48 protein-coding genes (2 of these 48 cut by a window edge) are annotated in these 57671 nt (G+C 71.2%); 20 read left to right on the top strand and 28 right to left on the bottom strand.

Features of this window, described 5'->3' with window-relative positions; all coding sequences use genetic code 11:
* Positions 1–653, top strand: the 3' portion of a protein-coding gene (locus tag ACWGDX_RS16110) for an aldo/keto reductase (protein ID WP_453626033.1). It extends 343 nt beyond the left edge of the window; only the last 653 of its 996 coding nucleotides appear in the window; its start codon lies off the left edge, out of view; it ends in the stop codon at positions 651–653.
* Between the two features lie 85 nt (positions 654–738).
* Here the strand turns inward: ACWGDX_RS16110 and ACWGDX_RS16105 are convergent, their stop codons facing one another.
* The 3 genes from ACWGDX_RS16105 to ACWGDX_RS16095 all read right to left on the bottom strand — a co-directional run bounded on the left by ACWGDX_RS16105 (position 739) and on the right by ACWGDX_RS16095 (position 2778).
* On the bottom strand, positions 739–951 hold the full coding sequence (locus ACWGDX_RS16105; RefSeq protein WP_453626031.1) for a DUF397 domain-containing protein: 213 nt from the start codon (positions 949–951) through the stop codon (positions 739–741).
* The gene (locus tag ACWGDX_RS16100) at positions 911–1759 is read right to left on the bottom strand and encodes a helix-turn-helix domain-containing protein (RefSeq protein WP_453626029.1); all 849 of its coding nucleotides are present in this window, start codon (positions 1757–1759) and stop codon (positions 911–913) included. Before ACWGDX_RS16100 ends, ACWGDX_RS16105 begins: the two co-directional genes overlap by 41 nt.
* A 176-nt stretch (positions 1760–1935) precedes the next feature.
* Complete coding sequence (locus ACWGDX_RS16095; RefSeq protein ID WP_453626027.1) at positions 1936–2778, bottom strand: SDR family oxidoreductase; 843 nt, start codon at positions 2776–2778, stop codon at positions 1936–1938.
* Between the two features lie 144 nt (positions 2779–2922).
* On the opposite strand from ACWGDX_RS16095, the gene ACWGDX_RS16090 reads away from it, so the two are divergent.
* On the top strand, positions 2923–4656 hold the full coding sequence (locus tag ACWGDX_RS16090; RefSeq protein ID WP_453626026.1) for an alkaline phosphatase D family protein: 1734 nt from the start codon (positions 2923–2925) through the stop codon (positions 4654–4656).
* 327 nt (positions 4657–4983) lie between these two features.
* Here the strand turns inward: ACWGDX_RS16090 and ACWGDX_RS16085 are convergent, their stop codons facing one another.
* Entirely contained in the window at positions 4984–6030 is a 1047-nt protein-coding gene (locus ACWGDX_RS16085; protein WP_453626024.1) for a Gfo/Idh/MocA family protein, read from the bottom strand.
* A 76-nt stretch (positions 6031–6106) separates the two neighbouring features.
* Here ACWGDX_RS16085 and ACWGDX_RS16080 point away from each other — a divergent pair, with 76 nt between their 5' ends.
* Positions 6107–7573 carry a Bcr/CflA family multidrug efflux MFS transporter gene (locus tag ACWGDX_RS16080; protein ID WP_453626022.1) on the top strand — a complete coding sequence of 489 codons (1467 nt, stop codon included), beginning with the start codon at positions 6107–6109 and terminating at the stop codon, positions 7571–7573.
* A gap of 31 nt (positions 7574–7604) precedes the next feature.
* On the opposite strand, the gene ACWGDX_RS16075 is transcribed toward ACWGDX_RS16080, so the two are convergent.
* The gene (locus ACWGDX_RS16075) at positions 7605–8921 is read right to left on the bottom strand and encodes a hypothetical protein (RefSeq protein ID WP_453626020.1); all 1317 of its coding nucleotides are present in this window, start codon (positions 8919–8921) and stop codon (positions 7605–7607) included.
* A gap of 243 nt (positions 8922–9164) precedes the next feature.
* Here ACWGDX_RS16075 and ACWGDX_RS16070 point away from each other — a divergent pair, with 243 nt between their 5' ends.
* Entirely contained in the window at positions 9165–10325 is a 1161-nt protein-coding gene (locus ACWGDX_RS16070) for a small ribosomal subunit Rsm22 family protein (protein ID WP_453626018.1), read from the top strand.
* Here ACWGDX_RS16070 and ddaH read toward each other — a convergent pair.
* A complete protein-coding gene (gene ddaH / locus ACWGDX_RS16065; RefSeq protein ID WP_453626016.1) occupies positions 10314–11129 on the bottom strand; it encodes a dimethylargininase in 816 nt (271 codons plus the stop codon). The two genes, ACWGDX_RS16070 and ddaH, sit on opposite strands and share 12 nt — an antisense overlap.
* A 248-nt stretch (positions 11130–11377) precedes the next feature.
* Here ddaH and ACWGDX_RS16060 point away from each other — a divergent pair, with 248 nt between their 5' ends.
* Together ACWGDX_RS16060 and ACWGDX_RS16055 are read left to right on the top strand one after the other, a co-directional pair.
* On the top strand, positions 11378–12010 hold the full coding sequence (locus ACWGDX_RS16060; protein WP_453626014.1) for a TetR/AcrR family transcriptional regulator: 633 nt from the start codon (positions 11378–11380) through the stop codon (positions 12008–12010).
* A 312-nt stretch (positions 12011–12322) separates the two neighbouring features.
* Positions 12323–13075 (top strand): bifunctional DNA primase/polymerase, encoded by a 753-nt coding sequence (locus ACWGDX_RS16055; protein WP_382849755.1) that lies wholly within the window; start codon positions 12323–12325, stop codon positions 13073–13075.
* 79 nt (positions 13076–13154) lie between these two features.
* On the opposite strand, the gene ACWGDX_RS16050 is transcribed toward ACWGDX_RS16055, so the two are convergent.
* From ACWGDX_RS16050 to ACWGDX_RS16020, 7 genes are all read right to left on the bottom strand, one after another.
* Entirely contained in the window at positions 13155–14099 is a 945-nt protein-coding gene (locus ACWGDX_RS16050) for a hypothetical protein (RefSeq protein WP_453626048.1), read from the bottom strand.
* Complete coding sequence (efeU, locus tag ACWGDX_RS16045; RefSeq protein WP_453626013.1) at positions 14020–14994, bottom strand: iron uptake transporter permease EfeU; 975 nt, start codon at positions 14992–14994, stop codon at positions 14020–14022. The genes ACWGDX_RS16050 and efeU overlap by 80 nt, the downstream gene beginning before the upstream one ends.
* A gap of 21 nt (positions 14995–15015) precedes the next feature.
* Entirely contained in the window at positions 15016–16350 is a 1335-nt protein-coding gene (efeB, locus tag ACWGDX_RS16040; protein WP_453626011.1) for an iron uptake transporter deferrochelatase/peroxidase subunit, read from the bottom strand.
* 10 nt (positions 16351–16360) lie between these two features.
* Positions 16361–17503 carry an iron uptake system protein EfeO gene (gene efeO / locus ACWGDX_RS16035; protein WP_453626009.1) on the bottom strand — a complete coding sequence of 381 codons (1143 nt, stop codon included), beginning with the start codon at positions 17501–17503 and terminating at the stop codon, positions 16361–16363.
* 235 nt (positions 17504–17738) lie between these two features.
* Positions 17739–18596 carry a heme ABC transporter ATP-binding protein gene (locus ACWGDX_RS16030; RefSeq protein WP_453626046.1) on the bottom strand — a complete coding sequence of 286 codons (858 nt, stop codon included), beginning with the start codon at positions 18594–18596 and terminating at the stop codon, positions 17739–17741.
* A gap of 107 nt (positions 18597–18703) precedes the next feature.
* On the bottom strand, positions 18704–19810 hold the full coding sequence (locus tag ACWGDX_RS16025) for a FecCD family ABC transporter permease (RefSeq protein ID WP_453626007.1): 1107 nt from the start codon (positions 19808–19810) through the stop codon (positions 18704–18706).
* Between the two features lies 1 nt (position 19811).
* Positions 19812–20900, bottom strand: coding sequence for a heme/hemin ABC transporter substrate-binding protein (locus tag ACWGDX_RS16020; RefSeq protein ID WP_453626005.1), 1089 nt, complete (start codon positions 20898–20900; stop codon positions 19812–19814).
* A 184-nt stretch (positions 20901–21084) separates the two neighbouring features.
* Here ACWGDX_RS16020 and ACWGDX_RS16015 point away from each other — a divergent pair, with 184 nt between their 5' ends.
* From ACWGDX_RS16015 to ACWGDX_RS16005, 3 genes are all read left to right on the top strand, one after another.
* Positions 21085–22563, top strand: a complete 1479-nt coding sequence (locus ACWGDX_RS16015; RefSeq protein ID WP_453626003.1) for an HtaA domain-containing protein — start codon at positions 21085–21087, stop codon at positions 22561–22563.
* Positions 22564–22701: 138 nt separating this feature from the next.
* Positions 22702–24300 (top strand): HtaA domain-containing protein, encoded by a 1599-nt coding sequence (locus ACWGDX_RS16010; RefSeq protein WP_453626001.1) that lies wholly within the window; start codon positions 22702–22704, stop codon positions 24298–24300.
* 187 nt (positions 24301–24487) lie between these two features.
* A complete protein-coding gene (locus ACWGDX_RS16005) occupies positions 24488–25141 on the top strand; it encodes a PhzF family phenazine biosynthesis protein (RefSeq protein ID WP_453625999.1) in 654 nt (217 codons plus the stop codon).
* Positions 25142–25253: 112 nt separating this feature from the next.
* Here the strand turns inward: ACWGDX_RS16005 and ACWGDX_RS16000 are convergent, their stop codons facing one another.
* Together ACWGDX_RS16000 and map are read right to left on the bottom strand one after the other, a co-directional pair.
* Positions 25254–25919 carry a biliverdin-producing heme oxygenase gene (locus tag ACWGDX_RS16000; protein ID WP_453625997.1) on the bottom strand — a complete coding sequence of 222 codons (666 nt, stop codon included), beginning with the start codon at positions 25917–25919 and terminating at the stop codon, positions 25254–25256.
* Positions 25920–26080: 161 nt separating this feature from the next.
* A complete protein-coding gene (gene map, locus ACWGDX_RS15995; RefSeq protein ID WP_453625995.1) occupies positions 26081–26938 on the bottom strand; it encodes a type I methionyl aminopeptidase in 858 nt (285 codons plus the stop codon).
* A 59-nt stretch (positions 26939–26997) separates the two neighbouring features.
* On the opposite strand from map, the gene ACWGDX_RS15990 reads away from it, so the two are divergent.
* The gene (locus ACWGDX_RS15990) at positions 26998–27225 is read left to right on the top strand and encodes a hypothetical protein (protein ID WP_453625993.1); all 228 of its coding nucleotides are present in this window, start codon (positions 26998–27000) and stop codon (positions 27223–27225) included.
* Between the two features lie 177 nt (positions 27226–27402).
* On the opposite strand, the gene ACWGDX_RS15985 is transcribed toward ACWGDX_RS15990, so the two are convergent.
* Together ACWGDX_RS15985 and ACWGDX_RS15980 are read right to left on the bottom strand one after the other, a co-directional pair.
* Positions 27403–28734, bottom strand: a complete 1332-nt coding sequence (locus tag ACWGDX_RS15985) for an MFS transporter (RefSeq protein WP_453625991.1) — start codon at positions 28732–28734, stop codon at positions 27403–27405.
* Between the two features lie 64 nt (positions 28735–28798).
* Complete coding sequence (locus ACWGDX_RS15980; protein WP_383033164.1) at positions 28799–29410, bottom strand: hypothetical protein; 612 nt, start codon at positions 29408–29410, stop codon at positions 28799–28801.
* A 93-nt stretch (positions 29411–29503) separates the two neighbouring features.
* On the opposite strand from ACWGDX_RS15980, the gene npdG reads away from it, so the two are divergent.
* Both npdG and ACWGDX_RS15970 read left to right on the top strand, forming a co-directional pair.
* Entirely contained in the window at positions 29504–30250 is a 747-nt protein-coding gene (gene npdG / locus ACWGDX_RS15975) for an NADPH-dependent F420 reductase (protein ID WP_453625989.1), read from the top strand.
* 147 nt (positions 30251–30397) lie between these two features.
* On the top strand, positions 30398–30622 hold the full coding sequence (locus tag ACWGDX_RS15970) for a hypothetical protein (protein WP_453625987.1): 225 nt from the start codon (positions 30398–30400) through the stop codon (positions 30620–30622).
* On the opposite strand, the gene ACWGDX_RS15965 is transcribed toward ACWGDX_RS15970, so the two are convergent.
* Entirely contained in the window at positions 30612–31418 is an 807-nt protein-coding gene (locus ACWGDX_RS15965; RefSeq protein ID WP_453625985.1) for a site-2 protease family protein, read from the bottom strand. The two genes, ACWGDX_RS15970 and ACWGDX_RS15965, sit on opposite strands and share 11 nt — an antisense overlap.
* Positions 31419–31687: 269 nt before the next feature.
* On the opposite strand from ACWGDX_RS15965, the gene ACWGDX_RS15960 reads away from it, so the two are divergent.
* The gene (locus ACWGDX_RS15960) at positions 31688–35404 is read left to right on the top strand and encodes a BTAD domain-containing putative transcriptional regulator (RefSeq protein ID WP_453625983.1); all 3717 of its coding nucleotides are present in this window, start codon (positions 31688–31690) and stop codon (positions 35402–35404) included.
* A 95-nt stretch (positions 35405–35499) separates the two neighbouring features.
* Here the strand turns inward: ACWGDX_RS15960 and ACWGDX_RS15955 are convergent, their stop codons facing one another.
* From ACWGDX_RS15955 to panB, 3 genes are all read right to left on the bottom strand, one after another.
* The gene (locus tag ACWGDX_RS15955; RefSeq protein WP_383033161.1) at positions 35500–36354 is read right to left on the bottom strand and encodes an ABC transporter permease; all 855 of its coding nucleotides are present in this window, start codon (positions 36352–36354) and stop codon (positions 35500–35502) included.
* Positions 36351–37376, bottom strand: coding sequence for an ATP-binding cassette domain-containing protein (locus ACWGDX_RS15950; protein ID WP_453625981.1), 1026 nt, complete (start codon positions 37374–37376; stop codon positions 36351–36353). Before ACWGDX_RS15950 ends, ACWGDX_RS15955 begins: the two co-directional genes overlap by 4 nt.
* Before the next feature lie 325 nt (positions 37377–37701).
* Positions 37702–38622 (bottom strand): 3-methyl-2-oxobutanoate hydroxymethyltransferase, encoded by a 921-nt coding sequence (panB, locus tag ACWGDX_RS15945; RefSeq protein WP_453625979.1) that lies wholly within the window; start codon positions 38620–38622, stop codon positions 37702–37704.
* A 254-nt stretch (positions 38623–38876) separates the two neighbouring features.
* Between panB and ACWGDX_RS15940 the strand changes: the two genes are divergently transcribed.
* The 4 genes from ACWGDX_RS15940 (at position 38877) to ACWGDX_RS15925 (ending at position 44084) form a co-directional block, all read left to right on the top strand.
* The gene (locus tag ACWGDX_RS15940; RefSeq protein WP_453625977.1) at positions 38877–40493 is read left to right on the top strand and encodes an MFS transporter; all 1617 of its coding nucleotides are present in this window, start codon (positions 38877–38879) and stop codon (positions 40491–40493) included.
* A 168-nt stretch (positions 40494–40661) separates the two neighbouring features.
* Positions 40662–41279 carry a TetR/AcrR family transcriptional regulator gene (locus ACWGDX_RS15935; RefSeq protein ID WP_453625975.1) on the top strand — a complete coding sequence of 206 codons (618 nt, stop codon included), beginning with the start codon at positions 40662–40664 and terminating at the stop codon, positions 41277–41279.
* 390 nt (positions 41280–41669) lie between these two features.
* On the top strand, positions 41670–42695 hold the full coding sequence (locus tag ACWGDX_RS15930; protein ID WP_453625973.1) for an endonuclease/exonuclease/phosphatase family protein: 1026 nt from the start codon (positions 41670–41672) through the stop codon (positions 42693–42695).
* 162 nt (positions 42696–42857) lie between these two features.
* Positions 42858–44084 carry an MFS transporter gene (locus tag ACWGDX_RS15925; protein WP_453625971.1) on the top strand — a complete coding sequence of 409 codons (1227 nt, stop codon included), beginning with the start codon at positions 42858–42860 and terminating at the stop codon, positions 44082–44084.
* 69 nt (positions 44085–44153) lie between these two features.
* Here the strand turns inward: ACWGDX_RS15925 and ACWGDX_RS15920 are convergent, their stop codons facing one another.
* From ACWGDX_RS15920 to ACWGDX_RS15900, 5 genes are all read right to left on the bottom strand, one after another.
* Positions 44154–45917, bottom strand: a complete 1764-nt coding sequence (locus ACWGDX_RS15920; RefSeq protein WP_453625969.1) for an NAD+ synthase — start codon at positions 45915–45917, stop codon at positions 44154–44156.
* Between the two features lie 228 nt (positions 45918–46145).
* Positions 46146–46586 (bottom strand): CBS domain-containing protein, encoded by a 441-nt coding sequence (locus ACWGDX_RS15915; protein ID WP_453625968.1) that lies wholly within the window; start codon positions 46584–46586, stop codon positions 46146–46148.
* 262 nt (positions 46587–46848) lie between these two features.
* Positions 46849–47613: a DUF305 domain-containing protein gene (locus ACWGDX_RS15910; protein ID WP_453625966.1), complete on the bottom strand. Its 765-nt coding sequence runs from the start codon at positions 47611–47613 to the stop codon at positions 46849–46851.
* Complete coding sequence (locus tag ACWGDX_RS15905) at positions 47610–48257, bottom strand: DUF3105 domain-containing protein (protein WP_453625964.1); 648 nt, start codon at positions 48255–48257, stop codon at positions 47610–47612. Before ACWGDX_RS15905 ends, ACWGDX_RS15910 begins: the two co-directional genes overlap by 4 nt.
* A gap of 136 nt (positions 48258–48393) precedes the next feature.
* Positions 48394–48753, bottom strand: coding sequence for a hypothetical protein (locus ACWGDX_RS15900; protein ID WP_453625962.1), 360 nt, complete (start codon positions 48751–48753; stop codon positions 48394–48396).
* A gap of 165 nt (positions 48754–48918) precedes the next feature.
* Between ACWGDX_RS15900 and ACWGDX_RS15895 the strand changes: the two genes are divergently transcribed.
* Positions 48919–49494, top strand: a complete 576-nt coding sequence (locus ACWGDX_RS15895) for a MarR family winged helix-turn-helix transcriptional regulator (RefSeq protein WP_453625960.1) — start codon at positions 48919–48921, stop codon at positions 49492–49494.
* Positions 49495–49804: 310 nt separating this feature from the next.
* Positions 49805–51166, top strand: a complete 1362-nt coding sequence (gene glnA / locus ACWGDX_RS15890) for a type I glutamate--ammonia ligase (protein ID WP_453625958.1) — start codon at positions 49805–49807, stop codon at positions 51164–51166.
* A 203-nt stretch (positions 51167–51369) separates the two neighbouring features.
* On the opposite strand, the gene ACWGDX_RS15885 is transcribed toward glnA, so the two are convergent.
* Together ACWGDX_RS15885 and ACWGDX_RS15880 are read right to left on the bottom strand one after the other, a co-directional pair.
* Positions 51370–52029: a hypothetical protein gene (locus tag ACWGDX_RS15885; protein WP_453625956.1), complete on the bottom strand. Its 660-nt coding sequence runs from the start codon at positions 52027–52029 to the stop codon at positions 51370–51372.
* Positions 52030–52047: 18 nt separating this feature from the next.
* Entirely contained in the window at positions 52048–57111 is a 5064-nt protein-coding gene (locus tag ACWGDX_RS15880) for a LamG-like jellyroll fold domain-containing protein (RefSeq protein WP_453625954.1), read from the bottom strand.
* Between the two features lie 368 nt (positions 57112–57479).
* Between ACWGDX_RS15880 and lepB the strand changes: the two genes are divergently transcribed.
* Positions 57480–57671 carry the beginning of a signal peptidase I gene (gene lepB, locus ACWGDX_RS15875; protein WP_453625952.1) on the top strand. Its footprint extends 492 nt past the window's final position, so the window shows 192 of its 684 coding nt (coding positions 1–192); its start codon is at positions 57480–57482; its stop codon lies off the right edge, out of view.

Raw genomic sequence — 57671 nt, 5'->3', positions numbered from 1 at the left:
ACGCCCGGCGCGCGCTGACCGCGTCGCTGGACCGCCTCGGCACGGACCACATCGACCTCTACCAACTCCACCTCTCCGACGCGCCCCTCGCCCTGGCCGCCGAACTCCGGGACGCCTGCGAGGAGTTCGTACGGGAAGGCCTGATCCGCGCGTACGCCTGGTCCACCGACGACCCCGAGCGGGCGGCGCTGTTCGCCGAGGGGGAGCACTGCGCGGCCGTGCAGCACGCCTGCAATGTGCTGGAGGACGCGCCGGAGATGCTCGCGCTCTGCGCGGAACGCGATCTGGCCAGTGTCAACCGAAGTCCGCTCGCGATGGGACTGCTCACCGGGAAGCACGCGGCCGGAAGCCGGGGCGGGGCCGGTGACATCCGGGCCGTACCGCCCGCGTGGCTGCGGTGGTTCGGCGAGGGCGGGGTCCCGGCGCCCGAGTGGGCGGCGCGGGTGGAGGCCGTACGGTCGGTCCTCACCAGCGACGGCCGCACTCTCGCCCAGGGCGCGCTGGCCTGGCTCTGGGCGCGCGGCCCGCACACGGTGCCGATTCCGGGGTTCCGCTCGGTGGCGCAGGCGGAGGAGAACGCGGGAGCGCGGGCCTACGGGCCCTTGCGGGAGGATCAGCTGGCGGAGATCCGGACGGCGCTGACGGGCGGGTAGGAGCACCTGAAGGAGGTGTGGGCTCGGACGGCCCGCCTGTGATGCGCGGGCCACGAGCGTGGTCGCGGCCCGTTGTGCGCCTCGGTCAGTTCGCCGGGGCGGGGGTGGTGCCGATGTAGCTGGTGAAGGTCGTGAAGGCGTGCGAGGCGACGGTGAGGACCGGACCTTCGGGATTCTTCGAGTCGCGTACGGTCACGGCGGCGGTGCGGGCCGCGATCTCGACGCACTGTCCACCGGTGTCGCCGCTGTAACTCGACTTACGCCACTGTGCCCCCGTCAGATGCGGCTTTCCCCCCACATTGCTCCTTCATCACGCGGGCAATCAGTGCCGCCGAGTCCCTGACGGAGAGCGCGGCGGCCTGAAGCTGATGGTAACGAAGCGCACGTTTCCGGACAGCGTGAGGATCGACCGTCGCGTGCGCTGTCTCGTAGTCCTCGCTGTAGGCGATGTCCGGGGCGTCCTCGGAGCGGAGAAGGACGAAGGAGCCCATCAGGCCCGAGTGTTCTCCGGCCGAGTAGGGCAGGATCTGGATCTGGATCCACTTCGCGTTCCTGAAGGACAGGAGATGGGCGAGCTGGCCCCGCATGACCTCGCGGCCACCGATCGGCCGGGACAGCACCGCTTCGTCCAGTACGACCCAGAGGAGCGGCGGACGCGGGCGGTTGAGAACCAGCTTGCGGTTCATCCGCGCCGCGACCAGCTCCTCGAAGTTGTCCTTGGTCACCGCGCCGAGCACCGCCCGCGCGTACTCCTCCGTCTGCAACAGGCCGTCCACGAGCTGCGTCTGGAACGTGCTGATGTGCGTCGCCTTCGCCTCCATGTCCGCGTACGGCTGGAACCACGGCGGCAGTTGGCTCTTCAGCACCAGCGGCAGCAGCCGTGTGAAGGTGCCTCCCGTACCCAGCGCCGCGTCGACCGACTCCGAGAACTGCCTTGTCGGCAGCTTGTGCGTGGTCTCGACCTGGCCGATCAGCGAGCCCGTGCAGAAGATGATGTCGCCGAGCTGCTTCTGGGTGAGGCCGGCCGCTTCCCGCAGTCGCCGTAGCTCACTGCCGTAGTAGTCGAGAGGGGAAGCGCTCGGGTCCAGTTCGCGCGTGTTCTTCAAAGGAGCCTCCAACGACACGAAGGGTTCTCGATTGGTAGCCCACGGTAGTGGCTCGATTGTGCTCCTGAGCCGGAATCCCGGCAAACCGTGCAACGCGACCGGGTGTTGGCGTCCGGGGGCGGTAAATGCCCACCCGTGCGGGTAGGTTGGGTCCCCCCCCGGTGAGCGGTCGCCCCTCAGCCCCGGCCCACGAGCGGCATCGTCGTCGCCATCACCGTCACGAACTGGACGTTGGCCTCCAGCGGCAGTTCCGCCATGTGCAGCACCGTCCTGGCCACATCGGCCACATCCATCACCGGCTCCACCGCCACTTCGCCGTTCGCCTGCTTCACGCCCCGGCGCATCCGCTCCGTCATATCGGTCGCCGCGTTGCCGATGTCGATCTGGCCGCAGGCGATGCGGTGCCGGCGGCCGTCCAGCGAGAGGGACTTGGTGAGGCCGGTCATACCGTGCTTGGTGGCGGTGTACGCCACCGAGTCGGGCCGGGGCGCGTGCGCGGAGACCGAGCCGTTGTTGATGATCCGGCCGCCCCGCGGGTCCTGCGCCTTCATCAGCCGGAACGCCGCCTGGGCGCAGAGGAACGCGCCGGTGAGGTTCGTGTCCACCACCTTCTGCCAGGCGGACAGGGGGAGATCCTCCAGCGCGATGCCCCCGGGCCCGAACGTGCCCGCGTTGTTGAAGAGCAGGTCGAGCCGTCCGTACCGCTCGCTCACGGCGGCGAACAGGGCCTCCACGTCCGCCGGTTGGGACACGTCCGTACGTACGGTCAGTACCTCGTCCGGTGCGTTGTTCCGTACCTCGCTCCGTACCTCGCCCGGCGTGTCGCCGCCGTCCGCCGCCCTGTTCATCGCCGCCGCTGTCCCCTCCAGCGTCTCGACGCGCCGTCCGGCCAGGGCCACCGACCAGCCCGCGGTGTGCAGGGCCACGGCCACCGCTCTGCCGATACCGGAACCGGCGCCTGTCACCACGGCCGTTCCCCGGTTGGTGTGGGCGGTGTTGGTCTTCCGCATGGCGTCCATGGCCACGCAGCGTACGTGAGGTACAACTTGGCGGAGGCACGCGGATCTCATCGCTCCGCCATGTGCATGTTGTGTACCCGACAACAGGGCGCCTTCGCCTGCGCATGGAATTCCGTGTGACAGCAGCCGTCAGGGGAGGGGCACATGACACCTTTTCACCGCCGGACACTGGGAACGGGACCGCGCGTACCGGCGCGGGGCCTGCCCGTACAGGGAGTACCGGCGCAGGGGACGCGAACGCCGTCGGGAACGGGAACGGGCAGCCACGCGGCCGAATTGAGAGCGGCGGCCGCGCATCTCGGCCGTCGCCGGTTCCTCACCGGTACCGCTGCCGCCGCCGCGCTCGCCTTCGCCGTCAACCTGCCGACCGCGGGCGTCGCGGGCGCCGCGCAGCTGGACGCCAGGAAGATCACCGAGGACCCGTTCACCCTCGGAGTCGCCTCCGGTGACCCGCGTCCCGACGGCGTCCTGCTCTGGACCCGGCTCGCGCCCAGCCCGTACGAGGCGGACAGCGGACTGCCGCCCAACCGGGTCTCCGTACGCTGGGAACTGGCGCACGACGCGCGCTTCACACGGATCGTCAAGCGCGGATCGGCCGACGCGCATCCGGAGTTCCACCACAGCGTGCATGTCGACGTGCCGGGCCTGGGCCCGGACCGGGTGTACTACTTCCGCTTCCGCGTGGGCGAGTGGGTCAGCCCGGTGGGCCGCACCCGTACCGCGCCCGCGCGCGGCGCCCGCATCAGCGAGCTGAAGTTCGCCGCCGTCTCCTGCCAGGCCTACCACGACGGCTACTTCACCGCCTACAAGCATCTCGCGCAGGAGGACCTCGATGTGGTCTTCCACCTCGGCGACTATCTGTACGAGTACGCCGTGAGCGCGGTCGGCGGTGCCCGCAACTACCCCGACATCCAGCTCCCCGCCCACTACAACCGGGAGACGACGACGCTGGAGGACTACCGGCTGCGGTACGGCCTCTACAAATCCGACCCGGATCTGCGGGCCGCGCACGCCGCGCACCCGTTCGTCGTCACCTGGGACGACCACGAGACCGAGAACAACTACGCGGGGGACACGCCCGAGAACGATGTCCCGCCGGAGGAGTTCCTGCTGCGCAGGGCCTCCGCGTACCGCGCGTACTGGGAGAACCAGCCGCTGCGCGTCCCGCAGCGGCCCCAGGGCTCCGACATGAGGCTCTACCGCAGGCTGGACTTCGGGCGGCTCGCCCAGTTCGACATCCTGGACACCCGGCAGTACCGCTCGGACCAGGCGTACGGCGACGGCTGGCAGACGCCGGGCCCCGAGTCCGAGGACCCGTCGCGCACACTGACCGGCGAGGCCCAGGAGCGCTGGCTGCTGGACGGCTGGAAGAAGTCGGCGGCCACCTGGAACGTCGTACCGCAGCAGGTGACCTTCTCGCAGCGCCGCAATCTGACGACCCCGGACTTCAAGCTGTCGATGGATTCGTGGGACGGCTATCCGGCGTCGCGGCAGCGGCTGCTGAAGGGGGCGGAAGCGGCCGGGGTCAAGAACCTCATGGTGCTCACCGGTGATGTGCACACGGCCTACGCGTACGACATCAAGAAGGACTGGGACAACCCGGATTCGCGCACGCTGGGCACGGAGATCGTGGCGACGTCCATCTCCAGCGGCCGGGACGGCTCGGAACGTCCTTCCAACTGGGCCACGTTCATGGAGGCCAACCCCCATATGAGGTTCTACAACGGGCGGCGCGGCTATGTGACCGTGACGCTCGGCGCCAAGCGGGCGCGGGCGGACTTCAGAACGGTGAACGCGGTGACGACGCCCGGCGCTCCGGTCACCACGGCGGCGTCGTTCGTGACCGAGGCGGGCAGGCCGGGTCTCAAGCCCGCCTGACGGGCGGACGCGCGCGGGGTGACCGGACCGATTCGCACGGGTCCCTCCCCGGAGGAGCCGGCACCGGCCTTCCCGGGGGTACCGAGGGCGGTGACGGCTTCCCGGGCGCCGGGGCCGGAGGAGTCGGCACCGGAGGTGTGGGAGCCGCTTCGGCGCCGGGGCCGGTGGCGGGCCCGGGGGCCACGGCCACCGGCGTCAGGCTCCGGCAGCCCGCGCGGCCCTGCCATCCGGCCGCTGTGGATCTTGACCCATTGGCGGGACAACTGCCTTCGGGTGGCCGCGGCGGACCGGTGGCGGCCCTGACGGAGTCCGACAGCGGGACAGCGCTCAGGCCTCGTCTTGACCGTCCGCGGGGAAGCGGACGCCGATACGGTCGCGTACCGCGTCGAGCGTCCGCATCACCGCGAGCGTTCCGTCCAGCGGCACCAGCGGGGACTCCGTCTCGCCCGCGCGCAGACAGCGCATCACCTCGGCCGCCTCGTACTGGAGCCCGTACAGCCCGCCGTCCGCGGTGAACTCCTCGGGCTCGGCGCCGTTCCTGTGCAGGACGAACCGGTCCGCGTGGAAGAAGCCGGACGGCAGCTCGATACGGCCCGCCGTGCCGCTCACGGTCGCCGTCACCGGGGTGCCCGCCGTCAGCGAGCAGGTCAGCAGCGCCGTCGCCCCCGACTCCCAGCCCAGCAGCATCCCGGTGTTGAGATCGACGCCTTCCGGCGAGAGCAGCGCGTCGGCCTGGACGCGGTCGGGCTCGCCCAGCAGGAGCTGCGCGAAGGAGACCGGATAGACGCCGAGGTCGAGCAGGGCGCCGCCGCCGAGGGCCGGGTCGCGCAGCCGGTGGCCGGGGTCGGTGGGGCCGGGGAAGCCGAAGTCGGCCTGGACGGTCCGGATGTCACCGATCGCCCCGTCCCGCACCAGCTCCACCATCCGCCGGATCACGGGGTTGCAGTACGTCCACATCGCCTCCATGAGGAAGAGGCCCCGCTCCCGGGCCAGGGAGACCAGCTCCACCGCCTCCCGGACATTGAGCGTGAACGGCTTCTCGCACAGCACGGGCTTTCCGGCCGCGAGGGCGAGTCCCGCCGCCGTCCGGTGCGCGGAGTGCGGAGTCGCCACATAGACGACGTCCACCTCCGGGTCGGCGACGAGCGCGGACCACTCCCCGTACGCGCGCGGGATGCCGAACCGGCTCGCGAACTCCTTCGCGGACGCGGCACTGCGCGAGGCCACCGCGACGACCTCGGCGTCCGCCAGTTCCCCCACCTCCTCGGTGAATCGCGCCGCGATCCCGCCCGTCGCCAGCACACCCCAGCGCACGGTGTTTCTCCGTGACGTCTGCGATGCCCGCGATGCCTGTGATGTCTGTCCCGTTGTCATAGCTGCCCCAAAAAAAGTGTCGACCGTTCCGGATGAGCTGAGAGCATAGGTAAGGATTCAACGACATGGAGAGACGATGCCGGACGGCGGTCAGACCACCGAAGGACGTACAGGCCACATACCGCCCGAGCAGCGTCGCTCGGCACCGATTCCGGAACAGCGGACCGTTCAGTCGGAACAGCGGACCGTTCCGTCACACGAACGGGTGATTGTTCCCGCACCCGCACCCGCACCCGCGCCCACACTCACACCCGCGCCTGTTCCCGCGCCCGCACCCGCCACCGAACTCGCTCCCGTCGCCGCCGCGCGCCGGGCCGGGCTGCTCGTCACCCTGGTGCTCGGAGGGCTCACCGCGCTGCCCCCGCTCTCCATGGACATGTATCTCCCGGCCCTGCCGGAGGTCACCCGCTCGCTCGGCTCACCCGCCGCGACCGTCCAGATCACCCTCACCGCCTGTCTGGCGGGCATGGCCCTCGGCCAGATCGTCGTGGGACCCATGAGCGACAAATGGGGGCGGCGCAGGCCCCTGCTGCTCGGCATGGTCGTCTATGTCCTCGCCACCGCGATCTGCGCCCTGGCGCCGACCACCGAACTCCTCATCGGCTTCCGTCTGCTGCAAGGTCTCGCGGGCGCGGCGGGCATCGTGATCGCCCGCGCGGTGGTCCGTGATCTGTACGACGGCGAGGAGATGGCCCGCTTCTTCTCCACCCTGATGCTGATCTCCGGGGTCGCGCCGGTCATCGCGCCCGTGATCGGCGGGCAGGTGCTGCGGCTCACGGACTGGCGCGGCATCTTCGTCGTCCTGACGGTGGTCGGCATCGTCCTCACCCTCGTCGTGTGGAAGTGGCTGCACGAGACGCTGCCGCCGGAGCGGCGGCACAGCGGTGGTGTCGGCGCGGCGCTCCACACGATGCGCGGGCTGCTCGCCGACCGGGTCTTCACCGGCTACATGCTGGCGGGCGGTCTCGCCTTCGCCGCGCTGTTCGCCTATGTCGCGGCCTCGCCGTTCGTGGTGCAGGAGATCTACGGCGCCTCGCCGCAGACCTTCAGCCTGCTCTTCGGCGTCAACTCCATCGGTCTGATCGCCGTCGGCCAGATCAACGGCAAGGTGCTGGTCGGACGGGTCAGCATGGACCGGGTGCTGGGCTTCGGGCTGGTGGTCATCACGTTCGCCGCGCTGGCGCTGCTGCTGATGACGTCAGGGGTGTTCGGGGACGTGGGCCTCTTCCCGGTCGCGGCGGGGCTGTTCGTGCTGATGTCCGCGATGGGTCTGGCGATGCCCAACACCAACGCGTCGGCGCTGATGCGCACCCCGCACGCCGCGGGTTCCGCCTCGGCCCTGATCGGTACGTCGTCGTTCCTGATCGGCGCCGTCGCCTCGCCGCTCGTCGGTATCGCGGGCGAGGAGACCGCGGTGCCGATGGCCCTCGTCCAGCTCGTGTGCTCGGTCGGCGCGCTGGGCTGCTTCGTGGGTCTCGTACGGCCCTGGAAGCACCAGCCGCCCATCGAGCGTCCGACCGGCGAGCGTCCGACCGGCGTCTGAGCGTACGAGCGCGGTGCGGCGGGACGCAGGCTCAGCCGTCGCGGTGCGGGTACCCGATCAGATGCGGGGTGTCCTTGCCGTCCGTCCAGCGGAAGAGACCGGCCCCGGCCGTCTCCCCGCTGGGCAGCCGCACATTGGGCGACAGGTCCTCCGGGGTCGCGGTGGTGAGATCCACCAGGACGGGGGTGCCGCCGCCCGCGAGGGCGTCCGTGGTGTTGCGGGCGCTCGACGCGCCGTACGCGGTGCCGTCGTCCCCCACGGTCGTCAGGGTCAGCGGCTGGGTGCCGTCCGGCTCCTCGAAGCAGTACGCGGTCTTCTCCTCCAGATCGAAGGCGAGCCTCCCGGCGATCAGGAAGCGGCCGTCCGGGGAGGCGATGAGCTGAGGGTCCTCGACCGGCGCGATGGCCGGTCTGCGGCACCGCACCTGGGCCACGGCCTTGCCGGTCGCCGCCTCGTGCACCGCCCAGACATCGTGCGTCGCGGCGTCCTTGGCACCCTTCTTCTTGCGCCACTTGGCGAGGATGTAGTCGCGCGCCACGGAGGCCGGCACCCCGGAGGCGGGGTCGGTGTCCTTCGGCGCGACCTTCCGGCTGAACCAGCCGCCGCGCACCCAGAACTCCTTGGCGCCGCTCACCAGCAGCCCTGTGTCGGTGACGGCCCGGACCTCGGTCAGCTTGCGGCAGTCCGGACAGCCCTTGGGGTAACCGAGCGACCCCGGCGGGACCTTGACCACGTCCCCGGTCGCCGGGTCGACGACCGCGCTCACCGCCTTGCCGTCGCTGATCAGAATGCCGGGCCCGGCGGCGCTCACGGTCGGCTCGTCCACCCACGGGACCTCGACCCGCACCCGGGAGCCGTCGTCCGCGCTGTACACATCGAGGGAGACGATGGAGTCCGAGGGGCGCAGCGCGTCCGGATCGATCTTCCCGTAGGACCAGGTGACGAAGTACTCCACATCGTCCTTGGCGACGGAGAGCAGCCGCGGGAAGCGGTCCGGCGCGAAGAGCGGCCGCCAGGGCGCGCCGTCCCAGCCGCGCTTGCCGGTCGAGGGATCGAGCGTACGGATCCGGAACCGGGTGTCGCCGACACGTTCCAGATAGGCGATACGGCTCGTGGCCTCGGCGACCGCGTAATCGGGCGAGGCGTCGTTGATCTCCCAGCCGCGCGCGGTGTCGTACTCCGCGGGAACGGTGAGCCGGTGTGCCGCGAACGAGGTGCTCTTCGGAGGCTTCGCGGGCCGTCCGTCGTCCTTCGCCTTCGGCTTGCCGCCGCAGGTGGCGAGCAGGAGCAGCAGCGCCAGCACGATCACCCCGGACACCAGGGCCAGACGTACGACCCTCTGTCTCATGGTCCCCCCGTGCGAGCGGCTGCCGGACAACGGGCGTCAGCGTAGCAACAGACACACGGCGGCTCGCAGTTCGCTTCCCCATTGCGGTCACGGGCCCGACCGTCGCGGTCACCGGTCACCGCGCGTACGGGCACCGGCCGCCCTCCGTTCGGTCGCCGGTCGCCGGTCGCAGGCACCCGGTCGCCGGGACCCGGCCCCGCGCCCCCGGCGCCCCGCCTCCGGCCACAGCAATAGAATTCGGCGGTGAACGCCACCCTTCCCACCGCCGAGGCCCTGCGTGCCGCGCTCGCCGGGCTGCTCGACGGACTGCCGCCCAGACAGGCCGCCCAGGCCGTCGAGCGGCTGATCGCCAACTACCGGGGCGCGACGCCGACGGACGCGCCGGTGCTGCGTGACCGGTCCGATGTGGCCGCGTACGCCGCGTACCGGATGCCGGCGACCTTCGAGGCCGTACGGGCGGCGCTGGAGGCGCTCGCGGACACCGTGCCCGCCTGGGTGCCCGGCAGCCATGTCGATGTGGGCGGCGGCACCGGCGCGGCGGTCTGGGCGGCGGAGGCGGTCTGGACGGAAGAGGCCCGGACGGAGGCGGCCCGTGCGGAGGCGGCCCCCGCGGACGGTCCGGGAGAGACGGGCGCGGCCGGCGCGGGAAGCGGGCGGGAGGGCGGCCGTACCACCACCGTCCTGGACTGGGCCGAGCCCGCCCTCGCGCTCGGCCGCGAACTGGCCGCCGCCTCCGGCGCCCGCGCGGTACGTACCGCCGACTGGCGGCGCACGCGGATCGGTACGGCGCTGAAGCTGCCGGAGAGCGATCTGGTGACGGTCTCGTACGTACTGAAGGAACTCACCGAGCGGGACCGGGCCGTGCTCGTCGAGGAAACGGCGCGGGCCGCCCAGGCCGTGGTGATCGTGGAGCCCGGGACGCCCGACGGCTATCTGCGGATCATCGAGGCCCGCGACCGGCTGATCGCGGCCGGGCTGCGGATCGCCGCGCCCTGCCCGCACGGTGGCGCCTGCCCGATCGAACGGGGCACGGACTGGTGCCACTTCGCGGCCCGGGTCAGCCGGTCCTCGCTGCACCGGCAGGTGAAGGGCGGCTCGCTGCCGTACGAGGACGAGAAGTTCAGCTATGTGGCGGCGGTGCGCTTCGGGACGCCGTCGCTCCCGGGGCGTTCCGACGACGCGGCCCGTGCCGACCGTGCCCGCGTCGTACGCAAGCCGCAGATCCGCAAGGGACAGGTGCTGCTCGACCTGTGCACCGAGGACGACGGACTGCGCCGGGAAACGGTCACCAAGCGGCACGGCCCGCTCTACCGGGCGGCGCGGGACACGGAGTGGGGCGACACCTGGCCGCCGCCCCACACCGCCGGTCCGGCCGCCGACCCGGCCGCCGGTTCAGAGGCGTAGCTCCTGGGTGCAGCACTTCACACTGCCGCCGCCCTTGAGCAGCTCCCCGAGGTCCAGTCCGATCGGCTCGAACCCCCGCTCGCGCAGCGGCTCGAAGAGCCCGGCCGCCGCCTGCGGCAGCAGTACGTGCCGGCCGTCGCTCACCGCGTTCAGACCGAAGGCCCCCGCGTCCGTGCCGTCGGCGATGAGCGCGTCGGGGAAGAGCCGGGCGAGCACGGCTCTGCTGCCGGGGGAGAAGGCGCCGGGGTAGTACATGATCTCGTCGGTTCCGTCGTCCAGCACACAGAGCGCCGTGTCCAGGTGGTAGTAGCGCGGATCCACCAGATCCAGGCCGATCACCGGGCGGCCGAAGAACTCCTGTGCCTCGTCGTGGGAGAGCGGGCTGGAGCGGAAGCCGCGCCCGGCCAGCAGCCAGGAGGCCGTGACGGCGAAGTCGCCCTCGCCCTCGTTGATGTGCGCGGGCTCGTGGATGTCGATGAAACCGCGGGCGCGGAACCACTCCAGATGCGCCTCGGCCTCGCGGTGCCGCTCCTGATGGGCGAAGCGCGCCCCGAGCACCCGGCCGTCGATGACCGTGGCGCCGTTCGCGGTGAAGACCATGTCGGGCAGACCGGGCAGCGGGTCGAGCAGCGCGACCGTGTGTCCGAGCGCGAGATAGCGGTCCCGGAGGTCCTCCCACTGGGCGAGGGCCACCGGCAGATCGACGGGCTTGGCCGGGTCCATCCAGGGATTGATCGAGTACGTCACCCTGAAGTAGTGCGGCGGGCACATGAGATAGCGGCGGGGCGAGGCGTCACGAGGCAACGGGAGCTCCTCACGGGTGATGAGAGCGGCGGTGTGCACGACGTCGGTGCGCGACGTCCGTGCACGAGGTACGCGCACGACGTATGCGCACGGTGTACGCGCACGACGTATGCGTGTAAAAGTCATATTCCGCTTCGAAGGGCTCGCGCGCTGTGATCCGTTCGAGTGATTCGTGTCCGTGAGGCGTCCTGGGCCCGCCGGGTGATCAGAGACGAAACGTCTCGATTCACCGTTGGTAGATTGACGCCATGGCCGAGACCAGGGGTACCAGCGGGCCCGACTCCGCGCGGCGCAGCGAGCGGTCGCGCCGGGCGATCTACGACGCGGCACTCACGCTGGTGGGCGAGGTCGGTTACGGGCGTACGACCATCGAGGGCATCGCGGCCCGCGCCGGGGTCGGCAAGCAGACGATCTACCGCTGGTGGCCCTCCAAGGGCGCCGTGCTCCTGGAGGCCTTCCTCGATCTCGGGGACCGGGCCGCGCGGGCGGCGGGCGGCGGGGAGGCGGCGTACGAGATCCCCGACACCGGCGATCTGGAGGCCGATCTCAAGGCGGTCCTGCGGGCCACGGTCGACGAGATGAACGACCCCGTGTACGAGGCGCCTTCCCGGGCGCTCGCCGCCGAGGGGATCGCCGACGCGGAACTGGGCGCGGAGTTCGCACGGAAGCTGCTCGAACCCTCGCTCCGGCTCTATGCGCGGCGGCTGGGCGCCGCCCGGGAGGCGGGGGCCGTACGGCGGGAGATCGACCTCGATGTCGCGCTGGAACTGCTGGTCGGTCCCCTCGCGCACCGCTGGCTGCTCCGTACGCTCCCGCTGACGCACGAGTACGCGGACGCAGTGGTCGAGTACGCGCTGTACGGTCTCGCCCCACGTCCCTGAGACCCCACAGCCCTGAGACCCCACGGCCCTGAGACCCCACGGCCGCGAGTCCTGTCCGCGCGCCGCCGGGTGGAGCGCGCCGCCGGGCAGGGGGCGCGGCGGGGGCGCGTGGAGGCATACGGGGCGGGCGGTCCGTGTTCCACCGGCTCCGCCCCGCCGATCCGCCGTCCCATACCCGCACATACACGGCGATGAGCCCCGTGCCGCGGTCCCCGCACACATACCCCGGTGGGGAAGCACGTCCACCCGAGGAGCAGGATGGTGGGACCATGGATATGTCCGCAGGGGCGAGCACGAGGTGTGAGGGGATAGATGGGCGACGATTTCGGCCGCTACCGCGGCACGGAGAGCAGGATTCCCCAGTGGCTGCGCAGGCGTCCCAGGAAGAGCGCCGACGACTCCGCGCTCGCCGGTGACACGGCCGGCCGGGAGGCGCTGCTCCTCGCCGTCGCGGAGGCCGGTATGCCCATCGCACCGGCCGCCCATCCCCTCGGTTTCCGATGTTCCTGCGAGCGGATCGGCTGTCCGACCCCGGCCAGACACCCTCTCTCCTTCGCCTGGCAGACCCAGTCCACGACCGACCGGGCACAGATCGAGCGCTGGGCGCGCAATCAGCCCGAGGCCAACTTCATCACCGCGACCGGCACGGTCCACGATGTGCTGGACGTACCGCTGGAAGCCGGCAGCCGCGCGCTGGAACGGCTGCTGGAGCTGTCCATCGAGGTCGGTCCCGTGGCGGACTCCGGCGAGGACCGGATGCTCTTCTTCACCGCCACCCGGGGCACCCCCGAGGACGAGGACGAGTGGTGGCCCTGTGAACTGGACTGCCACCCCGAGACGATGGACGAGCACCCAGGTCTGCGCTGGCACTGCCGGGGCAGTTATGTGCTCGTACCCCCGGCCCGGCTCCCCGGCGAGCTGAACGTACGGTGGCTGCGCGGCCCGGAGCATCCGCTGCCCGATCCGCTGACCCTGCTGGAGACCCTCACCGACGCGTGCGCGCGGTACGCGGGCGAGAACACGGAACTGGACCACCACGCGGTGGCCTGGCCCCTGGGCCGCTAGGCCGCTGAGACCGCCGGGCCGCTGAGACCGCCGGGGAGCCACGGGGCGGAGGGGAGCCAGGAGCTGCGGGGCCGAGGAGCTAGGACCCCTTCGACGCGGTGACCCCCTGGAGGCGTCCCTCCACCACCACCTCCGGGGCGGCGGCGTCGCTCCCCGGCACCCGTACCGTCTGGCTGGACAGCCACTCCTTGGTGATCGTGTTCTTCACCTCACCGGTCAGCAGCGCCCGCACATCCTCGTTCACCTGGAGCCGGACCCCCTTCGCGGCCGTCTGGCGCTCGAAGAAGCGGGTGGCGAAGAACACCAGCGCGCCGCCGTCCTCCGTACGCAGCCCCAGCGGCGCGAAGTCCCCCTCGGTCACCGGCTGGTCGACGTACTGGGTGGTGAGACCGGGCAGCCGGGCCTTGTCCGCGCGCTCCTTGCGCCATCCGTCGGTGTGCTGTCCCGCCGCGAAGTGCTCGGGCTTGCCGCTCGACAGATACGAGGAGTACTCCTCGCTCAGATCGGCGGGCGCCACCGACACCGATGTGCTGTCCGGCTCCACCGCCTCGCCCCAGCCGTCCTGGTCCGTCCTGAACTCCGGGACCTGGTCGGGGGAGAGGATCGTCAGATAGGCGGCTTCCCAGCGCTTCTCGGGGCCGCCGCGCAGAAAGACCACCAGCCACCGGAAGGACGGGCCGCCGGCCGCGTCGCGGTTGCTCCTGGTGTCCGCGACGAACCAGCGCGGCCAGCCGGCCTTCCTGGGGATCGTGAACTTCGCGTCGGTCAGCTCCAGCGGCTGATGGCCGGGGTTGCCGTCCGGGCTGTTGATGCTCCGGGCCTTGAGACCGGCCTGGTTGATCACACCGAGCGCACCGGTCACATACGCCGCGTCGAGCGCCGGATCGTAGGCCTGGTCCGCCTTGTTGTACGCCTCGGTGAAGTCATCGAGCGCCCGCGCGGCCTCACTCCGCTCCGCCGACGGTACGACCGCCAGCTCCCCGTGCACCGTCACGCACCCGCTCGCCGTCAGCGACAGCACCATCACCGTCGCGAGCCCCGCCGCTGCCCGAATCGGCCTTCCCAGCCTGCTCATCGGTCGCCTTCTGCTTCTGCTCCTGAGACCTCACTGACCGTCCGAACCCTACCGGGGCCAGGAACAGGGCGAGCGTCGGGATCAGATACAGACACCAGACAATGACCTGAAGCACCGTCGGGTCCGGCTGGAAGTTGAACACGCCCTTCAGCAGGGTGCCGTACCAGCTGTCCGGCGGGATCGTCGTGCTGATGTCGAAGGCCTTGTCCGGCAGACCGCCCAGGAAGCGCGCCTCCTGGAGATCGTGGACGCCGTACGCGAGCACACCCGCGGCGACGATCACCAGCATCCCGCCGGTCCAGGTGAAGAACTTGGCCAGATTGATCCTGAGCGCGCCCCGGTAGAAGAGCCAGCCGAGCACCACCGCGCTGGCGATACCGAGCAGCACACCGATCAGCGGCGCGTGGGTGCCGTCCGAGGAGGCACGGACCGACGCCCAGACGAACAGGGCCGTCTCCAGGCCTTCGCGGCCCACCGCCAGAAAGGCCGTGGCCACCAGCGCGCCCGTGCCCATCGCGAGTGCCGCGTCCAGCCGGTCGTGCAGCTCCGACCGCAGATGCCGGGCCGTACGGCGCATCCAGAAGACCATCCAGGTCACCAGCACCACGGCGAGGACCGACAGTGAGCCGCCGAGCGCCTCCTTCGCCTCGAACGTCAGCTCCTGCGAGCCGAATTCGAGCCCGAAGCCGAAGGCCAGCGCCAGGGCCACCGCGACGCCGATACCGATCCAGATGGGACGCAGCGCGTCGCGCCGCTCCGTCTTCACCAGATACGCGACGAGGATGCAGACGACGAGACTGGCCTCAAGGCCCTCGCGCAGACCGATCAGATAGTTTCCGAACACGTCGGAACTCCCTTCCGTGGCTCAGGAGATCAGGGCCCGGCCCCACCAGTCGTCCTTGTCCCGGACGCCCGGCGGGATCGCGAAGACCGCTGAACCCACGTGCTGGATGTACTCGTTGAGCGCGTCGGAGCGCGCCAGGGAGCGCTGTACGGGGATGAAGGCGTCCCGTACGTCACGCTGGTAGGCCAGGAAGAACAGCCCCGCGTCGAGCCGGCCCAGACCGTCCGTGCCGTCCGTGAAGGAGTAGCCGCGCCGCAGCATCCGCACCCCGTGGTGGGAGTCCGGATGCGCCAGCCGTACATGCGACGTGGGCAGCATCGCCCGCAGATCGGGCTTGTCGTGCTCGCGCGCCCTGCCGACCGCCGCGCCCTCGCCCTTGTCCCGGCCGAAGACGTCCTCCTGCTCCTGGAGCGACGTACGGTCCCAGGTCTCGATGCGCATCGAGATCCGGCGGGCGACCAGATAGGAACCGCCCGCCATCCACGCCGGACCGGTCTTCTCCGGCACCCAGACATGCTCGGCCAGCCCGGCCTCGTCGGCGCCGTCGATATTGCTGGTGCCGTCCTTGAAGCCGAAGAGGTTGCGCGGGGTCTGGGCGCCCGGAGTGGTCGACGACGTCTTGCCGAAGCCGAGCTGCGACCAGCGCACCGCGGCCTTCCCGAAGCCGATCCTGGCCAGATTGCGGATGGCGTGCACGGCGACCTGGGGATCGTCCGCACACGCCTGGACACAGAGATCGCCGCCGCCGCGCGCCGGGTCGAGATTGTCGCCGGGGAACTTCGGCAGCTCGACCAGCGCGGCCGGGCGCCGCTCCGCGAGACCGAACCGGTCGTCGGCGAAGAGCGAGGGGCCGAAGCCGATGGTCAGGGTGAGCCGGGACGGCTTGAGACCGAGCGCCTCACCCGTGTCGTCGGGCGGCGCCTCGGCCGGCCCGCCGTACGCGCCCTCGCCCACGGCGTGCCCCGCCGTCATCCGCTCGGCGGCCCGGGTCCAGTCCTTGAGCAGCCGGGCCAGCTCCGCGCGGTCCCCGGTCGTCACATCGAACGCGGCGAAGTGCAGCCGGTCCTGGACGGCGGTGGCGATACCGGCCTGGTGCGTGCCGTGGAAGGGCACCGCCGCACCGGAGTCGGCGGCGGGAGCGGTGGAACCGCCGTCGCGGACGGCCGCCACGGCGCCACCGGCCGCGGCGGCCCCGAGCGCGAGCCCGGCACCGCCCCAGCCGAGCAGCGCACGGCGGGACGGGCTCTTCCCCGGACTCCCGGTCTGCCCGGTCCGCTCGGTCGTCCCGCTCCGCTCGGTCGTCCCGGTCGTCCCGGTCGTCTCGTCTTCTTCTTTGCTGTGTTCGGTGTCCGACATGTCGGAGTCCCTACTTGACGACGGCGGCGGCGAGCTTGGAGAGCGGCTCGGCCAGCGCGTTGACACCGTCCGACAGTTCCTTGCGCTGGGCCTTGCCGACCTTCTCGTACGAGGTGAAGTCGTAGGAGTCCGGGGCGTCCCGGTACTGGTCGAGCAGCGCGCTCAGCGCGGCGAACTGCTTGTCCAGCTCCGTCACCAGCGCCGGGTCGTTCTTCGAGGCGACCGGCTTGAGCAGTTCGTACGACTGCTGCGCGCCCTCGACATTGGCCTTGAAGTCGACCAGGTCGGTGTGGCTGTAGCGCTCCTCCTCACCGGTGACCTTGCCCGAGGCGACCTCGTCGAGCAGCTCCTTGGCGCCGTTCGCCATGGAGGTCGGGGTGATCTCCGCCTTGCCGACGCGCTTCTGCCAGTCGGTCAGGTCCTTGTCGAGCGTGTCGGCGAGCACTGTGGCCTCCGGGCCGAGCTTCTTGTCCGCCCAGAGCGCCTTCTCCAGCCGGTGCCAGCCGGTCCACTCCTGGCCGGGCTCCAGACCGTCGGCGCGTACGTCGACCTTCGGGTCGATGTCACCGAAGGACTCGGCGACCGGCTCGGTGCGCTCCCAGCCGATCCGCGAGGGGGCGTACGCCGCCTTCGCGGCCTCCAGGTCACCGGCGCGCACGGCGTCGGTGAAGGTCTTGACCTTCGGCAGCGTCTCATCGGCCTGCGCCTGGACGTACTTGCGGTAACCGGCGACCGCGGCGTCCATCTCCGGGCTGCGCTCGACGGCCGTACCGCCCGTGACGGTCACCTTCTGGCGGATGCCGTCGCCCTTCATCCCGGGCTTGCAGACGATCTCGTACGAACCGGCCTTCACCTCGGCGGTGACCTTCGCCTTGGTGCCGGGGCCGATGTTCTCGCGCTCGGTGACGATGCGGTCGTCCGGGAAGAGGACATAGACCTCGGTGACCTTGGAGCCCTTGTTCTCGACGGCCAGCTCCACATGGCCCGCGGGGAACTCGTTTTTGGAGATCTCGCAGGCGTCGTCCTTCGCGGTGACCTGGACGGCGCCTTCGCCGCCGGCCTTGGCGTCGCTCTTCTCGGCGCAGCCCGTGACGGCGGTCAGGGCCGCCACCGCGGTGACTGCGGTGGCAACGGAGAGACGGACAGGTCGCATGCGGGGCTCCACGATGGCTGGGACGGGGGAGGGGAGTACGGCTGGAGTACGAGGGTGCTGAGTAGGGAGGTGCTGAGTACGAGGGTGCCGACCACGAGGGTGAGGCGGCCCTAACTTAACTGAGGCTTACCTTGGTCATGTCCATTCGTCCAGTGATCCAGGTCTCAATTCCCCGGCGGGTCGCTCCTGGGATACGGGGAGGTCACAGGGATCTTTCGGTCACCCCATGGGAGGGTCAAGTCCCGGTCATGAAAGCCGCTCCGGCCCGCTTCGGGACGACCAGCGCAACGCCTGTGCGCGGGTGCGGGAACACCTCGACGGGCTGCCGGTAGACACGGCTCAGCAACTCGTCGCCGAACACCTCGGCGGGCGGTCCCTCGGCCGCGACCTCTCCGTCGTGCAGTACGGCGACCCGGTCCGCGTGGGCCGCCGCGAGCCCCAGATCGTGCAGCACGACCACGACGCCGTCACCGGCCGCCGCGCGCTCCCGGCAGATCCGCAGGACCAGTTCCTGGTGGCGCAGATCGAGCGCGGCGGTCGGCTCGTCGAGCAGCAGCAGCGGGGCGCGCTGGGCGAGGACGCGGGCGAGCGCGACACGGGCCCGTTCGCCGCCCGAGAGCGCGGCGAAGGGGCGCCCGGCGAAGGCGGTGACCTCGGTGGCCGCCATCGCCTCCGCGACGGCGGCCCCGTCCTCGTCCTCCGACGGCGTCCCGGCCCAGGGCGCCCGGCCCATCCGTACGACCTCCTCGACCGGGAAGGGGAAGGCGAGCGCGGCGGCCTGGGGCAGTACGGCACGGCGCAGGGCGAGTTCGGGCGCGGACCACTCGTGCGCGGGGCGCCCGTCGATCCGTACCTCGCCCAGGCCGGGCCGCAGATCGGCGGCGAGCGCGGCGAGCAGGGTGGACTTCCCGGCTCCGTTGGGCCCGACGAGCGCGAGCACCTCACCGGCGCGCGCGACGAGCCCGACACCGGCCAGCACCTCGCGCTGCCCGAGCCGGACATGGAGCCCGCGCGCCTCGGCGAGGACCGCGCCGGTTGCGGCGGGCGCGGGCAGGGCGGGTCCGCGTGCGGCGAAGAGACGCCTGAGCCTCATATGTGCCTGCCTCGATTCCGGCGGGATACGGAGATGGTGCGCCACGCGGGGCCGGGTCATGCCCAACCGCCTTGTCTGCGCCGTGTTCTGTGTCGCGCGGGGCCGGCTCATGCCCAACCTCCCTGCCCGCGCCGTGTTCGACGCAGCAGCCAGAAGAAGAAGGGGCTGCCGAAGAGCGCCGTCAGGACGCCCAGGGGGAGTTCCGCCGGGGCGGCGACCGTACGGGCCGCGAGATCGCCCGCGACCAGGACCAGCGCGCCGCCGAGCGCGCTGCCCGGGACCAGGAAGCGGTGTCCTGGACCGTTCGCCATACGCAGCAGATGCGGTACGAGCAGACCCACGAACGTGATGATCCCCGCCACCGCGACCGCCGCCGCCGTGAGCAGCGCCACGGTCAGCACCAGCACGATACGGAGCCGCTCGACATCCACCCCGAGATGGCGGGCGGGCCGCTCGCCGAGCGCGAGGAGGTCCAGCTTCCGCGCGTGGAAGGGCGCCACGGCGAGACCGGCCAGCGCGCACGGCAGTACGGCGAGCACCTTCGGCCAGGTCGCCTGCGCCAGCGAACCGAGCTGCCAGAAGGTGATCTGGGTGATCTGCGCGTTGTCCGCGAAGAAGATGAAGAGCCCGATCAGCGCCCCGGCGAACGCGTTGACCGCGATACCGGTGAGGATCAGCGTGACCACCTCCGTACGGCCGCCCGAGCGGGACAGCGCGTACACCAGCAGTACGGTCGCCAGTCCGGAGACGAACGCGCAGACCGTCACCGTCCAGTTGCCGAAGAAGCTCAGCCCCAGCGCGATGGAGGCCACCGCGCCGACCGCCGCGCCCGACGAGATCCCGATGACCCCCGGTTCGGCGAGGGGATTGCCGAACACACCCTGCGTCAGCGCGCCCGCGCAGCCGAGCGAGGCGCCGACGAGCAGCGCGAGCGCGACGCGGGGCAGCCGGACGTTCCACAGGACGCTCTCGCCCACGCGGTCGAGCGCGGCGCCGCCGAGCCCCGCCCGGTGCTGGACGGAGGAGAGGACATCGCCGAGGGGGATGTCGTACGCGCCGATCCCCGCGGAGAGCAGACAGAGCAGGACCAGCGCCGCGAGCAGCCCGGCGCTCAGCAGGGTGGTGGTGCTCCGAGGGAGCCGCTTCCCGCCGTCCCGCCCGCGCGCGCCGTCCGGGGGCGACGGCCGTTCGCGCGCGGCGGGTGTCGTCGTCACGTCACTTCCCGTTCGCGTAGAGCTGCTCGACGATCGACTTCAGCACTTCGTCGGTGCGCGGACCGTAGTTCAGCAGCACCCCGTCATCGACCGAGACCACCCTGCGGTCCATCCCGGCAGGCGTCTCCGCGACCCCCGGGATCCTCACCAGCCCGTCCGGCCCGCCGACGGATTCGAGCCCCTTGGTCATCACCAGGATCGCGTCCGGCGCGGCCTTCGCCAGTGCCTCGCTCGTGATCGCGGTGAAGTCCTTCCGCAGCCCCGACTCCTTGCCCGCGTCGACCGCGCCGGCCGCCTCCAGCAGGGAACTCGCCCCCGAGTCGGCGCCGCCGAGCAGATAGACGGAGGCCGGGCCGCGCAGATAGAGAAACGCGACCCGCGGCTTCCGGCGGCCCTCGCGCGCCGGAATGTCCTTCTGTACGGCGGCGATCCGCGCGTCCGTACGTTCCTTCAGCCGGGCGCCGGCCGCCTCCACCCCCAGCGCGCCGGCCACCGCGTCGATCCGGGCGTCGACGTCGGCGAGGCTCTTCGCCGGCGCGACGACCACGAGCGGGATGCCCGCGTCCCGTATCTGGCCGATGGCCTCGGCGGGGCCGGTGGTGGTGTCGGCGATGACCAGGGTCGGCTTGAGCGACAGCACACCCTCGGCCGAGACATCGTGCGCCCGGGTCACCAGGGGCAGATCCGCGGCCTGTTCGAAGGTGGCGGTGATGTCGCGTGCCACCACCCGTTCCCCGAGGCCGAGCGTGAAGACGATCTCGCTCAGCGAACCGGTCAGCGGCACGATCCGGTCGGCCGAGGCGATCGTCACCTCACGCCCGTCCGCCGAGTCCACCGTGACCGGCAGTCGCGGCGCCGGTGTGCCCGGGAGGGGTTCGACCCGGTCGGCCGTGGCCGTCGCGGAGGTCTGCCCGCCGCCGGACCTTCCCGTACTGCCGAGGTTGCCGCCACCTGCTCCGTCACCTCCTCCGCCACCGCCACCGCAGCCGGTGACGGTCGCGGTCAGGGCGAGGGCGAGCGCGGGGAGGAGCGCACTCGTCAGACGTGATCTGCGCACGGAGTGCACCGTCCTGTTCGTTCTGTTTGTCATGCCGTGACTTCGGGGTCTGTGATGTTTTGCCGTGGTTCCCGTCGGCGGAAGGGTTCCCGTTCGGGTCGGCTGTAGCTTAGGTTAGCCTTACCTCGCTTGCCAGACCCGGGGATATCTGTATCCGGGTCCGTTCATCTGCCAGGTTCGTTCACTCGTTCGTCCGTTCACCTGTGGGAGTCACTCGATGCTGTCCTTCGGACCGGTGCGCGCTTTCGCCGTCGCGCTTCTTCTGGCGCTGCCGGTGACCCTGCTTCCGGCCGTCGGCGCACAGGCGGCGAGCCGTACGGTGCAGGGCGGCAGACTCGACTGGGGCGTCAAGTCCTCGTTCCTGAGCTATGTCACCGGGCCGATCGCGCACGGCGGCTGGGCGCTGACCGGGGGCGCGGCCACCGTGGGCAGCCGGTTCCGCTTCCACTCGGCCACCGGTTCGTACGACCCGGTCACCGGGGCGTTCCGGGCCGGCTTCTCCGGCGGGGTCCGGTTCACCGGCCATCAGAAGGCCGACGGGACATATGAACTCGATCTCACGATCAGCCGGCCCACCGTGCGGATCTCGGGCGGCGGCGGCACGGTCTACGCCGATATGACCAGCAAGGCGAAGGGGTCCGGCAAGCTCACCAGGGCGGCTCAGGTCCCGCTCGCCTCGCTCGATCTCTCCGGGATCAGCATGGCGGGCGGCGGCAGTCCGGTCGCCCTCGGCAACGTCCCGGCGACCCTCACCCCACAGGGCGCCGTCGCCTTCGCGGGCTACTACACGGCGGGGACCCCCCTCGACCCGGTCAGTCTCTCCGTGGATGTCGCGGCCGGGAAGCCGGCCGGTCCGTCCACGGGCGGGCCCACGACCGGGCCGACGACCGGGCCGTCGGAGAAGAAGCCGGAGAAGAAGCCCGATGAGGGGCGGGCTCCGGGAGGGTTCAGCACGGCGGCCGTCGACTGGGGCGTACGCCGTACGTACCGCGAGTACGTCACCGGCCCCATCGCGAAGGGCACTTGGACCCTGAGCGACGGCGCCCAGGACGGCGGCGCGCTCTTCCGCTTCCCGCGCGGCACGGGCTCGTACGACGCGAGGAAGGGGACGCTCGACGCGGACTTCGCGGGCACCGTCCGCTTCACCGGCACCGGACTCGATCTCACCCTGACCGGGATCGCCGTCAGGGTGAGGGACGGCAAGGGCACGCTCCTCGCCGATGTCACCGACGCGGCCGAGGGCGGCCCGCCCCGGAAGGCGGTGCCCCTGGTCACCTTCGAGGCCGGGGACTTCACCCCGAAGAAGGGCCTCGCCTCGCTCACCGAGGCGCCCGCCACGCTGACGGCACCGGGCGCCGAGACCTTCGGCTCCCTCTACCGGGCGGGCACGGCGATGGATCCCGTCTCGCTGGCCGTCGCCGTCGACGGGAAGGCGCGGCTGCCCGCCCTGCCGGATCTGGGCAGCGACGCCTCGGCGGCGCCGGAGCCGACGGCGCCGGGGACCGCGTCCCCGGACCCCACCGGCCCCGCCGCCGAAGCCGCGTCGTCGTCCACCGCGTCCGCGTCCTCGTCGTCCGCCGGGGCCGGTACGTACACGGCGCTCGGCGCGGGAGCACTCGTCGCGGCGGGACTCGCGGGACTCGCCGTCGTCGTGGTCCGCAGGCGCGGAGGCGCCGCCACGTCCGACGAGCGCTGACCTCCCCCACACAACGCGACGCACCACGCACAACGCACATCGCAGAACGCGACGCACAACGACGCACCACGCACCACGCGACGCACCACGCGTCATGCACCACTCCACCGCACCACACCATCGAGGAGACCATCCACCATGGCAGCCATACGCCGCCCCAGCACACTCGCCGCCGCCATAGCGACGGCGGCAGCACTCGGCGCCTCCGCCTTCGCGATCCCGGCGCTCGCGGCGGGCGCCCCCGCCGCCGTGCCCTACGCCGCGCCCGCCGCTCCCGGCGCGGCCCCAAGGCTGGATCTGAAGGACGGCACCCTGGAATGGGGGCTGAAGGAGTCGTTCCGCAGATATGTGACGGGTATCGCGGGCGGCACCATCTCGGCCACCGACGGCGCCACCCAGGCCGCGGGCAACGGTCCCTTCACCTTCTCCGGCGGGACGGGTACGTACGACCCCGCGACGCACAACGTGACCACGGACTTCGACGGCGCCGTCCGGTTCTCCTCCACGGCCCACGGGTTCGACATCAAGATCGCCGACGTCAAGCTGGTCACGGAGGGCACGGCCGGGGCGATCGAGGCGGACGTCACCCTCAACGGCGCCGCACAGGACGACATCGAGCTCGCCTCGATCGATCTGGCGGGCATCCGCCCGGAGACCGCGAACGGCTCGATGGTCTTCAGGGACATCCCGGCCAAGCTGACCGCCGACGGCGCGAAGGCCTTCAACGGGATGTACGCGGAGGGCACGGAGCTGGACAAGGCGACGCTCGCCGTCGGGTACTCCACGGGCGGCACCCCGACCCCGCCCGTGAGCCCGCCCCCGTCCACCCCGGCCCCCACTCCCAGCACCACCCCGCCCACCGGGCCGCCCACCGGCGAGCCGACCCCGACGCCGACCCCGACCGGCCCGGCCTCCGAGACACCTCCGGCGGCCGAGGACGGCGCGATCGTCGACGGCAATCTCGACTGGGGCGTCAAGGAGTCCTTCCGCTCGTATGTCACGGGCCCGATCGCCAAGGGCAAGGTCGAACTCGGCGACGGGGCAACGCGGTCCGGGGCGGCCTACCGCTTCCCCGAGGGCACCGGTTCCTTCGACGCCGACGGGCAGACGCTCTCCGCGTCCTTCGGCGGTACGGTCCGTTTCCTCGGGCACGAGGAGGCCGGGGAGTATGTCCTGGACCTCGAACTCAGCGGTCTGCGCGTCGAGGTGGCGGACGGCGAGGGCACGCTCGTCGCCGATGTGGCCACCAAGGACCGCGAGACGCACGAGGTCGCCACGTACCAGGACCTGGCCTTCGCCACGCTGGACCTCCCGGGCGGTGAACTGGCCGCCGAGGACGGTGTCGTGACCCTGAGCGCGGTTCCCGCGACCCTCACGGCCGACGGTACGAAGGCGTTCGGCGGGATGTACCCGGCGGGCACGGACCTCGACCGGCTGACGCTCGCCGTGTCACTGGACGACGAGGCGAACCTGCCGGGCGGTACGGGCGGCGGTACGGGCGGTACGGGCGGCACCTCCGGTGGCACAGGGGGCTCGGGCACCGGCTCAGGCACCGTCGGCGGCTCGGGAACGGCGGGCGGCGGTACGGTCGGCGGCTCCGGCTCCCTCGCCTCCACCGGCTCGGACATCCCGACGGGCGCGCTGCTCGGTACGGCGGGCGCGATCGCCGCGGCGGGCGCGGCGGCGGTCCTCGTGGCCAGGCGCCGCGGTATGGCGCTGGAGGAGGAGACGGCGTAGAGGGAGCGGTTCCGTACCGCCGAGGAGGTGAGCGGCACGGACCCGCTTCCGTCGCCGGACCTCCAGACCCACGGGCACGGACCTCCCGGCCCACGGGCACGGACCTCCTGGTCCACGGGCCCCGGACCGCGGTCCACGGCCCCGGACCCCGGTCCGCGCCCTCCGCCGGTGATGCTTGAATGCGCGGGTGACTGACATCGACGTACTCAGCGTCTTCTGCGGTGCCGACGGCCGACACGGCAATACGCTCGGCGTCGTCCGGGAAGGGCGGCACCACCCCGACCGGGCGGCGCGGCAGGCGCTCGCCGCCCGGCTCGGCTACAGCGAGACCGTGTTCGTCGACGATCCCGAGCTCGGTGTGGTCGACATCTACACCCCGGGCCTGCGCCTCCCGTTCGCCGGGCATCCGCTCGTCGGCGCGGCCTGGCTGCTCGATCTGGAGACCGTGAACCCGCCCGCGGGCGAGGTGTGGGTACGTCAGGACGGCGAGTTCACCTGGATCACGGCCCGCCCCGAGTGGGCCCCGCCGCGCACGCTCCGCCAGTACGCCACCGCCGCCGAGGTCGACGCCCTGCCCGCGCCGCCGCCCGGCGAGGGCTGGCTCTACGCCTGGGCCTGGGAGGACGAGGCGGCCGGCCGGGTCAGGGCCCGCGCCTTCCCCCGCCGGGACGACGGCATCGCGGAGGACGAGGCGACCGGCGCGGCGGCCCTGCTGCTCACGGCACAGCTGGGCCGCGCCCTGAACATCACCCAGGGCCGCGGCTCCCAGCTGATCACGGCCCCGGGCCCCGACGGCACGATCGAGATCGGCGGCCGGGTAAGGCTCCTGACGGCCCACTGATCCGGGGCCCACCGAGGCCGTCATCACCCCGATCCCGCGGCGACGATCAGGACGGCGCTCGAACGGGTCCCGCGTACCGCGCCCGAGCCGGGGCGCTCCGCGCCCGGGAGCCCTACGCGCTCAGCGGGAAGTGCGTCCCCAGCTCGCGGAAGACCGCGCCGTTGAAGTCGAACGCGCGCTTGCACTCGTCGACGATCCGCTGCTTCTCCAGATCGTCCGCCGCCACCCGGTCCAGCAGCTCGCGGTAACCCCGCTTGAACGCCGCCGGGTTGGGGATCTCCTCGAAGACATAGAACCGGACGCCGTCGCCCTTGCGGGAGAAGCCCCAGGTCTTCTCCGCCTTGTCGCGGATGATCTGGCCCCCGGAGAGATCGCCGAGATAGCGGGTGTAGTGGTGGGCCACATATCCGCCGGGCCAGACGCGCGCGCACTCCTCGATCCGCGCGGCATACGCGGCGGTGGCGGGCAGCGGGTCGAGGCCCTCGCGCCACCGGGGGCCGCGCAGATGCGCGAGATCGCGCTCCAGCTCGGGCGTACGGGCCAGCTCCGGCTGGATGAAGGGCCCGGCGACCGGGTCCGATCTCAGCGCGTCCACGGCGCCCTCCAGCGCCCGGTACACGAACCAGAGCTGCTCCGTGTAGCGCGTATAGGCGTCCACGCCGAGCCGGCCGCCCAGCAGATCGCTCATGAAGGTCGAGGTCTCCGCCTCGGTGTGCTGTTCGTGCGAGGCGACGCGGATGAGGGTGGAGAAGGGCGTGGCGCTGGCGATTGCGTCCAAGACGGGCCTCCGGAGACCAAAGGGGACGGGAACGGGCGCATGCGCTCGTGGCGGCACGCGCCGCCGCCAGAAGCGATACTCTTACTTAGGCTTACCTAAGTCAACTGGTTCCCGACGTCCTGTCGGTAAAAACGCTACCCCGCCTCAGCGCTACGGCAACCTCACGGAAGAGTGAGGATCTCCGCTCCCGTGTCCGTCACCACCAGCGTGTGTTCGAACTGCGCCGTTCGCTTCCTGTCCTTGGTGACCACGGTCCAGCCGTCGTCCCACATGTCGTGCTCGTAGGTGCCGAGCGTCAGCATCGGCTCGATGGTGAAGGTCATGCCCGGCCGCATGACGGCGGTGGCGTGCGGACTGTCGTAGTGCGGGACGATCAGCCCGGAGTGGAAGGACGAGCTGATCCCGTGGCCGGTGAAGTCCTTGACGACGCCGTAGCCGAACCGCTTGGCGTACGACTCGATCACCCGCCCGATCACATTGATCTGCCGTCCGGGCCGTACGGCCTTGATGGCGCGGTTCAGCGACTCACGGGTCCGCTCCACCAGCAGCCTCGACTCCTCGTCGACATCGCCGCAGAGGTAGGTGGCGTTGTTGTCGCCGTGGACGCCGTTGATGTACGCCGTGACGTCCAGATTCACGATGTCCCCGTCACGGAGCACCGTGGAGTCGGGGATCCCGTGGCAGATCACCTCATTGACCGAGGTGCAGAGCGACTTGGGGAAGCCCCGGTAGCCGAGCGTGGACGGATAGGCCCCGTGGTCGCACATGAACTCGTGCGCGACCCGGTCCAGCTCGTCCGTGGTGACACCGGGCGAGATGTGCTTGGCGGCTTCCTCCATCGCCTGCGCGGCGATCCGCCCCGCGATCCGCATCAGCTCGACCGTCTCGTCGGTCTGCGCCTCGGGCCCGGTGTACGGGGCGGGCGCGGGCTTCCCCACGTACTCGGGGCGCCGGATCTTTCCGGGTACGGAACGGAGGGGGGAGATCTCCCCGGGGATGAGCAGTGACTGGCCAGACATGCCAGCGAGTCTAACCAGCGTGTCCGGGGCACCATGGCGTTCAGAGGAAGGAGCCGACGATGGCCCTGTTCAAGAAGCGTACGGTCGGCAAACCCGGCGAGTGGTACTACTGCCTGCGCCATCAGAAGGTCGAGGAGGGCCCGGAGTGCCGCGCGGCGGACCGCTTCGGCCCGTACGCGACCCCGGAGGAGGCGGCGCACGCGATGGACACCGCGCGGGAGCGGAATCTGGAGTGGGAGACCGACCCGAAGTGGCACGACAAGCCGGACAGCCCGGCGCAGGACTGACGGCGGAGAACCGCCCCGGCGGCCCGGCGCCCCGGCAGTCCCCCGGCCCGGCGGCCCGTCCGCCGGGTGACCGCCCGGCCGGGGCATCGGCGCCCTTACTGGTCCGGGCGGCCGGTGCGGTTGGTCCGGATGCCTGGTCCGGTCGGCCCGTCGGCCCGGGGCCCCGGGCCCCGGCCGTCAGGGCGTCGCGGCCGGGGTCGCTTCCCGTGGCTCTTCCCGGGGCGCGTCCCCCGTGGGCTCCTTCGCCGCGCGGCGGCGTCGCGCGTCCTCGTCCGTGGCCGCGTCGTACGTCACCAGCTTCGGCAGCACGGCCGCCAGCAGGCCCACCGAGACCACACACGCCAGCCCGCCGCCCCAGATCGCGGGACGCGTGCCCGTCCAGCCCGCCATCGCGCCCGCGCGCACCTGGCCCAGTTGGGGGCCGACGCTGTACGAGAGCACCTCGATCCCCGCGAGCCGGCCGCGCAGTTCCTCCGGGATGGTCTGGTTCCAGATGGTCGAACGGCCCAGCCCGCTGAGCATGTCGCCCGCGCCCGCGAACGCCAGGCACACCAGCACCAGCCAGATGTTCGCGAACCACCCCGCCGCCGTGATCGCCAGCCCCCATCCCGCCGCGCCGAACACCACGAACAGCCCGTGCCGCCGTACCCGTGAGGTCCAGCCGCTGGTCAGGGCGAGCACCGCCGAACCGACCGAGCCCGCCGCGTACATCAGTCCCAGCGCCCACTCCGCGTCGAGCTCGTCCGCGAGGAACGGGAAGATCGTGTTCGGGAAGGCGAAGAACATCGCGGCGAGATCGATCGCGTACGTCCCCAGCAGCACCGGTCTGCTCCACGCGTACCGCGCGCCCTCCGCTATGCCCCGCAGGGACGGCTTCTCCGCGTCATGCGCGGCGGGCGCCGCCGACAGCCGCGTACAGAGCAGTACGGAGGCGGCGAACGTCAGGATCGTGAGTCCGTACGCCGTCGCGTGGCCCGCGTACGCGACGACCACACCCGCCAGCGACGGCCCCGCGATCGAGCCGACCTGCCAGCGCACGGCGTTGAGCGCCGCGGCGGCGGTGAGCTGGTCGTGCGGCACGATCCTGGCCATCAGCGAGTCCAGCGCCGGACGCTGGAGCCCGGCCAGCGCGGACACCCCGCCGGCGACGACGTACAGGGGCCAGAGCATCGGCTCCGGCAGCAGCGCGTTCATCAGCAGGACGGCGGCCAGCAGTCCGAGCCCCGCCTCGGTGAGCAGGATGACCTTGCGCCGGTCGACGGCGTCGGCCAGGGCGCCCCCGTACAGCCCGAAGACGACCAGCGGGACCAGCTCGACCAGACCCATGGCGCCGACGGCGAGGGGCGATCCGGTCAGATCCTTGATCTGGAGCGGCAGCGCGATCATCGCCATGAAGCTGCCGACCGTCGTCACCAGCCCCTGCACCCAGAGCAGCCGGAAATCGCGGGAGGAGCGCAGAGGGGAGAGATCCGGCAGGATCGCCGCGATCGCACCGGGCTTCTTGGTCACGAGCGGTCATGCTGCGTGGTGGTGGGCGGGGGTGCAACCGGATTTCACGATGGTGTGACGGTGCTCACCACCGCGCCGGCGGCGGCGCCGTCAACTGGTCCGCCAGCCAGGACAGCCGGTCCCGGAACCGGCGCCGGCCGCGCGCCGTCGGCAGGCTGTTCTCCCCGGCCGCCGCGCTGACCAGATGCTGCACCGTGTCGAGATCCACACCCTGCGCCGTGTCCGGTCCGCCCACCGTCAGCGCGTCGTGCGCCAGCCCCCGCACCTCCGCGTCCCCGCCGTCCAGCGACAGCACCGTCGCCCCGGCCCGCCGCGCGTCGTGCACCCGCTCCAGCAATCCGTCGTCCGGCCGGCGCGGTGCCACGACGAGCAGCGTCTGCCCCCGGCCCGCCGCTTCGAGCCGCCCCAGCCCGACGGCGAGATGCGCGGGATCCTCCGGCCGTACCCGGTGCCGTACGAGCGTGGGATTCAGCTCCGGCTGGCCGGACCACGCCGCCTCGTCCACGAGATGCGCCGCGAGATGCCACGGCTCGTACTCCTCGGTCCCCACCAGCAGCAGCCCACCGCCCTGGGGTACGACGGAGGAGCGCAGGGCCCCCGCGAACCGGCGGGCCGCGGCCGGCCACTCCGTGCCCGCGAGGACCTCACGCAGCAGTGCCACGCGTACGGCGTCCATGGACCGCATCCTGCCGCAGTCCGGCGGGCGGCGCGGCGGATGGCCGGCGGCTCACCCGAACGTGCGCCTTTACCGCCCAGTAGGGTCGGCGTCATGACTTCAACGGACAGCGGCAACACCACCGCCCCCAAGCCCTCCGCCCCCGCGCCCGCGCCCGCCAAGGATCCCTGGGACCTTCCGGACGTCGCCGGGCTCGTCGTCGGAGTGCTCGGCGGTACCGGGGACCAGGGGCGTGGCCTCGCCTACCGGCTCGCGCGGGCCGGACAGAAAGTGATCATCGGATCCCGGGTGGCCGAGCGCGCGGAGACGGCGGCGGCCGGACTCGTCGCCATCGGCGCCGAGGGGATCGAGGGAGCCGACAACGCCGAGTGCGCGCGGCGCAGCGATGTGGTGATCGTCGCCGTGCCGTGGGACGGGCACGCGAAGACACTGGAGGCCCTCAAGGACGAGCTGGCGGGCAAGCTCGTCGTGGACTGCGTCAATCCGCTCGGTTTCGACAAGAAGGGCGCGTACGCCATCACCCCCGAGGAGGGCAGCGCGGCCGAGCAGGCCGCCGCCCTGCTGCCGGATTCGCGGGTGACCGCGGCGTTCCACCATCTCTCCGCCGTGCTGCTCCAGGACCCGGACGTCGAGCGGATCGACACCGATGTGATGGTGCTGGGCGAGGCGCGCGCGGACACGGACATCGTGCAGGCGCTGGCGGGCCGTATCCCGGGTATGCGCGGAGTCTTCGCGGGGCGGCTGCGCAACGCCCACCAGGTGGAGTCCCTGGTGGCCAATCTGATCTCGGTCAACCGCCGTTACAAGGCGCACGCAGGGCTGCGTGTGACGGACGTCTGACGCCCGTCCGGCCGGACGCCCGGCGCTCCTGGGCATGGGGGACACTGAGGAGCGCGGACCGCGGCACCCCGAGAAGCCGCGCCAACCCCGCAAAACCCCGCAGAACCCCGGAAGCCCGGAAAAGTCCCAGGACAGGAGCCGACCCCCATGCCCCGCCTCGCTCTCTACGCCCTCGCCGTCTGCGTCCTGGCCGTCGTCGCGGCGGTGGTCTCGTTCGTCCAGGGGAACTGGCTCGGCATCGTCTGGGTGCTGCTCGCCGGGCTCTCGTCCAACATGGGCTGGTACTACCTGCGCAGGGCGAGGTTCGAGCGGGCGGCGGCCTCCGCGGCCACGACGCCGGCCGCGGAGGCCCCCCGGGGCGTCACGGGCTGACGGGGCCGCAGACGAACTCGTTCCGGGACTCCCAGAAGGTGAAGAGGTTCCGGCCGCAGTACGTGTCCAGCTCGGTCACCCCGAGGCCGCGCAGGACCGCGTCGATCGCGTCGAAGAAGACCGCGTTCACGCTGGGGATGAGGATGATCACGAAGACGGCGAGCAGTCCGAACTGGGCGTACGGCTCGATCTGGCGGCGGATCCGGTACGACAGCCAGGGCTCTATCACGCCGTAGCCGTCCAGCCCCGGCACCGGCAGGGAGTTCAGGATCGCCGCGGTGACCTGGAGCAGCGCGAGGAAGCCGAGCGCGAAGCGGAAGCCGGCCGGCACTCCGGAGAGGGCGCCGAGCCAGAACGGGGCGGTGCAGACGACCGCGAAGAGCACGTTCGTGAGCGGGCCGGCCGCGGAGATCAGACTGTGCTTCCAGCGGCCCTGGATACGGTTCCGCTCGATGAAGACCGCGCCGCCCGGCAGACCGATGCCGCCCATGATCACAAAGATCACCGGCAGGACGATGCTCAGCATGCCATGGGTGTATTTGAGCGGGTTGAGCGTCAGATACCCCTTCGCGCCGATGGAGATGTCCCCGCCGTGGAGCGCGGTGCGGGCGTGCGCGTACTCGTGCGTGCAGAGCGAGACGACCCAGGCGCCCGTGACGAACAGGAAGACGGCGATCCGGACGTCCGCCGCGAAGTCCGTCCAGACGGCCCAGCCCGCGACGGCCGTGACGGCGGCGATGCCCAGGAACACCGGGGAGATGCGCCGGTCGCTGGGGCGTGAGGTGGCGGTGGTCATGGGCGGGGCTCCCCGGGAGGGTGGTGTCGGCGGTCGGGCCTGCCCGACCGTACAGCGGCCGTGGCCGCCGCGTCTCCGTGGCCGCCGCGTCGAAAACGTCCCGCCCGCCGGTCCGAGTTCCGGAGGGACCGGATCGGTGTCGCGGACGGGCGGTCTACGGGCGGTCCGCGGTGGCGCGGGCGTACCGCCCGGGATGTGTGAATCGGCACATGGGCACGCGAACCGGGGCGCGGGGCGACCGACCGGGCGGCGTCACGGACAATGGGCGGATGCGCTACCGCGTTCTCGGCACCACTCGGGCACTGCACGACGACGGCACGGCCGTCGCCCTCGGTGGCGCGCGGCTGCGTGCGCTGCTCACGGTTCTCGCGCTGCGGCCGGGACACACGGTGACGGCGGGAACGCTCGTCGCCGAGGTCTGGGACGGCGATCCGCCCGCCGACGCGGTGGGGGCGCTCCAGGCGCTGATCGGGCGGCTGCGGCGGGCGCTCGGGCCCGCGGCGGTCCTGTCGGCGGACGGCGGATACCGGCTGTGCGCGGACGAGGACGACGTGGACCTGCACCGCTTCGGCCGGCTGGCGGCGGAGGGTGCGCGGGCGCTGGAGGAGGGCGACGCGGCCAAGGCGGCCGGCCTCCTCGACGACGCGCTCGCACTCTGGCGCGGTCCGGTGCTGGCCGACCTCCCGGACCGCGGGTCCGAGGCGGCCCGCTGGGAGAGCCGCCGTCTGGCGGCCCGCAGGGCCCGGCTCACGGCCGTGCTCGCCCTGGGCCGCGCGGAGGAGACACTGCCCGAACTGGCCGCGCTCTGCGGAGAGTTCCCCCTGGACGAACCTCTCCAGTCCCTCCGTATCCGGGCCCTGCGTGACGCCTCGCGTCCCGCTGAGGCGCTGGCGGCGTACGAAGGTGTCCGCCGCGCGCTGGCCGGCCGCCTGGGCACGACCCCGGGCCCGGAACTCCGCGCACTGCACGAGGAGTTGCTTCACGCGGACGGTTCCGACGGCGGGACCGGGGGCGCGGACGGCGCGGAGGCGGACGGCAGGGGGACCGGCGGTAGGGGATCGGACCGTACGGAGGCGGGCGGTACGGGAGCGGGCGCCGCGGGAGCGCGCGGTACGGGAGCGGACGGCGCGGGCCGGGCGGCGGACCCGCGCGGCAGGGCGCAGGGCAATCTGCGGGCGCGGCTGACCAGTTTCGTGGGCCGGGAAGGCGATATCGAGGCGATCCGCGCGGACCTCGGGCGGGCCCGGCTGGTGACGCTGCTGGGGCCGGGCGGGGCCGGGAAGACCCGGCTCTCGCAGGAGGCCGCCGAGCGGGTGGCCGAGGACTGGCCCGACGGCGTGTGGCTCGCCGAACTGGCGCCGGTGGACGATCCCGGGACCGTTCCCGAGGCTGTCCTGACCGCGCTCGGGGCGCGGGAGACCGTGCTGCGCGGGGCCGGCGGCGAGGAACTGCGGGCGGCGGACCGACAGGGCGGCGAGCCGCTGGTACGGCTGGCCGAGCACTGCGCGCGGCGGCGCATGCTGCTGCTGCTCGACAACTGCGAACATGTCGTGGAGGCCGCCGCGACCCTGGCCGAGACCCTGCTCACGCGCTGCCCCGGGCTGCGCGTACTCGCCACCAGCCGTGAGCCGTTGGGGGTGCCGGGTGAGGTGGTGCGCCCGGTGGAGCCGTTGCCGCCGGATCCGGCCCACCGGCTGTTCGCGGAGCGGGGGCGTGCGGTGCTGCCGGGGTTCGACCCGGACGGCGACCCGGTGGCGGTGGCGGAGATCTGCCGCCGCCTGGACGGGCTGCCGCTGGCCATCGAGCTGGCGGCGGCAAGGCTACGCATGCTGACGCCACGTCAGATCGCGGACCGTCTGGACGACCGGTTCCGGCTGCTGACGAGCGGGAGCAGGACCGTACTGCCACGCCAGCAGACCCTGCGCGCCGTCGTCGACTGGTCCTGGGACCTCCTCACCGCCCCCGAACGCGCCGTACTGCGCCGGCTGTCCGTCTTCGCGGGCGGCTGCGCCCTGACGGCCGCGGAGTCGGTCTGCGCGGACGACACGACGCCGCCGGGTGCCGCCACGCGGCCGGACCCCCCGGCGGTTGACGCGGCACGGCCCCACTTCGCACCGGCCGCGCATGACCCCGCGTCAGCCGGACATGACCCCGCGTCAGGGGCGGCCGGGCCGACGGAGGCGAAGCCCGTTCCCGGCGCTGTCCCCGGCGCCGTCCTCGTGGACGACACGGCCCCCGTCGCGGCGACGGACGGCACCGTGTCGCCGCAGGCCTCCCCCGGGACGGTCCCGGCCGGCGCCGCGCACGCCGTCGGCCCCGCGCACGCCGTCCTCTCCCACGACGTCGCCGGGATCCTCGGCTCGCTCATCGACAAGTCCCTTGTCGTCGCCGCGCCCTCGCCGGACGGCGACATGCGCTACCGGCTGCTGGAGACCGTCGCCGAGTACACCGCGGAGCGGCTCGACCAGGCCGGTGAGCGCGCCGGCGTCGAGCGGCGGCATCTCGTCCACTACCGGGAACTGGCCCGCACCACCGACCCCCTGCTGCGCGGCCGTGGGCAGCGCGCGGGGATGGCCCTGCTGCGACTGGAGTACGAGAATCTGCGTACCGCGCTCCGCCGCGCCCACGCCGCCCGCGACGAGCACGAGATGCTCTGTCTCGTCCTCTCCCTCGGCTGGTTCTGGCAGGTGCTCGATCTGCGCGCCGACGCCCGGCAGTGGGCGCGGGCCGCCGCGGTCCTCGGTCCCGATCCGTTCGCCCCTCCCGTCGCCCCGTCCCCGCCCCTCCCGCGGCGCTGCACGGACACACCGCCGCCCATGACCCCGGAACTGCTCCAGGAGGCCAGACGCGAGGTACGGCTGATCGAAGTGATCACCATGGACCATGTGGCCGAGGACTGGACCACTCCCGAACGGCTCGGCTGGCTGGACCGGGTGGTCGCCGCCTACGGTCCCGGCCTGCCGCAGACCTGCCGCTTCCCCGGCACCATGACCTTCTTCGCCGTCGTGCTCAGCGGTAACGCCGACCGGCTGTACACGGCCCTCGACGAGACCGTACGGGCCTGTGAGGGGTTCGGTTACGAGTGGGAGCTGGCCGGTCTGCTCCATCTGCGGGCCAATGTCCTGGCCAACCGCAGCGTCTCGGCGGCCGACGCGAGCCGTGACGCCGACCGCAGCCTGGAGATCTACGACCGGCTCGGCGACACCTGGGGCGCCGCCGAGGCGCTCTCCGCCCGGGGCGAGGCCAGGGAGAGACGTGGTGAGTACGCACTCGCCGCCGAGGACTACACGGCCGCCATCCGCCATGCCGAGGGGCTCGGCGCACAGAGCCAGGTCGCCCTGCTCCGTTCCCGCTTCGCGCAGACCATGGTGGAGATGGGCCGGGGCGAGGAAGGCGAACGCATCCTCCGCGACGTACTCGCCCAGGGCCGTGAGGTGGCCCATGAGGTGATTCCGTTCGTCCGGCTCTTCCTCGCGATGTGGCTGGGCCGTACCGGACGGGTCGCCGAGGCGCGGGAGCAACTGGATCCGCTGCGGGAGAACTTCCACAACGGCCCCCTGGACATCTTCGAAGGCTTCGTGAAGGGCGCCCTCGCCTCGCTGGACTGCGCCGAGGGCCACTGGGCGCCGGCGCTGGACGCCTCCCGGGACGCCCTGGAGAAGTCGCTCTCCCCGGTCTCCCGGATGGTCGCGCCGGAGATGGCCGCGGTCCATATGCTCACGACCGCCTGGGCACTCGCGGGACCGGTCCGCCCCGGCGCCGACCGCCGGTCGTACGAGCGGGCACGCCTCGCGGCCCGGCTCATCGGCGCGTACGAAGGGCTCCTGCCACCCGGGCACGTCAGAGCCTCCGCGGAGCGGGAGCTGCTGACGAACGCGCGCACGGCCGTGACGGCCGCCCTCGGTGACACCGCGTTCGCGGCGGCCCGCGCCGAGGGCGACGATCTCACCATCGAGGAGGCCGTCACCCTCGTACGCTCCGTCTGACCGGCCGCTCTGTCCGACCAGCCGGTCCGTCCGTCCGGCCGGCGGGTCCGTCAGAGCGGCCCGTTCCCGGGGGCCGGACGGCCGTGCCCCCGTCCTCAGGACTTTTTGCGGAACTTCGCCACCGCCAGCGGAGCCGTCACCACCGTGATCCCCACCGCCCACGCCAGCGTCACCCACACCGAGTCCGCGACCGGACCGCCGTTGATCAGACCCCGCGCCGCGTCCGCCAGATTGGAGAGCGGGTTGTAGTCGGTGAAGGTCTGGAGCCAGCCCGGCATCGTGGACGGCGGCGCGAAGATCGACGAACCGAACTGCAAGGGCATCAGCACGAGCATGGCCACCCCCTGGACCGCCTGTGCCGTCTTCATCGTCAGACCGAGCAGGATGAAGATCCACATCAGCGAGGCACCGAACGCCAGGGAGAGCCCCACGGCCCCGGCCAGCTCCACCACCGATGTCTTGATCTCCATGCCGAGCAGAAAGCCCATGCCGAGCAGAATCGCGGTGGCGACCAGCATCCGGCCGATCTCGACGACGATCTTCGCGATCAGTACGGACGACCGGGCTATCGGCATCGTGCGGAACCGGTCCATGACCCCCTTGCGGAAGTCGTCGTTCATCCCCGTGCCGACGGCCATCGCGATGTTCATGCCCATCATCGCCATCAGACCGGGGATCACATAGTTCACATAGGAGTCCCGGCTGCCGCCGAGGCTCGCGCCGACCGAGCCGCCGAAGACATACACGAACAGCAGCGTGAAGATGACCGGCATCAGCAGGACGTCGAACATCGACTCCGGATCCTGCTTGATCTGGAGGGCGTTACGGCGCACCAGCGCGCCGATGTGCCGGAGATTGGCGCGCAGGCCGATCCGGCCCTCGCCGGCCTGGACCGGGGCCGGCACGGGCGTCCGCCCGGGGGCGGAGGTGGGCAGTGTGGTCGTGCTCATACCGGGATCTCCTCGGGTGCGTTGTCGGACACGGAGGTCTTCTGGCCGGTGATCGCCAGGAACACCTCGTCCAGGCTGGGCAGATGGGTGCCGATATGGGCGATACCGAAGCCGCGCTCGCCCAGCAGGCCGACGACCGCGGTGAGCTGCTCGTCGCTCAGGATCGGTACGTACAGCAGTCCCTCGTCCGGGACGGCCTGGGTGCCGGAGACCCCGTCGAGCCCGGTCTCGGCGATCGCCCGCGCCATCGCGGGGAGTTGCCCGGGATCCGCCGGCCGGATCTGGAGCGTGCGGCCCCCGACCTTGGCCTTCAGCTCGTTCACCCCGCCGCTGGCGATGACCCGGCCGCGGTCGATCACCGTCAGCTCGCTCGCGAGCTGCTCGGCCTCCTCCATGTACTGGGTGGTGAGCAGGACGGTGGCCCCCTCGGCGACCATCCGCTGCACCTCGTCCCAGACCTCGTTACGGGTACGGGGGTCGAGCCCGGTCGTCGGCTCGTCCAGATAGAGCACCGACGGCCGGCCGATCATCGAGGCGGCCAGGTCGAGCCGGCGGCGCATACCGCCCGAGTACTGCATCGCGGGCTTCTTCGCCGCGTCGGTGAGGGAGAAGCGCTCCAGCAGTTCGTCGGAGCGGCGGCGGGCGTCCTTGCGGGAGAGATCGAGGAGCCGGGCGATCATATAGAGGTTCTCCCAGCCGGAGAGCTTCTCGTCGACCGAGGCGTACTGGCCGGTGAGGCCGATCGTGCGGCGCAACTGGCGGGGCTGGCGCAGCACGTCGTACCCGGCGACCACGGCGGTCCCGGCGTCCGGCTGGACGAGCGTGGAGAGAATACGGACGAGCGTCGTCTTGCCGGCGCCATTGGGTCCGAGCACGCCGAGGACGGTGCCCTCGCGCACATCGAGGTCGACTCCGTCGAGTGCCCGGGTGCCCTGCGGCCCGCCGTACTGCTTGACCAGCCCCCGCACCTCGACGGCGTTGCCCGAGCGGCCGCCGTTGGGGTTCTTGTCGATTCGTGTCATGCCACCAGTGGACCAGCCGCCACCGACAATCCACCGACAAGCCGCCGACAGGGAACCGACGGGAGCCCGACAGCCGTACGTGAGACCCGCATGCGACAGCCCGCCGACGGGGGATGATCGGCGGGCTGTCGCTCGTGCGGGCAGTGGCTTCAAGGGCGTGCCGTGCTTCGCGCGTGTGCCGTGCGCCCGGAGCGGGGCGGGCTCGGAAGCGTGTGCCGCGAGTCGGGCCCCGTGCTCAGGGTGCCCGCTCTCCACGCGTCCCGGACCGGCCCTAGGGCCTCTCGTTTGGATCTTGCTGGGCTCAGCCAGACCCAAACGAAAGACCCTAGTGGAAGGTGTGCTCTTCCTGAGGGAACGTTCCGCCAATGACCTCGTCGGCGAACTCCCTCGCCGCGTCACCGAGCGTCCGGCGGAGATTCGCGTACTGCTTGGTGAAGCGCGGCACCTTGCCGCTCGTCAGCCCGACCATGTCCGTGTACACCAGCACCTGCGCGTCCGTCTCGGCGCCCGCGCCGATACCGATCGTCGGGATGTGCAGGATCCGGGTGACCTCGGCGGCCAGTTCGGCCGGGACCAGTTCGAGCACGACCGCGAAGGCGCCCGCGTCCTGCACCGCCTTGGCGTCGCGGAGGAGCTGCTGGGCGGCCTCCTCGCCGCGGCCCTGCACCCGGTATCCCAGGGTGTTGACCGACTGCGGGGTCAGCCCGATGTGTCCCATCACCGGGATACCCGCCTGCACCAGCAGCTCGATCTGGGTGTGCGAGCGCTCGCCGCCCTCCAGCTTGACGGCGCCGACGCCCGCGTCCTTCACCAGCCGGGTGGCGCTGCGCAGGGCCTGGACGGGCCCTTCCTGGTACGAGCCGAACGGGAGGTCGCCGACGACCAGGGCCCGCTTGGTGCCCCGTACGACGGCGGCGGAGAGCATCGTCATCTCGTCCAGCGTGACGGGCACCGTGGTCTCGTAGCCGAGGTGGACATTGCCCATGGAGTCGCCCACGAGCAGCACGGGGATACCCGCCTCGTCGAAGACGGAGGCCGTCATGGCGTCGTAGGCGGTGAGCATCGGCCACTTCTCGCCGCGCTCCTTGGCCGCCGCGATGTCGTGGACGGTGATACGGCGGGAGCTCGTGCCGCCGTACAGCGCCTTGGTGTTGTCCGCCCTCGCGCCGCCGGCGCCGCTGTCGCCGCTCCCGCTGCCGACGGCGTGGCTTCCCGCGGGGGGCTTCTGAGCAGCCTGAAGAGTCATGGCCGATCGCCCTTTCGTCATCTCGAGGCACCCTGACGGTGTCCCCGGACCGCAACCATGGTGGCATCCCGAGGCCATGCTCGGGAAGTGGGTCCTCGCACCGGCCCCACACACCTCATACGCACCGGCCCCACGCGCCCCGCGCACACCCCGCGCGCACCGGTCGGACGCCTACCGGCGGTCGGCAGGCGCCGCCGGTAAAGATTTTCCAATACGAGACGGTCTCGTATCGAAATCGGTCTAGCCTGTGCGTCATGTCCACACCGTCCGGCGCCCCGGTCGCCGCACCCCGCATACCCGAAGCCGTTCACCGCCGCCGCTGGGCGATCCTGTGCGTGCTCATGTTCAGCCTGCTCATCGTCGTTCTGGACAACTCGATCCTGAACGTGGCGGTCAAGACGATCGCCGCCCCCGAACCCACCGGCATCGGAGCCACCCAGAGCGAGCTGGAGTGGGCGATCAACTCCTACACGCTCGTCTTCGCCGGACTGCTCTTCACCTCGGGCCTGCTCGGTGACCGTATCGGCCGCAAGAAGGTACTGCTCTTCGGCATCTTCGTCTTCGGGGCGGGCTCGGCGCTCGCCGCCCTGTCCGGGTCGCCGGCCGAACTGATCGGCTACCGCGCCCTGATGGGCTTCGGCGCCGCTTTTGTGATGCCTGCCACTCTCGCCGTTCTGATGAACGTCTTCGAGCGCGACGAGCAGCCCAAGGCCATCGGCATCTGGGCGGGCAGCGTGGGCCTGGGCATAGCCATCGGCCCGATAACCGGCGGACTGCTGCTCGAACACTTCTGGTGGGGCTCCATCTTCCTGGTCAACGTCCCCGTGGCCGTCGTCGCGCTGATCGCGATGGTGCTGCTGGTGCCGGACTCCAGGGACCCCGCCCCCGGCCGGGTCGACCCCCTGGGTGTCGCGCTCTCCATCGTCGGACTGGTCCTGCTGGTCTACGGCATCATCCGCGGCGGCGAACTGGCCGACTTCACCGACGTCTCGGTACTTCTGCCGCTGCTCGGCGGTGTCGCCGTACTGGCCGCCTTCGTCTGGCACGAGAAGCGCAGCAGCCATCCGGCCATCGACATCTCGTACTTCAAGAAGCCGGCCTTCGCCGCCGCCGTCGCCGCCATCGCGCTGGTCTTCTTCGCGCTGATGGGTGTGACGTTCTTCTCCGCCTTCTATCTCCAGAGCGTGCGCGGCTACAGCGCGCTCCAGTCGGGACTGCTGATCGTGCCGCTGGCCGCCGCTCAGATGATCTTCGCGCCACGGGCCCGGCTGATCGTGGACCGGTTCGGCGCCCGCGCGGTCTGCACGGGCGGCATGCTGCTGGTCGCGGGCGGTCTCGCGGCGTTCGCGTTCTTCGGCGAGAGCACCCCGGTCTGGGTGCTGTGCCTGGTGTTCTTCGTCCAGGGCACCGGAATGGCGCACATCATGCCGCCGGTGACCGTCGCGGTGATGCAGGCGCTGCCCCGCGAGAAGGCCGGCTCCGGCTCCGCGATCAACAACACCTTCCGGCAGGTCGGCGGGGCCCTCGGGGTCGCCGTCCTCGGTTCCGTGCTCTCCGCGACCTACCGGGGCGGGATCGAGGGACACCTCGGCGCCGTTCCGGCCGGCGCGCGGGACGCGGCGGGGGAGTCGATCGAGGCGACCCTCGGAGTCGCGGAGAAGATGGGCACGGCCGGCGATCCGCTGATCGGCTCGGCGTACGACGCGTTCCTCCACGCCATGCATGTCACGGCCATCGGCTCGGCGTTGGTCGCGCTGATCGGCACCGCGGTGGTCGCGCTCTTCCTGCCGGGACGGCCGCCGGCGCGGAAGCTCGCGGGGAGCGACGAGACGCCCGCTCCCGCCGCCGCTGTCGGCACCCCCCGGGGCTGACCGGCGGTCCGGTCGAGCGGGCGTCAGGGCGGCCGTCACCGGCGGGCGCGCCGTCGTGATGTACGAGAATCAGGGCGGCGCGAGTACGGCCGTACAGGGCCGGCGCTACGACGGAATGGCGGACGGACGGACGGAACGGCCGGCGGGGCCGACGGAAGGCGGAACAGCGTGCTGGACCAGGATCACGAGAAGGAACACCGCCGCGGCAGGCCACGCAGCGAGGCGGCCGAACGGGCGATCCTGGAAGCCGTCGTGAAACTGCTGGAGGAGGGTGTGCCCCTGGGCACCCTCTCCATCGAACGCATCGCCCGTACGGCCGGCGTCGGCAAGGCCACCATCTACCGGCGCTGGCAGGGCAAGGAGGAGCTGTTCGTCGACGTCCTGCGCGAGATCGAGCCGCCCGACGCCCCCCTGCCCGGCACCTCGGCCCTCGACGATCTCCGCGTGATGCTGGAGTCGATGCGCAGGCGCGGGCTCGCCCAGCGCTCCTCGGCCCTGCTGCACAACGTCGCCGTGCAGATGAAGAGCCAGCCCCGGCTGTGGGAGGAGTATCACAGGACCGTGGTGGAACCCCGGCGCAGGGTCACGATGGGCGTGATCGCCCGTGGGGTCGCCTCCGGGGAACTGCGGGACGATCTCGATGTCGCGCTGCTGCACGACATGCTGATCGGTCCCATGCTGCTCCGTACGCTGCACCGGCCCGGCGCGCCGCTGGACGAGGATCTCGCCGAGCGGATCATCCGTACGGCGCTCCAGGGTCTGAGCCCGCGCCCGCCGGGTCCCTGACGCGGAGCCACGTGTCCGAAGGCGCGTCCAGAGCCGTGTGCCCTGTGCATGCGCCCTGCGTCACGCGTTCGAAAGCATGTCCGAAAGTGCGTCCGGGGCGGGACTCCGAGGCGCGCGTCCCGCCGCGGGGAGGGGCGCGCGGGACCGATTCCCCGTACCGTACGGGAAGCGGAATCGCCCGTACGGTGGATGGCGGACAGTGGATTCCGGACGGCCCCGACCATGCGTCTTCCGTCACAGCCGCCCGTGATCCGTCCTTGATCGGAACCCGCCGCCCCACGGCCTTCGTCTCCGTGACAGTACGGCCGTCCCCTGACGGCGGAGAAGCGCTCGTACATCCCCTAGGGTCAGGGGCGGGCGTGCACAGGCAAGGCAGTGAGGGCAGCGGACATGACGCAGGAGTACACGGCGCACTCGGTGACGGCGGACGGGGACGAGCCCCGCACCGGATCCCGCGTCAGAACCCTGTTGGGCCGCTGGCGCCGGGATCCCGGCGTCTGGCGGCGCGGCATCATTCTCGCGATCATCGCCGTACTGGTCGCTCTTCTGATGATCCTTCACGCGCACATCCCCAACCGGATCGGCAACCTGGGCAGTCTCACCGAGACCTTCCTGCCCTGGCTCGGCCTGACCGTTCCGGTGCTTCTCGTACTGGCCCTGGTGCGCCGCTCGGCCACCGCGCTGATCGCCCTGCTGCTCCCCGCCGTGGTCTGGCTCAACCTCTTCGGCGGACTGCTCGTCGGCAAGTCGGGCGACGGCGGCGATCTCACCGTCGCCACCCACAACGTCAACGCCGGGAACCCGGACCCGGAGGGCACCGCGAGCAGCCTCGCGCGGTCGGGCGCGGATGTCGTCGCGCTGGAGGAGCTGAAGGCCAGTGCCGTACCGGTGTACGAGAAGGCGCTGGCGGACACGTACAAGTACCACTCCGTACAGGGCACGGTCGGGCTCTGGAGCAAGTACCCGCTGACCGGCACCGAGCCCGTCGACATCCGGCTCGGCTGGGTCCGCGCGATGCGGTCCACGGTCATCACCCCGCTCGGCCCGGTCGCCGTCTATGTGGCGCATCTGCCGTCCGTACGCGTCAAGCTGCACGCGGGCTTCACCGCCAACCAGCGGGACGACAGCGCGGACGCGCTGGGCGAGGCCATCGCGGACGAACAGCTCAGCCGGGTGATTCTGCTCGGCGATCTCAACGGCACGATGAACGACCGTGCCCTCAGGGCCGTCACGTCCCAGATGCGCTCGACACAGGGCGCGGCGGGCGACGGTTACGGTTTCAGCTGGCCGGCGTCGTTCCCGCTGGCCCGGATCGACCAGATCATGGTGAAGGGCGTCGAACCGACCTCCTCATGGAGCCTTCCCCGCACCGACAGCGACCATCTGCCGATCGCGGCCCGGGTGCAGCTGCCCTGACGCCGGCGTGGGGTCGCCCTGACGCCGCGTGCGGTTGTCCTGACGCCGGGGTGCGGTTGTCCTGAGGGGGACGCCTGGCGCAATCCGGTGTTCACCCGCCGGAACAAACGGCCTGAGACGCTTTGTTCCGTAGAGGTACTTACTACGGAGAGGTCGTTTCTCATGCCCCTGGCCCTGCTCGCCCTCGCTGTGAGCGCCTTCGGCATCGGTACCACCGAGTTCGTGATGATGGGCCTGCTGCCCAATGTCGCGGACGACCTGGGAACGTCCGTGCCCACCGCGGGTCACCTCGTCTCCGCCTACGCGCTCGGCGTCGTCATAGGCGCTCCGCTGCTCACCGCCGTCGGCTCCCGTATCCCGCGCAAGCGGATGCTCCTGCTGCTGATGGCGCTCTTCGTCGTCGGCAATCTCGCCTCCGCGCTCGCCCCCGGCTTCGGCTGGCTGCTCGCGGGCCGGGTGCTCGCCGGACTGCCGCACGGCGCGTTCTTCGGGGTGGGCGCGGTCGTCGCCGCCCGGATGGTGCGCGAGGGACGGCAGGCACGGGCCGTCGCGACGATGTTCCTCGGACTGACCGTCGCCAATATCGTCGGCGTCCCCGCCGCCACACTGCTCGGCCAGCACCTGGGCTGGCGTGCCACCTTCCTGGTGGTCACCGTGATCGGTCTGCTCTCGCTGGTCGCACTGGCCAGGCTCGTACCGTACGTACCCGTCGACGCGCACCAGAGCCTGGGCCGGGAGGTGCGCGCCCTCGGCGACCGTCAGGTGCTGCTCGGACTCGCCACCGCGGTCCTCGGCTTCGCCGGGGTCTTCGCCGTCTACTCGTATCTGGCCTCGATGACGACCGAGGTCATGGGCTTCGGCGAGTCCTCCGTCACCGTCGTCCTCGCGCTGTTCGGCATCGGGATGACGCTGGGCGCGCTGGCGGCGGGACCGCTGACGGACCGGGCGCTGCGGCCCACGCTCTATGTCTCGCTCGCCGCCCTCGCCCTGGTGCTGGTCGCCTTCCGCTTCACGGCGCAGGTGCAGTGGGCGGCGCTGGTGACGGTCGTGCTGCTGGGCGGGATCGGCTTCCTGACGACCACCCCGCTCCAGATGCTCGTCATGAACAAGGCCAAGGACGCCCCGACGCTCGCCTCCGCCTCGAACCACTCGGCCTTCAACCTCGCCAACGCGGGCGGCGCCTGGGCCGGCGGCGCGGCGATCGCGGCGGGCTGGGGCTGGATGTCCCCGGCCCTGGTCGGCGCGGCCCTCGCGGTGGTCGGCCTGGCGATCGCGGTCACGGCGGGGCTGCTGGACCGGGGCGGCCGGACGCGGGGCGAGACCCGGATCGTCGCCTCGGGCCGTGTCCCGGCCGAAGCGCCGCCGGTTCTGAGCCCGTCCGGCGACTGAGGACGCGGCACGGTCGTCGACCGCGCGCCCCCGTGAACGCCGCCGGACCGGAACGGCTTCCGCCGGCGCTCAGCCCCGGTGCGGCGACTCCCGCCAGCGGTTCGTGATCGGCAGGCGCCGGTCCTTGCCGAAGCCCTTCGCCGAGATCTTGGTGCCCGGCGGGTACTGGCGCCGCTTGTACTCCGCCGTGTCCACCATCCGCAGCGTCCGCGCGACCAGTTCGGCGTCGAAACCGGCCGCGACGATCGCGTCCTTGCCCTGGTCGCGGTCGACGTACAGCTCCAGGATCCGGTCCAGTACGTCGTAGTCCGGCAGGGAGTCCGTGTCGACCTGGCCGGGGCGCAGCTCCGCGCTCGGCGGCTTGGAGATCGAGTTCTCCGGGATCGGCGGGATCTGGCCGCGCTCCTCGGCGGCGCGGTTGCGCCACCGGGCGAGCCGGAAGACGGAGGTCTTGTAGACGTCCTTGATCGGGCCGTACGCGCCGACGGAGTCCCCGTACAGCGTCGAATACCCCACCGCCAGCTCGGACTTGTTGCCCGGCGCGAGCACGATCTGGCCCTCCTGGTTGGAGAGGGCCATCAGCATCGTGCCGCGCAGCCGCGACTGGAGGTTCTCCTCCGCGAGCCCGGTGAGCGCGAGCGAGCCCATATACGCGTCGAACATCGGCTCGATCGGGATCGTACGGAAGTTCAGCCCGGTACGGCGGGCCAGCTCGGCCGCGTCGCCCTTGGAGTGGTCCGAGGAGTACTTGGACGGCATCGCCACGCCGTACACGTTCCGCGCGCCGACCGCGTCACACGCGACGGCGGCGACGAGCGCGGAGTCGATACCGCCGGAGAGCCCGATCAGCACGGACCGGAAGCCGTTCTTCGCGACATACGCGCGCAGGCCCACGACCAGCGCCGAGTACACCTCCTCGTCGTCCTCCAGCCGGTCCGCGTAGCCCCCGGCCACCTCGGGCTCGTAGGCCGGGAGCGGCTCCTCGGAGAGGACGACCCGGTCGATCCGCAGCCCGTCGTCCACGGTGCCGGTCGGCGGTTCGGGCGAGGCGGCCGGCAGATCGAGGTCCAGGACCACACAGCCCTCGGCGAACTGCGGCGCGCGCGCCACGACTTCGCCGTCCTGGTCGACCACGATCGAGTCACCGTCGAAGACCAGCTCGTCCTGGCCGCCGATCATGGCGAGGTACGCGGTGGTGCAGCCCGCCTCCTGGGCGCGCTTGCGCACCAGCTCAAGACGGGTGTCGTCCTTCTCGCGCTCGTAGGGGGAGGCGTTGATGGACAGCAGCAGCCCCGCCCCGGCGGACCGGGCGGCCGGCACCCGGCCGCCGTCCTGCCAGAGGTCCTCGCAGATCGCGAGGGCGATGTCGATGCCATGGACCCGGACGACGGGCAGGGTGTCGCCCGGCACGAAGTAGCGGAACTCGTCGAAGACGCCGTAGTTGGGCAGATGGTGCTTGGCGAAGGTCAGCACGACCGCGCCGCGGTGCAGCACGGCCCCGGCGTTCCGCGGGGCGCCCGCGGGCTGGCCGTACCGGGGCTGGGCCTTCTCGGAACGGTCGAGGTAGCCGACGACGACGGGCAGCTCCCCGAAGCCCTCCTCGTCGAGCCGGACCGCGAGCGCGCGCAGGGCGGCGCGGGACGCCTCGACGAAGGACGAGCGCAGCGCGAGATCCTCGACGGGGTAGCCGGTCAGCATCATCTCGGGGAAGGCGACGACATGCGCGCCCTGCTCGGCGGCGTGCCGGGTCCAGTGCACGATCGCCTCGGCGTTCGCGGCGAGATCGCCGACGGTCGAGTCGATCTGATTCAGGGCGAGACGTAGTTGAGGCACCCGCCCAGTGTAATCGTCTGACTGACGCGATGTCCCGGGGTGGGAGATGTGGGCCACCCCACTCGCACGGGACCCACTCGGACGCGAACCCACTTGGACGGGACCCACTCGGACGGGGGCCCACTCGGACGGGGGCCCACTCGGACGGGGACACTCGGACGCGGACCCACTTGGACGGGGACCCGCCCCGACGGAGCCCGCCCGCCGCCTCAGCTCATCGGGAGCTCATCAGCTCATCGGGCTGCCAGGGCCGCTGGTCGCGTAGACCTGCTCGCACCACGCGCCGACCTGCTCGTCGCTGAGGTGCTGGGCCAGATCGGCCTCGCTGATCATCCCGACCAGCCGCTTGTCCTCGATCACCGGGAGCCGGCGGATCTGGTGGCCCTGCATCTCGTACAGCACATCGTCCACATCCGCGCTCGATTCGATCCAGCGCGGTGTGCCGTGGGCCATCTCGCCGGCCGTGGTCTGCGCCGGGTCATGGCCCATGGCCACACAACCGACGACGATGTCGCGGTCCGTGAGTATGCCTGCCAGCCGTTCGTTCTGGTCGGCTATGGGGAGCGCGCCCACATTGAGCTGACGCATGAGCTGTGCGGCGCGATCAAGGGTCTCGTGGGCGGGGATCCACTGGGCTCCCGGGTGCATGATGTCTTTGGCGGTGGTCATGAGGATCTTGCCTCCTGAATGGGGACGCGGATAGGGAGATTCCGCTCCACTCCGGGTCAAATCCATCATCATGCAGCCGTTCGGGTGACGCGACCGCTGGCGGCTCACCGCTGATCGTGCCGGGGACGGCACCCCGGACACCCCGACACGTCAGGGGGCGCCGGTTCCTCACGAACCGGCGCCCCCTGCGCGCGTAGACCGTCCAGCCCCGTCAGCCGTCAGCCGTCAGCTCGACCGGCGACCGGCGACCGGCGACCGGGCGTCAGCCGGTGCGGGGCTTCGCGCCGCGGGCCTTGAGCAGGTCCGCCATCAGGCCCATCTCCGACTGCTGGGCGGCGACCATCCCCGCGGCGAGATCCTTCTCCGTGCCGACCTCGCACAGCTCGACGCAGCCCTGCGCCATCGACACACCGCCCTTGTGGTGGTCGGTCATCAGCTGGAGGTAGAGGATCTCGGCCTGCTCGCCACGCGCCTCACGGAGCTGCTCCAGCTCGGTCTTCGTGGCCATGCCGGGCATCAGCGAGCCGTCACGCACCTCGTGTTTGGTGCTCCCGTGATCCATTCCGCTCATCCCGCTGTGATCACCGGAACCGGACCCGGACTCCGAACCGGAACCCATCTCCATGCCGTCGCCCATGTCCTGGGACGTCTCCATCCAGGCCATCGGCTCCTGGCCCGACTCCACCTTGGGCAGCCCCCACAGGTCCAGCCAGCCCAGCAGCATCCCGCGCTGGTTCGCCTGGGTGTTGGCGATGTCGTACGCCAGGCGGCGCACCTCTTCGTCGTCCGTGCTGTCCCGCACGATGAAGGACATCTCCACCGCCTGCTGATGGTGGACCGCCATGTCACGGGCGAAGCCCGCGTCCGCGGAGCCGGCCGACGGAGCGGGGGCCGGTCCCGTCCCGCCGTCCCGCCCGGCGGACGCCACCGTCGCCGTACCGGCGAACAGCAGCGCCAGGACGACCGCGGTGATCGCCGCCCACTGGGTGCGTGTGACCGAGCGGGCGGCGGAGGTCACGGCGCTCACTGCGCGCCCATTCCGCCCGTGCAGGCGGCGCCCGGCTCGGGGGTCTGCGGGCCCTGTACGTACTTGGTGAAGAACTGGTCCACCCGCGGGTCGCTCGCGCTGTCCACGGAGACCTGCTTGCCCCACGCGCTCAGCATGATCGCGCCGGTCTGCTCCTTCAGCGGGCTCATGAAGGAGTACGGGGTCTTCTCGACCTTCTCGCCGAGCGTCTTCACATCGGCCTCGGAGGCCTTGTCGTTGTAGGTGACCCAGACCGCGCCGTGCTCCAGCGAGTGAACGGCGTTCACGTCCGCGATCGGGTCCTTGTAGACATCGCCCTGGCAGTTCATCCACACCTGGTTGTGGTCACCGCCCACCGGCGGCGTCATCGGGTACTTGACCGCCTCGGTGACATGGTTGCGCCCGAGCTTCTTGGCGTCCCAGGACTTCTCGTCCTTGATGGGCGCCTTGGCCGCGGCCTGCTGCTCCTCCTTCTTGTCGGACTCCTTGTTGAGGATGTAGCCGCCGAAAGCGACGAGGGCGACGACCACGACGGCGCTCGCCGTGATGGTGATGAGGCGATTGCGCCGCTCGCGGGAACGCTCGGCGCGGCGCATCTCCTCTATTCGGGCCTTGCGCTCGGCGGACTGGGACTTGGAAGCCATGGTGTATGTCCTTCTGGGATGACTACGGAACGCGGATGACTCCGGACAGCTCCGGACAACTCCGGATCGCGGGCGACAGCCGCGGGATACGGGCGGATGGAGAGGATCGGGATCCCGGTGCGGGGTGCGGGCCCGGCTACGTCCGCAGTACTTGAAGGACGTGGAGGTCCGGCGCGCGGGCGAGCGCGCCGGAGCGGGGCACCTGGCCGGTGGGGTACGGCGGTTCGCGGTGCGGAAGCTGTACGTCGGCGGCGAGTGGGGCGGCCGGCGGCGGTACGGTGAGCACGGCCGGGCTGAGATGGGTGAAGAGCCCGCAGTCGCCGTTGTCGTACGGGCAGCTGAACCGGGCCTCGGCGTGGCTCACGGCGGTGAAGGAACGGTTCCCCGAGTGTCTGTCGCCGGGCCCGGAGCTGGAATCGGATCCGGTACCGGATCCGGGGCCCAGGCATATGAAGAGCGCGGCGAACAGCGTCGCCACGGCACTCGCCAGTGCCATGGGACGCGTGCTGCGTATGTGGCTGCGCCGCGGTCCCCCCATGGGCGCAGATCGTAGTGCGTACACCCCCGGTCAGCAGCAGTGAGGAGCCGTTCCGCGACTGGACGAGGGGCCCGCGACGGTACGAACCGGTCATCGGGCGCGATACCGCGATACAAAGGGGTCATGGCCGACCACCGGGAGATGGACGCCGACGCGCACACGGATGTGGACGTGGACACGGATGCGGATGTGGACGTGGACGCCGTGACCCATGCCGTGCTGGCCGCGTCCCGGCTGCTGGTCACCGTGTCCGCCCATTCCCTCGCCGCCGTGGCGGACCGGGTCGAACGCGTCACCCTGCCCCAGTACCGCCTGCTCGCGGTCCTCGCCACCCATGGCGACGCGAAACTGGTGGAGGTGGCCGAGCGGCTCGGGGTGAACCCCTCGACCGCCATGCGGATGCTCGACCGGCTCATCGCCGTCGGTCTGGCGACCCGGCAGAGCAATCCGGACAACCGCCGCGAGACGATGCTGCGGCTGACCCCGGAAGGCCGCAGACTGGTCGAGGAGGTCACGGACGCGCGCCACCGCGAGATCTCGGCGATCGTGGCGCGGCTGACCCCCGGGCAGCGCTCGGCCCTGGTCGGCGCGCTGACCGCGTTCACGCGGGCGGGCGGGGAGCCGGCGGTCCCGGGCGAGGATTCGGAACCGTACCCCCTGGGCTGGTCGGACACGCACGCCCGCCCGGCACCCGAGTGACGCGGGAGGCCGGGAGCGGCTCCTCGGCACCACCCGGACCACCACCTGGGCCGACCACCTGGGCGCGACTGCGAGGATCACTTCAGGACCGGAGGATCACTTCAGGACCATGGGTTGCGTTCACCTATTACCTGGGCAGCACTTGGACGGGCACTATGGGCAGGGTGTCCGTACACGCGCGCGATGTGGGGCGTTGGACGGGGGTTCGCAACGTGCCCGAAATCGTGTGGTGGGATGCTCGTGTGCCCCAACGTGCCCCGCGGCATGGGAGCAGGTGGCCTGACCAGCAAGGATGGGTAGGACAACTAATATGGACAAGCAGCAGGAATTCGTGCTCCGCACGCTTGAGGAGCGCGACATCCGCTTCGTACGCCTGTGGTTCACCGATGTGCTCGGCTTCCTGAAGTCGGTCGCCGTCGCGCCCGCCGAGTTGGAGCAGGCCTTCGACGAGGGCATGGGATTCGACGGCTCCGCGATCGAGGGCTTCGCCCGTGTGTATGAATCCGACATGATCGCCAAGCCCGACCCGGGTACTTTCCAGATCCTGCCCTGGCGTGCCGAGGCTCCTGGTACGGCCCGTATGTTCTGCGACATCCTGATGCCCGACGGCTCGCCGTCCTTCGCGGATCCGCGCTTCGTGCTCAAGAGGATGCTCGCCAAGACCTCGGATCTGGGGTTCACCTTCTACACCCACCCCGAGATCGAGTTCTTCCTGCTGAAGGAGAAGCCGGACGACGGTACCCGGCCGACCCCGGCCGATAGTTCGGGTTATTTCGACCACACCCCGCAGAACGTCGGCATGGACTTCCGGCGCCAGGCGATCACGATGCTGGAGTCGATGGGGATCTCGGTGGAGTTCAGCCACCACGAGGGCGCGCCCGGCCAGCAGGAGATCGATCTGCGGTACGCGGACGCGCTGTCGACGGCGGACAACATCATGACGTTCCGCCTGGTGATGAAGCAGGTCGCGCTGGAGCAGGGCGTGCAGGCTACCTTTATGCCGAAGCCGTTCTCGGAGTACCCGGGCTCGGGTATGCACACCCATCTCTCCCTGTTCGAGGGAGACCGGAACGCGTTCTACGAGTCGGGCGCCGAATACCAGCTCTCCAAGGTCGGCCGCTCGTTCATCGCCGGTCTGCTGAAGCACGCGGCGGAGATCTCGGCGGTCACCAACCAGTGGGTCAACTCGTACAAGCGCATCTGGGGCGGCTCCAGCCGCACCGCCGGCTCGGGCGGCGAGGCCCCCTCGTACATCTGCTGGGGCCACAACAACCGCTCGGCGCTGATCCGCGTCCCGATGTACAAGCCGGGCAAGACGGGCTCCGCCCGGGTCGAGGTCCGCTCGATCGACTCCGGCGCCAACCCGTACCTCACCTACGCGGTCCTCCTCGCCGCCGGCCTCAAGGGCATCGAAGAGGGCTACGAACTCCCGGCGGGCGCCGACGACGACGTCTGGGCCCTCTCCGACGCCGAACGCCGCGCGATGGGCATCGAACCCCTCCCGCAGAACCTCGGCGAGGCGATCTCCCTGATGGAACGCAGCGAACTGGTCGCCCAGACCCTGGGTGAGCACGTCTTCGATTTCTTCCTCCGCAACAAGAAGCAGGAATGGGAGGAATACCGCAGCGAGGTCACCGCCTTCGAACTCCGCAAAAACCTCCCGGTGCTCTGACCGTATGCAACGGAGAGTCCGGGTAGGCGCCATGACGTTCGATCGGGTCGTGAACCAGGTGGTGTTCTCGGACACACCGTGACCGCCGTCCGCCGTTTCCCCGACCGCTGTCCATCGGTTCTGTTCGGGGATCCGACGGCACGCCGAAGGCGGTACCCCGGATCTCCGGGATACCGCCCTCGGTGCTGCCTAACGGTGCTGTCTCACGGCGATCGGTCCGGGGAAGGCGTGACGACAAGATCTCCGTCGTCGACGACGAACTCGCTGTAGCCGAAGCTCTCGCCGATCGCGTGGTACAGGTCGTACCGGGATTCGCTGATCGGGACCCGGTAGGCCTTCATCGCCCTCAGGAAGAGCCGGAATCCCAGATCCGGGTCGGCCTGGGTGACGGCCTGTTCCAGAGCGGCCACCACGTCCGGGACACTCTGGTAGGGATGTTCCGCCGTGGCCTGGTCCAAGGCCGGACCGACTGCCCGGATCTCGGCGAGTACGGTGTCCTTCCGGCCCTCGTACGGAGCGGGCCCCAGCGGCTCCGGGACGAAGGACGGATCGTCCTTACGGATCCGTTCGACGCAAGCCTCCGCGATCTGCCGAAGCCACTGCCGGCCGTCGATCCACCGATCCGGGGTGTATTCCCGTTCCGTCGCGGCACACCACAGGATGTCGAGCGTCCTTGTCGGCAGCGGTGACTCCAGCAGACGCAGGGCGTCCTCCAGAAGGGCCGGAGCGAAGCTCCCCTCTCCCCAGTCCGCGGCGCCGACGACGATCTCCATCGGCGTTCCCGTGCTCCCCAGACGATGGAACCACCTGGTGAGACCGCTGAGCCCGAAGTCGACCCAGATCTCGTGCCGCTGAAGCGCCACAGTATTTTCCCTCCTTTCCTACTTCGGATACGCGGTGTAGACCATGTACCCGGGCTTGTGAGCGGACCGCTTCAGCAGGATCGCCACCGTGTTTCCGGCCGCCCTGCTCGTACGGTCGTGTTTCCAGATGGTGCCGAGTGAAGATGTGTCATCCAGCGTGACTTCGAACGGCAACAGGTCTGTAGGGCTCTCCGATTTATTGGAAGTGCGTTCCATCCAGTTCTTCAGTTTGCGCTGATTGGCCTTGTTCTGCTTGGGAGACATCCCCGTGAGCCACTTCGCGAAGGCGTCGTCCACGGCTCGCTGGGCGGTCGCCAGATCGGTCCAGACACCGGTGACCCCGGAACTGTTGGGGTTCTTGGCCAGCTCGTCCTTGGCCTTCTTGATCGCGTTCTCGGGGGTGATGTCGACGTGGTCCGCGATGGTGTGGGCGCCGCGGTCCCCCTCGTGCAGTTTGAGGTTGAGGCAGTTGTGGACGAGTACGTCCTGTGGCCGTGTACCCACCGTGCTCACGTAGAACGTGTGCAGATCGTCGACCGTGAGGTCGTAGACCGTACGGGGGGTGAGGCCCGAGCGGTCACGGAGCGCGGTCACGGCACGGGCGGAGCCGTCCGGGCCGCGCAGCCGGTCACCCGCGCGCAGATCTGAGACGAGGGTCCAGCCACGCCCCACCGCATAGACCCTGTGCCCCGCGGTGCTGGTGAGTGTGGAGCCGCCCGCGAGGGTGATGTCGACCAGACGTCCGGTGGGGTGCTGGTAGGTGTCGGTGACCGCCTCCGACCGCAGTTCGCCGGTCACGGGGTCGCCCGCCAGCAGCAGATCGCCCTCCCGTACCTCGTTGATCGCCTTGTGCGAGCCGTCGGCCATCAGTACCTGTGTGCCGGTCGGGAAGCTGTTGGCGTTACAGGCGGTGAGCGCGTCCTCCAGGACGTTGACCTCCCGTTCGATCGTGGCGACCACCCGGGGGTCGAGGTCGAGGTTCTTGAGGACCCGGTAGGCGTCTCCCACCCCTGTGCCGGTGGCCATCGCGACATCGAGGGCGCGGATGGCGTCGACCGCGTCGGCGATCTTCTTGCCGGGGACGAAGTTGCTGGCCGCCCAGAGGCATCCGCCGAGGCTCCCCTTGGAGCACTGGACGAAATCGTCCGTGAGGATGGTCCACAAGGTCTGCAGGAACATTTTGTCGAAGATCAGAGTGATCTCCAGGCGGCTGAAGTACCTGTCGATGGAGGCCGTCTGGTTCTCGTGCTTCTCGCTGCCGAGCCAGAGGATGGAGTCGGCCGGGCAGGTGGCCGCGGTCACGTCGGTGTCGGCGTCCTCGTCCTGGCACAGATAGAAGTCGACGGTCACGTTGAAACGGAGCTTGAACGTGACGGTGCAGCCGTCGAATCCGACGTCGAGCACGCAGTCGTTCTCGGGCGTCGGCTCGCCCAGTTGCTCGATCGTCTGCTTGGTGAACACCTGCCCGATGCCGGTGGCACCGCCGGTGGTGACCGTTTCCCGGGCCTTTGTGTTCTCGGTGCGGGTGGCGGCTTCCTGAGCCTCCCTGGCCGCTTCCTGCGCACGGGCGGCGGCCGCCTCGGCCTGAGTGGCGTCGGCTTCGGCGCGGTCGGCCGCACCGCGGGCGGTGGCCGCGTCGCCCTCGGCGGCGGAGGCCGCGCTACGGGCCGATGCCGCGTCCTGCTCGGCGGCGTCCGCCGAGTTACGGGCATCGGTCGCGTACGTGCTCGCAGTGGAGGCGGCTTCCGCCGCCCCGGCCGCGTCCCCGGTCGCCTGCCGGTCGTACTCGACGGTGTTGGCCTCGGCCGCCAGTGTGGCCTTGACCGCGGCTGCCGCCTCGGCCGCCGAGGCCCGCGCCTTGTTGACCGACGCGGTGGCCCTGACGGCGGAGTCCGCTGCCTGGGACGCCGCGGTGGCCGCCGCCTTGTTGTCGGCGGATGCCTTGGCGGCGAGAGCCTTCGCGGTCGCGGCGGCCTTGGCCGCCTCGTCGGCCCTGGCCTGGGCGACCGCGGCCTGCTGCTGTGCCAGTGTCTTCGCCGTCTGGCCGACCAGAACGGCGAGACCTGCCGAGGAGTCGATCTCGCGGAACGGAGTACCCAGGGAGATGGCGTTGTCCGCCGCCGCGGCGGCGGCGGTGGCGGCATCGCGTGCGGCGGTGGCCGACTGAGCTGCCGCGTAGGCGTGGCCGGCGGTGAGTGCGGCCGCGGCTGCGGTCGCCTTCGCCTCGATCTGGGCGATGGCGGCGTGGGCCTTTGCCTCGGCCGCCCTGGCCTTGGCCGTGTCGGCCAACGCCTGGGCGGCACGGACGTTCTGCGCCGCCGCCTCGGACGACGCGATCGCGTCGGCCGCCGCCGAATGGGCCGTGGCCACGGCGGCGTTGGTGATCGCCACATCGCGCTGGGCGGCATCGGATGCCGCCTTGGAACGCGCGGCGGCGGCCTCGGCCCTTGTCGCGGCCTCACGGGCGTTGGCCGCCGCGGTGGTCGCCGTATTCGCGGCGGCGCGGGCGTTGGCCGCGGCCGTGGTGGCCTGGTCCGCCGCGGTACGTGCCTGGACCGCCGCGGCGCGGGATGCCTCGGCCGCGGCTGTCCCCTCGTCCGCGTCGGCCTTGGCCTCCAGGGCCCACTGCTTCGCCAGCGCCGTGTCCCGGTCGCTCTCGGCCCGCAGCGCGCCGTCCCGGGCCTTCTCGGCTTCGCGTTCGGCCGCCAGTGCCTCTTCCTTCTTGGCCGAGGCGGTGGTGCCGGCCGCCTGGGCCGCGTTCAACGCTCGTCCGGCGGCCTCCCGTTGGGTCCGGGCCCGCTGTTCCGCGTCAACCGCCTTGGTGCGCTCGGAGGCCGCGATGTCCTTCTGGATCTTGGCCTTGTCCCGCTCGGCCTCCGCGACGGCCCGCTTCGCCTTCGCGTCGGCAGCCGCGGTCTTCGCGGTCTGTTCGGCGGTCTCCGCCTTGGCCTGCGCGGCCTTGGCCTTCGTCGCGTTCTCCGCGGCCTGTGTGGCCTGAAGCGCGGCAGCGTCGGCAGCGGCCTTCGCCTGCGCGGCGGCCTCCTCGGCGGCGGCGCGCTGGAACGCGGTCTGCGTGGCGTGGGACTGGGTGTCGCCGAGTGCGTAGAGCGCCTTGCTGTCGGCCGCCGTGGCGGATACCGCGCTCAGTGTGGCCTCCACTGCCTTGGCCGAGGACTGCGCGGCCAGGGCCGATGCCTTGGCCACCTGTGCCGACTGCTGAGCGTAGGTGAGGCCCCGGCCGTACGGAGTACCGTTGGCCAGTGCGATCTTCCCGGCCTCGTCCTGCGCGGCGGCGGCCCTGTCGGACTGCGTCTTCGCCGAGGCCGCCGCCTGTTGAGCGATCGTCAGCTGAGCGCTGATCGCCTTCTTGGCATTGGTGATGGCGGTGGTGGCCTGGGTGAATACGGTTGCCTTCGGGTAGCCCGGCTCGGTCTTCGGCTTGCCCTGCCAGTACTTCTGGAAGACCAGCATCCGGCTGACGATATACGCCTGTCCTTGCGCCTCGATCATGGCGTTCGAGGCGGTGCGCAGATCCTTGTACGACTGGATCTCGGCGGCCACCAGGTCGCCGCGCTGCTTGGTCTGGGACGCCTGCTCCGCCTGCCACTCGGCGTCCGCGGTCTCCACGACGTCACCGAACTGCTTGAGCGGGTCGAACGGGTCGGACGTGGCGCAGCCGGCCCACTGGGTCTTGAGTTCCTCGACCTCCATCCGGAACTCGAGCGAGTCCTTCTCGGGGCTCGCGGACGGAAGTCCGCCCAGGCGGATGAAGCGGGCGATCTCGTAGGACGACATCTTCCTCAGGTCGTCCTCGGACATGTAGAAACCGTAGACGCCGCCCCAGGGCTCGTTCTTGGTCTCCTCCTGTCGCTCCTTGAGGATGGCGATCGCACGGTCGAGGGCGGCCTGGGACGGTTTCGGCAATGGTGGGCCGTCGAAGTTCTTCGCCGCGTCGTCGAGGAGGAAGTCCCGCATCGGCTTCCCGTACTCGGGTGCGTGCAGGAAGGTGGTGTACTCGTCGTTGTGGACGGCGAACGGGGTGGTGATCGCGGCCCAGGCCGTTTCCCGGGCCACTTGGGCGTTGCGGGCCGCCAGCTGGTCGCTGTGGTCGTCCCTGCGGGCGGTGTCCAGTGCGCCGAAGCCCCAGGTGTACACCGCCAGGCGGGCGTTGACCGCCGGCCCGGTCAGACCCTGGGCGGCTGCCGCCTTCACCTTCGGCCCTCCGGCATGCAGCCAGTCGCCGCTCTCGCAGCGGTCGGCGCGGGCCTGGTCGGCCGAGATGGCGGTATTGGACGCCTCAAGGTCCGGCAGTGCCCGGTTCCATATCCTGACCTCATCCATCCGGCCGGCGAAGTAGCCACCGGGCTGTCCGGCCGCCAACCCCCGGCCCACTTCGACGTCGGCCGTGGCCTTCCAGCCCGGGGCATGGGGAGCGACGGCCACCCTGGCGCCGTTCACGTACAGCCGGATCTGTCCCGCCCCCGCGTCGAAGACTCCGGTCAGATGGGTCCAGTCGTTTCCGGCCGCGGACCCGTTCGCGGGATTGGCCACGGGCGCGGTACCGGTGACGGTGTCCCAGACAGCCGTGGCGGAATCGGTCTTCGGCATCCCGAACGAGGGCTTGCCGTCCGCGTTCACCTTCAGCGCGAAGCCGGGGACCTGGCTCCCCGGCTCGGAGATCACCGTGGCCGCCTGACCGGCCTTCTCCGACCGCAGCCAGGTCGACACGGTGAACGACTGGTCCGTGGGCAACCGCACCGGAACGGAGAGGTAGTCATCCACACCGTCCAGCCGCAACGTACGGCCGCCGGAGGCGAGATCGCCCCAGATCACCTCGTTGTCGGTCCTCTCACCGGCGTAGATGCCGTTGTGGTGGGTGGCGACCGCACCGCCCTCCAGTCCCAGGGCACTATCGGTGAAATCCGGTTGGCTGTACTCGAAATCGAAGTGCGCCAACTCGCCCTTGACCGGTTGACCGGGCGGCTGCTGCTCATCCGCGGTCGCGTTCCGCGTCGCCGTGGGCACGGCATGGGCGGTCGACATCACCGTCGACAGGGCCGCGACGAGCACCGTCGCCGTCACCAGCCTGGCCGGTCCCCGACGGGGCCGACAGGGTCTTACAGGAATTCTCATCCGCACGATCCACCATTCCTGGTCCGCTTCGAAAAGCACTCCGGAAGAAGGCGGACGCAGCTGTGGACAGATCTGTGCGCCAGGCCCGCGCGAATCCAAGCGCGGCCAGGACGAAATCTCCCCCCTCCCCCCGGAACTCGGCATGATCATTACATTTGTAAAGGTCGATCACAACGCGTTTACGGTGCCATCACATCGCTGTCCTCATCGCGGATCCGGGGCGCGGAAGCCGCGGCAGCCCGGTCCGTCGACCGTCCTGGGCCTCTCCGTTCCTCGGCTATCGTCATCGGGCTGCGAGACCAGGGAGAGGACACATCATGGGGCGGGCGGGGCACGGGCGCGGGCTGAGGATCGCGGGCTGGATATTGGGGGTCGTCGGTGTCGCGGTGGCCGTCGGAACCGGGCTCGTTCTGCGGGACGGTTATACGACGGCCGTGGAGGCCGGACCCGCCATGGAGCCCACGTACACCCCGGGGGACCGGCTCTTCCTGGAGAAGCTGGCGGAGGCC

The organism is Streptomyces sp. NPDC055025 (genome assembly GCF_053608565.1).
The sequence above is the reverse complement of the archived record's forward strand: the minus strand, read 5'-3'. Positions and strand labels throughout refer to the sequence as shown.

What these genes read in the sequence shown, in the direction of transcription:
- ACWGDX_RS16095 (WP_453626027.1), bottom strand. Translation starts at nt 2,778, where the DNA reads ATGGACGCCATGCGGAAGACCAACACCGCCCACACCAACCGGGGAACG.
- ACWGDX_RS16090 (WP_453626026.1), top strand. Translation starts at nt 2,923, where the DNA reads ATGACACCTTTTCACCGCCGGACACTGGGAACGGGACCGCGCGTACCG.
- ACWGDX_RS16085 (WP_453626024.1), bottom strand. Translation starts at nt 6,030, where the DNA reads ATGACAACGGGACAGACATCACAGGCATCGCGGGCATCGCAGACGTCA.
- ACWGDX_RS16080 (WP_453626022.1), top strand. Translation starts at nt 6,107, where the DNA reads ATGCCGGACGGCGGTCAGACCACCGAAGGACGTACAGGCCACATACCG.
- ACWGDX_RS16075 (WP_453626020.1), bottom strand. Translation starts at nt 8,921, where the DNA reads ATGAGACAGAGGGTCGTACGTCTGGCCCTGGTGTCCGGGGTGATCGTG.
- ACWGDX_RS16060 (WP_453626014.1), top strand. Translation starts at nt 11,378, where the DNA reads ATGGCCGAGACCAGGGGTACCAGCGGGCCCGACTCCGCGCGGCGCAGC.
- ACWGDX_RS16055 (WP_382849755.1), top strand. Translation starts at nt 12,323, where the DNA reads ATGGGCGACGATTTCGGCCGCTACCGCGGCACGGAGAGCAGGATTCCC.
- ACWGDX_RS16050 (WP_453626048.1), bottom strand. Translation starts at nt 14,099, where the DNA reads ATGGTGCTGTCGCTGACGGCGAGCGGGTGCGTGACGGTGCACGGGGAG.
- efeB (WP_453626011.1), bottom strand. Translation starts at nt 16,350, where the DNA reads ATGTCGGACACCGAACACAGCAAAGAAGAAGACGAGACGACCGGGACG.
- efeO (WP_453626009.1), bottom strand. Translation starts at nt 17,503, where the DNA reads ATGCGACCTGTCCGTCTCTCCGTTGCCACCGCAGTCACCGCGGTGGCG.
- ACWGDX_RS16030 (WP_453626046.1), bottom strand. Translation starts at nt 18,596, where the DNA reads ATGAGGCTCAGGCGTCTCTTCGCCGCACGCGGACCCGCCCTGCCCGCG.
- ACWGDX_RS16020 (WP_453626005.1), bottom strand. Translation starts at nt 20,900, where the DNA reads ATGACAAACAGAACGAACAGGACGGTGCACTCCGTGCGCAGATCACGT.
- ACWGDX_RS16015 (WP_453626003.1), top strand. Translation starts at nt 21,085, where the DNA reads ATGCTGTCCTTCGGACCGGTGCGCGCTTTCGCCGTCGCGCTTCTTCTG.
- ACWGDX_RS16010 (WP_453626001.1), top strand. Translation starts at nt 22,702, where the DNA reads ATGGCAGCCATACGCCGCCCCAGCACACTCGCCGCCGCCATAGCGACG.
- map (WP_453625995.1), bottom strand. Translation starts at nt 26,938, where the DNA reads ATGTCTGGCCAGTCACTGCTCATCCCCGGGGAGATCTCCCCCCTCCGT.
- ACWGDX_RS15990 (WP_453625993.1), top strand. Translation starts at nt 26,998, where the DNA reads ATGGCCCTGTTCAAGAAGCGTACGGTCGGCAAACCCGGCGAGTGGTAC.
- ACWGDX_RS15980 (WP_383033164.1), bottom strand. Translation starts at nt 29,410, where the DNA reads ATGGACGCCGTACGCGTGGCACTGCTGCGTGAGGTCCTCGCGGGCACG.
- npdG (WP_453625989.1), top strand. Translation starts at nt 29,504, where the DNA reads ATGACTTCAACGGACAGCGGCAACACCACCGCCCCCAAGCCCTCCGCC.
- ACWGDX_RS15970 (WP_453625987.1), top strand. Translation starts at nt 30,398, where the DNA reads ATGCCCCGCCTCGCTCTCTACGCCCTCGCCGTCTGCGTCCTGGCCGTC.
- ACWGDX_RS15965 (WP_453625985.1), bottom strand. Translation starts at nt 31,418, where the DNA reads ATGACCACCGCCACCTCACGCCCCAGCGACCGGCGCATCTCCCCGGTG.
- ACWGDX_RS15960 (WP_453625983.1), top strand. Translation starts at nt 31,688, where the DNA reads ATGCGCTACCGCGTTCTCGGCACCACTCGGGCACTGCACGACGACGGC.
- ACWGDX_RS15955 (WP_383033161.1), bottom strand. Translation starts at nt 36,354, where the DNA reads ATGAGCACGACCACACTGCCCACCTCCGCCCCCGGGCGGACGCCCGTG.
- ACWGDX_RS15950 (WP_453625981.1), bottom strand. Translation starts at nt 37,376, where the DNA reads ATGACACGAATCGACAAGAACCCCAACGGCGGCCGCTCGGGCAACGCC.
- panB (WP_453625979.1), bottom strand. Translation starts at nt 38,622, where the DNA reads ATGACTCTTCAGGCTGCTCAGAAGCCCCCCGCGGGAAGCCACGCCGTC.
- ACWGDX_RS15940 (WP_453625977.1), top strand. Translation starts at nt 38,877, where the DNA reads ATGTCCACACCGTCCGGCGCCCCGGTCGCCGCACCCCGCATACCCGAA.
- ACWGDX_RS15930 (WP_453625973.1), top strand. Translation starts at nt 41,670, where the DNA reads ATGACGCAGGAGTACACGGCGCACTCGGTGACGGCGGACGGGGACGAG.
- ACWGDX_RS15925 (WP_453625971.1), top strand. Translation starts at nt 42,858, where the DNA reads ATGCCCCTGGCCCTGCTCGCCCTCGCTGTGAGCGCCTTCGGCATCGGT.
- ACWGDX_RS15915 (WP_453625968.1), bottom strand. Translation starts at nt 46,586, where the DNA reads ATGACCACCGCCAAAGACATCATGCACCCGGGAGCCCAGTGGATCCCC.
- ACWGDX_RS15905 (WP_453625964.1), bottom strand. Translation starts at nt 48,257, where the DNA reads ATGGCTTCCAAGTCCCAGTCCGCCGAGCGCAAGGCCCGAATAGAGGAG.
- ACWGDX_RS15900 (WP_453625962.1), bottom strand. Translation starts at nt 48,753, where the DNA reads ATGGCACTGGCGAGTGCCGTGGCGACGCTGTTCGCCGCGCTCTTCATA.
- ACWGDX_RS15895 (WP_453625960.1), top strand. Translation starts at nt 48,919, where the DNA reads ATGGCCGACCACCGGGAGATGGACGCCGACGCGCACACGGATGTGGAC.
- glnA (WP_453625958.1), top strand. Translation starts at nt 49,805, where the DNA reads ATGGACAAGCAGCAGGAATTCGTGCTCCGCACGCTTGAGGAGCGCGAC.